The organism is Streptomyces sp. NPDC007917, from assembly GCF_042959105.1.
GTDB lineage: Bacteria > Actinomycetota > Actinomycetes > Streptomycetales > Streptomycetaceae > Streptomyces.
On the sequence record NZ_JBIBKK010000018.1, the window covers coordinates 57,672 to 115,342 of the forward strand.

Below are 57,671 nucleotides of genomic sequence, written 5' to 3' on the forward strand. Positions count from 1 at the left end.
CGGAGGCCTTTCGCAGCGTGGTCCGCGAAGGACTGGCCGAGGACGGTCTGTCGAAGCTTCCCGAGCGTGCGAGACAGTGGAAGAGCGACTGCGCCGCAGGTGGAATCGGTTCGCAGGATGACCCGGTCAGGGATCTCAGCGTGATCTGGGACAACCCCGAACTGCTCCTGGACGGTGGGCCGTGTGCTCCCGCCACCTTCGTAGGGGGGATCGATTGAACACGCCCGAGCGGAGCGGAGCGGCCGACGTGCCGCCCGCCACGGCCGCGGTCCGGTACCAGGGGACGGGAGCGGTGCTGCCCGACGTCCCGTACGAGGAGCGCCAGTGGCCGGAGGGGCCGCGCTGGCGGACCTTCCACGGCGGTCCGTGTCTGCCCCAGCCGCCCGACGACGACGAGGCAGACCGGCGGCTCGGCCCCGTCGGCGCGGTGCGCAGGCCCTCGGCCGAGGAAGTCCGTCTGGTCAACGCGGCGATCCTGCTACGGCGTCCGCTGCTGGTCACAGGCCGCCCCGGGGTGGGCAAGTCCACCCTCGCCTATCGCATCGCCCGTGAGCTGAGGCTGGGCCGGGTGCTCCAGTGGCCCATCACCTCCCGGACGACCCTCGCCTCGGGTCTGTTCGAATACGATGTGATCGGCCGCGCCCAGGCGGGCCAGGCCTGGTACGCGGCACGGCAGCACAGCGGTCCGGCGGACGGCCCGGACGGGGGCGACCCGGCTTCCGGTGACGAAGCCCGGGTGGACATCGGCGAGTTCATCCAGCTCGGCCCGCTGGGCACCGCGCTGCTCCCCCATCGCCTGCCGAGGGTCCTGCTCATCGATGAGCTCGACAAGGGCGACGCCGACCTCCCGAACGACTTGCTCACGCTCTTCGAGGACGGCTGGTACTCGGTGCCCCCACTCGTACGGGTGAAGCGCCGGTCGCCCGAAGTGATCGTCCACACCGCGGATCCGGGCAGAACCGCCCCCATTACGGAAGGCCTCGTGACCACTCGGTCATTCCCTCTGGTCATCATGACCTCGAACGGGGAGCGCGAGTTCCCGGAGGCGTTTATGCGCCGCAGCCTTCGATTCGATATACCGGACCCGGGCCCGGAGGCACTGGGCGAGCTGGTCGCCGCTCACTTCGCCGACCAGTTGGGCGACATGCACGACAGGCTGGTCCGGGACTTCATGACACGCAGCGAGCAGGTGCACGGCCTGGCGGCGGATCAGCTGCTCAACGCCGCCCATCTGGCGACCTCCGGCGCGTACACCCCTGCCGAGGGCGACGACGCCGAGTGGCAGGCCCTGCTCAGCGCGATCTGGCATCCCCTGAGTACCGACGTACGCGCCGACGGGGCGGAACCGGGTGCCTGAACGTCCGCCGGTTCCCGAGCGGTCCGGGGCGGACGGTGCGGCTGACGGCCCTGCCACCTCCCCGGACCACGGACGCCTGCCGGTCGCCGGGCTGCGGTGGTGGGAGGTGGCGGACGCGCTGTGGCTGGCCCGACACCACCCGGAGCTGGCCGGGCCGTCGCGATCCGAGACTCCGCCGGAAACCCATGAGCCACCGGCGCCCGGGGAGCAGCGGCCCGCCGCGCCGACACCGGAGCCCGAGATCCCCCGGCCGGACGCCGGACCGCCGGCCGCACCACCCACCACATCGCCGACGAGCGACGGCAGCGCTCCACAGGGGCGGTTACCGGAGGGCCTTCCACAGTCCGGGCCGCCGCGATCCCCTGTGGCCCCTCCCGCCGATGACCCCGCGCCCACGCGATCGGCCCGCTTGTCCGCCGACCGTACTCGCCGGCCGCGGGTCTCGCCACGCCCCGGGGCCGTCGACGGCCTCTCCACGGCCCAGGTGGCGTCCGCGTTACGCCCCCTGCGCCAGTGGACGCGTTCGACGCGCCACCAGGAGCTGGACGAGGAGGCGACGGCCGAGCGGCTGGCCGAGGCCCCGGGGCTGCCCCCCGCGATGGGGCCGGGCGCCGAGCGCCGCTGGGACGCGGTCCTGGTGGTGGACGCGGGCCCGCAGATGACGCTCTGGGCCGCTCTCGCCCGGCGCTTCATGGCGGCGCTGCGCCACCACGGCGGCTTCCGCGATCTGCGGCTGTGCTTCATGGACACCCGCTTCGACCGCCCGGGCGGGGTCGTGCTGCTGGGCCCGAACCGCCGGTCGAGGCCCCAGCCCCCGAGGAGCCTGGCCGATCCCACCGGGCGCCGGATCGTGCTCGTCCTCACCGACGGCCTCGCCCCCGCGTGGCGCGTGGGCGCCGTCCAGGAGGCGCTGGCCATATGGGGCCGGCATCAGCCCGTGGCCGTACTGCAGACGCTCCCGCAGCGGCTGTGGCACCGCACCGCCCTCGACCCGCGGCGGGTCCGGCTGCGCGCCTCCGGCCCCTGGGCCGGGAGCGCGCGGATGGACTGGGAGTTCACCGAGGCCCACCTCGCGGGGCCCGTCACGGAAGGGCCGGGCGGCCGGCGCCCGGTACCGGTGCCCGTCCTGGAGGTCGCCGACGAGTGGATCGCACCCTGGGCCCGCTTCATCGCCGGCGAGGGACCGCGCTGGACCGAGGTGGCCGCGCTCCTCGTGCCCCCGCGCCGATCCGGGGCTCCCTCCCCACGGCCGGAGCACACCGGGCCCCCGGCCGGCGCCGCGGAGCGCGTCGCCCGCTTCCGGGTGTGGGCCTCGCAGGAGGCCTTCTCCCTGGCCACCCGGCTCGCCGCGGTGCCGCTCGACCTTCCCGTCATTTACGCCGTTCAGCGCCGTACGCTGCCTCGAACGGGTCCGGCCCATCTGGCTGAATTCTTTATGAGCGGTCTTGTCGAGCCCGTCCCCGAGAGCGGCGGGAGTTCTTTTCTCCTCGGCCAGGGAGTGCGTGAGGAGCTGCTCGCCTCGAGCACCCGGCAGGCGACGGAAATGGCGTCGAGGATCGCCGCGGAGTTCCTGGCGCCGCACAGCGGTGCGGCCCGCGAGCTGCTTGTCCACCTCAGCGGCGGGGATGTTCCGCCGGAACCCGAGGTCACCGGGGAGAACCTCCATTTCCGAGAAATCGAGCATGTCGTACTGGAGGCGCTGTCCGGGGTCCATTTGCGCCGCGCCCGCCGAATCCAGCACGTCATCCGCACCGTCCGCGCTTCATCGGATCAAAGGATTGCCCCAACGGCGCGCGGAGAGATCAACCCTGCCGAACACAACGAAGGCCCTGTCACAGTGAATATTCCAGGAACGCCTGAGACGCCTGTCCCCCCGCAGCAGGGAGGTGTCGGCGACGGCGCACGTCGAGGAGGTACGAATTTGACCGCGGTTTCCCAGGGCGCGACGACGCCGGATTCGGGCGCGTCGCTCGAGCGAGGCTCCTCCGGACCGTCGGCCCGCCCCGCCGTCTGGGGGAACATGCCGCCGCGGAACCTCGTCTTCACCGGGCGCGAGGCGCTGCTCGAGCGTTTGGAACGTGATCTCCGTGACGGCCCGACCGCGGTGCTTCCGCACGCGCTGCACGGCATGGGCGGTGTCGGGAAGTCCCAACTGGCCCTGGAATACGTTTATCGACATGCCGCCCGATACGACGTCGTCTGGTGGATTCCGGCCGAGCGGCCCACCCAGATCGCCCAGGCGCTGGTGGAACTCGCCCAGCGGCTGCACCTTCCGGTGACCGGTGAGGCCATCACCGCGGTGCCCGCGGTCCTGGAGGCGCTGCGCACCGGGAATCCCTACGGCAGTTGGCTGCTGGTGTTCGACAACGCGGAAAGTCCGGAATCGGTACAGGAGTTCTTCCCGAGCAGCCCGGCGGGCGGTCCTTCCGGGTCCATTCTGGTCACCTCCCGCAATCCCCAGTGGAACACGCTGGCCCATCCGCTGGAGGTGGATGTGTTCAAACGCTCCGAGAGCATTCAGCTCCTGCAGCGCCGAAACCCCGACCTCCCCGACGCGGAGGCGGACCAGCTCGCGGCGGTCCTCGGCGATCTGCCGCTGGCGGTCGAGCAGGCATCGGCCTGGCGGGCGGAGACCGGGATGCCGGCGGCGGAGTATCTGCGGCTCTTCGAGGAGAAGCGGGCCGAGCTGATGTCGGTGTCCCCGCCGACGCACTACGAGCAGACGGTGGCCACCGCGTGGAACGTCTCGCTGGACCACCTGGCGAGCAAGAACCCGGCGGCGCTGCAACTGCTGCAGATCTGTGCGTACTTCGCCTCCGAGCCGGTGGCCCGGTCGCTGTTCTCCGGCGCCGCTGTCGAGCCCATCGCTCCGGACCTGGACCGGGCGCTGACCGACCCGCTGCGGCTGGGCCGCGCCATCCGGGAGATCAACCGCTACTCCCTGGCCAAGATCGACCATCGCAACAACTCCATCCAGATGCACCGTCTGGTGCAGTCCGTGCTGATCGCCCGGATGACCGAGGAGCAGCGGGAGCGCATGCGGCGCGGTGCGCACATGCTGCTCGCCGCCAATGCCCCGCGTGACCCGCAGGACCCCGAGCACTGGGGGCGGTTCGCCGATCTGTATCCGCATGTGGTGGTCTCCAGGGCCGTGGAGTCGGACTCCCGGAACGTGCGGCAGATGGTCATCAATCTGGCGCAGTACCTCTACTTCTGGGGCGATCACGAGGCCGCGCGCGACTTCGGCCAGCACGCGTACGACATCTGGCGGGAGAAGTACGGGGAGGGCGATCAGCACACGCTGCTGCTCTGCCGCGATCTGTGGTACGTGCTGTGGCGGATGGGCCGCTACCAGGAGGCCTCGGACCTGAGCGAGCGCATGCTGGCACAGGTGCGGGAGCTCGGCACCGACGCGGAGGAGGAACTGCTCTCCACCCTCGGCCAGGTGGCCGCCGACCGCCGTGCCCGGGGCGACTTCCGGGGATCGCTGGAGATCTCCGAGGAGGTGTACGAGCGGGCCGTGCGGGCGTATGGCGACGAGGACCCGCTGACGCTGACCCATTCCCACAACATGGCCGTCGCTCTGCGGGCTTCCGGCGAGTTCAACCGCGCGATGGAGCTCGACCAGGAGACCTATCGGCGTACCGTGCTGCTCTTCGGCGAGGAGACGTACGACAGTCTGCTCTCGGAGATGGGGCTGGCGCTCGACCGGCGGGAGGCGGGCGAATACGCCCTGGCGGCCCGGATGTTCGAGGAGCTGGTCGACAAGTTCCGCAGAGTGTTCGGCGAGATGAACCCGAACACGCTGCGCACCGTGGGACGGCTGGCGGTCTCCCGGCGCAAGGCGGGAGACCACCCCGGAGCGCTGGAGCTCAGCAGGCCGGTGCGCAAGGCCCTCACCGAGCGCTACGGCGAGCGGAGCCCGGACTCCTTGATCTCCTCCCTCAACCTCTCCGTGGATCTGCGGCAGACGGGAGCCCTCGACGAGGCCATGCGGCTGGGGCAGTCGACCAGGGAGCTTTACGAGGAGGTCTTCGGCGAGGACCACCCGGACACCGCAGCGGCCGATGTGGACCTGGCCATCACCCTGCGGCTGCTCAACGAGGTGGACACCGCGCGCGCCATCAACGAGTCGGCGCTCCGGCGGGCCCGCGCGGCCCTTGGCGACACCCACCCCTATGTGCTGATCGCCTCCGCCAATCTGGCCAGTGACATGTTCGCGCAAGGTGATGCCGCCGCGGCCGCCGAACTCGACCAGGAAAACCTCGAGGTGATCAAGGCCACCCTGGGCGAGACACATCCGACGGCGCTGATCGTGATGGGCAACCTGGCCTGTGATCTGAGAGCGCTGCACCAAAGCGACAAGGCCGAGACCCTGCATGCCACAGCGGTCAAGGAGCTCCAGGCCAAACTCGGCGAAGACCACCCCGCCTGCGCCGACACGGCGGCCTGGCGGCGTGGCAACTGCGATGCCGACCCCATGCCGCTCTGAGGCCACCGGCCGCGAGCCGGGCGTCGGCCTCAGGCCGGCGCCTCGGCCGCACGGCCGATCCATGCGGCGACCGCGACGGGCTCCGCGGGCTCTCCCGTCGCCTCCCCGATCGCCCGGTGCACCGCACGGACCAGCTCCGGGCACCGAAGCAGCGCTCGGCCGGCCGTCCGGTGCCCGCCGGAGGAGTCCAGCGCGAGCCGCAGGCCCGCCCAGGCGCCGGCGGTGGAGTGGAAGACCGCCGCACCACCGGGCGCCGGGCCCGGTCCGGCGCTGATCTCCAGCGCGTACAGCTCCCTCGCCGCGGTGGCATCCCCGGCGACCAGGAGCAGGTCGGCGGGCCTGGCGCCCTCCACGGTCGCGGCAAGGCGCTCGGGGTCCGCTTGGAGCTTCGCCAGTGCGGGTTCCATGAGCCGCATCCGGGTGAGGACGGCCCGGGCGTCCAGGTTCCTGGCGGCGGGGTCCGGCACCAGGCGGGGCGCCGGGCAGCCTTGCCGGGGGATGACCCGCGGAAACGGGCGGCCGGTGTGGCCGCCGGTGATCCAGTGGTCGACCAGTTCCGCCACCAGCGAGGGATCGGGTGCGAGATGGTGCAGCCGCCAGCTCACGGCGTGGTCCTCGGCCACCCGCTCGGCCTCGTCCACCAGCGCCCCGGGGACGGAGGCGTCCGCCCAGTCCGACACGGTCTCGGTCAGCTGCCCCAGGAACCGGCGGCCGAGGCGGGTCAGCTCCCGATCCTCGCTCAGCAAAGGCAGCACCCGCAGCAACTGCTCCCTGCGCAGGGCGAACTCGAACTGGGCCAGTGCCGCCTCGTCCGGCGGCGCACCACCGCCGAGCACATACCCGCGCCAGAACCGGGCCACGGCGGAGAAGGCGTAAACCCCGTGCAACATCCCGTTCAGCGGCCGCGGGTCGTCCCGCCACGGCGCGTACAGCCGCGGCCGGTTCTCCTGCGTGTGCAGGGAGTACATATGCATCAAGGCGCTGAGTTTGCTGTGCTGGGTCTCATGCGTGAGGATCGCCGCGAACTGGGCGGCGGCAGCGGGCTCCGCCGCCGTCGGTTCCGAGGCGGCAAGACCGCCCATGCCACCGCCCATGGTGGCGCTGTGCCAGCGGAAGGGGGTCGACGCGGGCAGCGGCTCGATGGAGCGGAGGCAGGCGGCGACGTCCTCGGCCGCCTGCGGATCGGCACGTCCCAACAGCGGCCAGGCACGCCGCAGCAGTTCACCCCAGCGGCCGGCCTGCTCGCCCGGCGACGGTGAGTGCTCCGCGGCGGGGTCAGCGGGGAGGAGGCGATACGGGCCGAGGTCGCTGAGGTGAACCTCCTGCGGCCCTTCGGGGAGTTCGAGGACGAACGTGGTCGGCGGATGCCATCCGGGGGCGGTCTTCGGGCAGGGAAAGGCCACGTGGAGCGTTTCGCCGCCGTGGCGGAGCGTCAGCGCGGCACCGTCGAAGTCCGCCTGTACGGCCCCCGCACCCGCTGGACCGGGGAGGGCGGCGCGGCCCAGCGAGGGAAACCAGACCGTGCCCGAGCGCGCGGGGAGGCGGAGGGAGAAGGACAGGCCGGTCCGTATCGCGGAAGCCGCGGCGATGAGATGCATGTGCCCGGTGTCCACCCACAGGGGCGCATCCTCGCCCGGGGGAACGCCGTCCTCACGTAATCGGCGCAGCGTGTGCTGGAGCCAGGCACCTGTCTCCGGCAGCAGCAGGAGGTCGTCGGTCACCGCGCGGCTCAGCCGCTCGGCCTCGCTGAGCAGTGCCCAGGCGTGGTCGAGGTCGTCCAGGGGGCCGATGGCGTCCGGACGGTCGGCCGCCATGGCCATGAGCAGCCCCAGCAGAAGCAGCCGATGGCTGCGCTCCGCGTCCCAGAGGTGGGCGATGACCGCCGCCCCACCGCCACCGGCGGCCAGGGCGTCGAAGTGGCGCGGGGGAAGCCCGTGCCGCGGAGCGCGCGCCGAAGTCGAAGGACGGTGCCGCTGGAAAGGATCTTCCCCGCCGCTGCCGACTGGCGTCACATGTTCCAACTGGTCTTGGTGTCAGCGGCGACGAAAGCGCCCGAACCGCAGAGCTTCCGCAGCAGCTGCGCTTCGATCTGATCCCACTCCAGACCGTGATGTACGCGTAGGTTCTCAAAACTGACGCCCGACAGATCGAGCAGTTCCGACTCGATCACGGTCCCAGGCCGATCCATCCCGCGCTGACCTCCCCGATTCCGGGCCAAACCTCTCCCGTTCACCCATGATGTCCCAGCACCGGAGCGACGGGTAGCCGCGTCTCGGACACCTTTTCCACCAGGATCAGCGTTCAACCAGCGTCAAAACCGGGCATCTCGGCCAGTATCTCGGCCAACTCACCCAGCGCGTACGACCCGGCGTCCACCGTCTCCACGGCCTGCCACAGCAGGGTGAGACCGCCGGGAAAGGCCAGACAGGTCTCCACCACGCCCACCAGGTCCACCCGGGTGATCGGCGAGCGGGGCAGACTCGCGTGGATCTCGGGCGGGAGCAGTCCGAGGACCTGGGCGCGTGCGGCCGGATCGGACATCACCGGGACCGCCTCCAGCGCCAGGACCAGCCGCTTGCGCTGGTCGAAGCCGGGCCGGGCGCCCGGCCTCCCGGGCGGTTGTGGGCCCTGCCCCTGACCGTGTCCTGGCTCCGGCACCCGTATCGCCCCCTCCGAACCCGGAAATGGACTCTATCGCCGGGACGACGGGATTTGAACCCGCGCCCCGTCCCTGATTTCACAACCAGCTCCGCGTCCTTTTTACGCAACGCCGTCGATCGGGTCTGGTAGCGTGAAGTCGTGGCAGATCAGCTGAAGTTCTCATCGGAATTGATGTCCTATATCCGGGAAACGTCGTTGCGCGAGGACGACGTGCTGCGCGAACTGCGCGAGCTGACCGACGAACTGCCCATGGGGCGGGCAATGCAGGTCATGGCCGAAGAGGGGCAGCTTCTCGGTTTGTTGGTCGGGATCACCGGGGCTCGCGATGTGCTGGAAATCGGGACTTTCACCGGCTACAGCACGCTGTGCATGGCGCGCGCCCTGCCCTCCGGCGGTCGCCTGGTCACCTGTGACATCAGCGCCAAATGGCCCGACATCGGCACCGAGTACTGGAAGCGGGCCGGCGTGGCCGATCGAATCGACGTCCGTATCGGCGATGCCACGGAAACGCTGACGACATTGCTCGCCGAGGACGGAGCCGGCGTCTTCGACCTCGTCTTCATAGACGCCGACAAAGCGAATTACCGCACCTATTACGAGAAGTGTTTCGAACTGCTCCGGCCCGGTGGTCTCATCGTGGTCGACAACACGCTTTTCTTCGGGCGGGTCATCGACGCGGCCGCTCAGGACCCCGACACGGTCGCCGTCCGCGAGCTGAACTCCGCCCTGCGGGACGACGACCGCGCCGATATCTCCTTGCTGCCGATGGCCGACGGGATCACGCTGGTGCGGAAGCGGCCCTGACGTCGGCCGCCGCCCGGCCGGCCGCGGGGGCGCTGCGCCCCGCGGTCAGGTCCGGGGCGGTCAGGTCGATCGTCGCGTGCGGCTCCCGCCGGTCCGCGGTCAGGTGGAGCCGCCGCAGGCCCTCGACGTCCGTGTCGGGCAGCGCGGCCAGGCATTCGCACGCTTCGTCGCCGAAGCCGGCGAACCGGTAGGCGATCTCCATCATGCGGTTCCGGTCGGTCGGCCGGAAGTCCGCGACCAGGTGCGCTCCGGCGCGCGCGGCCTGGTCGGTGAGCCAGTTGATGATCGCCGCCCCGGCGCCGAAGGAGACCACCCGGCACGAGGTCGCCAGCAGCTTCAGGTGCCAGGCACCCGGGTGGGTCGCCAGCAGCATCACGCCGATCGCGCCATGCGGCCCGAAGCGGTCGGTCAACGACGCGACCAGGACCTCGTGGTGGGGGTCGGCGAGCAGCGCGCGCAGCGTGGCGTCGGAGTAGTGCACCCCGGTGGCGTTCATCTGGCTGGTGCGCAGCGTGAGCTCCTCGACCCGGAGCAACTGCTCGTCGGTCGCCCGCTCGATCCGCATCCGCAGGTCGAGCGAGCGCAGGAACTCCTCCGTGGGGCCGGTGAACGAGGACTGCGCCGCCTCCCGTTCGAACCCCGCCTGGTACATCTGGCGGCGCCGCCGGGCGTCCACCGTCACCGTCCGCGGGCTGAACTCCGGCCGTTCGGTCAGCGTCGCCACCTCGTCGGCGCCGTAGCACCGCACATCGGGCAGGTGGAACGTCACCTCGGCCCGCTCGGCGGGCTGGTCGTCGACGAAGGCGACCGCGCGGTGCGCGAACCGCAGCCGGTCGGCGATCTCGCGCACCGACTCCGACTTCGGCCCCCAGCCGATCCGGGGCAGCACGAAGTACTCGGCGAGCCCGAGCTCCTCCAGCTTCGCCCAGGCCAGGTCGTGGTCGTTCTTGCTGGAGACCGACTGGAGTATGCCGCGGGAGTCGAGGGCGACGATCGTCTCCCGCACCGACTCCGGCAGCCGCACCGCGTCGTCCTCCAGCAGCGTGCCCTGCCAGAGCGTGTTGTCCAGGTCCCAGACCAGGCACTTCACCATGGTCACCTCGTCCTGCACGGATCCTCCCCGATTCGATCAGTCCGCCGTGGCGAGGGCGTGCTGCGCCAGCATCAGCTGGCACATCTCGTTGCTGCCCTCGATGATCTCCATGAGCTTCGCGTCCCGGTAGGCCCGCGCGACCACGTGTCCGTCCCGGGCGGCCGCCGACGCCAGCACCTGCACCGCCGAGGCGGCGGCGGTGGCGGCGTTGGTGGCGCCCACGTGCTTGGCCAGCACGGTCGCGACCACCATGTCCGGCGACCCGGCGTCCCAGCAGGCGCTGGCGTGCTCGCAGGCCCGGGTCGCCACCTGCTCGGCGACGTACAGCTCCGCGAGGTGGCGCGAGACCAACTGGTGCTCGGACAGCGGCTTGCCGAACTGGCTGCGGGTCGTGGCGTGCCGGGCCGCGGCGTTCCGGCAGGCGCGGAGGATGCCGACACACCCCCAGGCGACCGACATCCGGCCGTACGCGAGCGCGGTGGTGACCAGCAGCGGCAACGGCAGACCGACCCCACCGAGCACGCTGGAGGACGGCAGCCGGACCGCGTCGAAGCGGATGTTGGCGTGGCCGGCCGCCCGGCAGCCCAGCGGATCGGCCACCCGCTCGATGTGCACACCGGGCGCGTCGGCCGGGACGGCGACGGCGGCCGCGCCGCCGTCGCACTGCCCGAACACGATCAGCAGATCCGCGTAGCCCGCCGCGGTGACCCACACCTTGCGCCCGTCGAGGACCACGGAGTCACCCGTGGTCTCGATCCTGGTGGACATGGCCGACAGGTCCGAGCCCGCGTCCGGCTCGCTGAATCCGACCGCGGCGAGCCGTCCGCCGGTCAGCTCCGGCAGCAGCCGCCGCGCCTGCGGTTCGCTCGCGAGCCGCTGAACGGTCCAGGCCGCCATCCCCTGCGAGGTCATCACGCTCCGCACGGAGCTGCACCGGCTGCCCACGTACGCGGTGAACTCGCCGTTGTCCCGGCTGGTCAGGCCGAGGCCGCCGTGTGCCGTGGCGACCTGGCCGCACAGCACACCGCGGCTGCCCAGCTCGCGCAGCACCTCGACGGGGATCTCCCCGTCGAGGTCCCACGCGTCCGCCCGGTCGGCGACGAGCCGTTCGACGAGCGCGTACTCATCGGCCAACCGCTCAGGCGTCATGGGCCGGCACGGACGAGTCACGAAGGCGGAGCACCAGCTCGGTCATCCGCTGCACGGTCCGGAAGTTGTCCAGCTTGAGGTCCGCCCCGACGACGGCCACCTGGAAGTTCTGCTCGAGGTGGACGACGAGCTCCATGGCGAACATCGACGACACCAGCCCGGTGGCGAACAGGTCCTGTGTCGCGGGGACCGCGGTCTTGGTCCTCGTCTCCAGGAAGGCCAGCAGGTTCTTCTCGATGGTGTCCGGGGTGATCTGGTCCGTCATGACATCGCCTTTCCGTAGTCGTAGAAACCGTGGCCGCTCTTGCGGCCGAGCTCGCCGTCGCGCACCTTGCTCAGCAGGAGGTCGCACGGCTTGCAGTTGTCCTCGCCGGTGCGCTCGTACAGCGCGGCGAGGGAGTCGACGAGGTTGTCGAGCCCGATGAGGTCGGCGGTGCGCAGCGGGCCGGTGGGATGGCCGAGGCATCCCTCCATCAGCTCGTCCACCGCCTCCACCGTGGCAGTGCCCTCCTCGACGATCCGCGCCGCGGCGTTGATCATCGGGTGGAGGAGTCTGCTGGTGACGAAACCGGCGGCGTCCTGTACGAGGACCGCGCGCCGCCCCAGCGCCGTCAGCAGGGCCACCACGGCCTCGACGGTGGCGTCGGCGGTCCGCGGGCCCCGGCTGACCTCGACCATCCTGATCAGGTACGAGGGGTTCATGAAGTGGGTGCCGACCAGGTCCTCGGGCCGTGTGGTCCAGCCGGCCATCTCGGCGATGGGGATGCCCGAGGTGTTGGAGATCAGCGGGGTGCCGGGCCGCACCGCGGCCGAGAGCTCGGCGAACACCTTTGCCTTGGTCTCGGCCGACTCGGTCACCGCCTCGATGACCGCGGTCGCCTCCGCGGCCTCCGCGAGCGCCACCGTGCAGGTCAGCTCCCCCTGCTCCCGGCCCGCCGGCAGCGCGCCCATCAGCTGGGCGTGGCGCAGTTGCTGGTGGATCCGGCCGCGCGCGGTCTCCAGTGTCCCGTCGTCGACGTCGACCAGGACCACCGGGATCCCGTGGCCGAGCGCCAGGGTGGCGATGCCGGTGCCCATCACCCCCGCTCCCACGATGGCGACTCGGTGTTCGGTCGGATTGGTCATATGGTTCAGCAACTCCGTTCGGATGGGTGTCGGGACGGTGGGCTCACAGCCGGACCGGCAGCTTGGCCGGGCCGCGCAGGCTGATCCGGTCGTTCCATTCGACCTCGCCGTCCAGCCGCAGCCCGGGGAAGCGTCGCACCAGCTCACCCATGGCGATCTTGCCTTCGAGGCGGGCCAGCGCGGCGCCGAGGCAGAAGTGGATGCCGCTGCCGAAGGAGAGGTGCCGACGGGCGTTCGGCCGGTCCAGCCTCAGCTCTTCCGCGTCCGGTCCGAAGAACGCCTCGTCCCGGTTGGCGGCGCCCAGGTTGGCGAGCACGAAGGACCGGGCGGGGATCACATGCCCGCCGACCTCGTAGGGCTCGAGCGTGACGCGCCTGCTGATGTGCACCGCCGCGTCGTAGCGCAGCATTTCCTCGACCGCGTTGTCCTCCAGGTCCGGCCTGGTGCGCAGCAGTTCCAGCTGGTCGGGGTTGCGCAGCAGCGCGAGGGTGCCGTTGGAGATCAGGTTGACGGTGGTCTCGTGGCCCGCGACATACAGCAGCGTGACCTGGGCGACGAGCTCGTCGTTGCTGAGCACGTCCCCGTCCTCCTCCGCGGCGAGGAGCGCGGTGAGCAGGTCGTCGGCGGGGTTGCGCCGCTTCCAGTCGACCGCCTCGCCGACCATGGCCGCCAGCTCCACATCGGCGTCCTTGACGGCGCGCAGCACCTCGGGGCCGGTGACGGGTTCGACGGAGCGCATCAGCGTGTCGGTGAGGTCGCGCAGCCGGTCCTCGTCGGTCGGTGGCATCCCGAGCATCCGCGAGATCACGGTGAACGGCAGCGGGAACGCCAGCGAGGGCACGAGGTCGCCCCCTCCCTCGCAGGCGAGTTCGTCCAGCGCCTCGCCGACGAGGTCCAGGATCAGCGGCTCCATGCCCGCGATCGCGCGCGGAGTGAACACCTTGGAGACCAGCTTGCGCAGCCGGGTGTGGCCGGGCGGATCGCGGTCCAGCATGGCGAGCCCCTTCAGCCGGGGCTCGATCGGCACGTCCGCCCACTCGTAGGTCTTGCGGAACGGGCCGGGGCCGACCTGGCCCTGCTCGACCGACATCCCCGAGCGCAGCAGGGCGTGCACATCGTCGTAGCGGTTGAGCATCCAGAAGCCCAGCGGGTGTTCGTGCACCGGCACATGCCTGCGCAACTCGGCGTAGTGCGGGTACGGGTCGTTCTTGAACTCCGGCGTGAACGGGTTGAACACGACGGACTCGTCCGGTGACACGGCGGTCATGGGATCTCCTGGCTGGGTGAAGCTGGGTGAAGGGGGCTGTGGCATCAGGGCGTGGTGCGTCCGGTCGCCATCCGCTCCAGCTGTCCCAGCCGCTCGCTGATGTGGGCGGCCGCGCCCTCCATGAGGGTGTCGGCGATGGCCTCGACGGTGCGGGCCCGCCAGGGATGCAGTGCGGTGCCGGCGACGGCCTGGTTGAAGGCGCCCATCGCCGGGCCGCAGTGGACCAGATAGTCGACCTTGGACCGCTGGTCGCCCGTCACCGCGAGCCGCAGGCCTCGCGTGAAGTACCCGCGGAACACCTCGGCCAGCGCCGCCTTGGGATCCGCGTCCGCCACCCCGGCCGGGGACCGCTCACCGCCCAGATAGCGGTCGAGGACCTGGGCCCTGGTGTCGTCGTCGAGTTGGGCGAGCGAGTCGTGCCGGCGCCACAGCTCGTGGAGCCGGGCGGCCCGGGCGGGGAAGAAGAGCCCGCGCTTGAGGTAGCGCGCCTGCACTCCGGCCTCGAACAGGTCGCCCCACGGGGCGATGTCCACCTCGTGCTCCCGCGCCTCCTGGAGGATGTCCTTCACCCGGTCGCTGGTGGCCGCCTCCACGGAGCACTGGTTGACCGAACCGGTGAGCACGAAGTCGGCCCCCATCAGGAAGGCCGCCGCGGCCGCCTCGGGGGTGCCGATGCCACCCGCGCAGCCGACGTGCACGCGGTGGCCCGGCAGGGCCGCCTCGTCCCGCAGCCGGAGCACCGCGGGCAGCAGGGACAGCAGGTCCGCCGTGCCGGTCAGCCAGCCGCCGTCCGCCTCGACACAGAGGTCGTCCGCCATGGGCCGGCCCGCCGCGGCGGCGGCCTCCTGCTCGGTGACCGCTCCCGTCTCCAGGAGCCGGCGCACCAGCGGCTGCGGGGGCGGGGCGAGGAACTGGGCGGCGAGATCGGTCCTGGACACCTTCGCCAGGATCCGGCCGCCCTTGAGCCGGAAGCGGACCAGATCCTCGGTGATCAGGGGGTATCCGGACGCCTCGACCAGGTCGGCACCGTGCCGCAGCAGCAGATCGACCAGCGCGCCCTCCTGTTGCGGCGCCCTGTGCCGGTAGAGCAGATTGACCCCGAACGCCCCGCCGGGGCCCAGTTCGTCGACCACCGCGCGCAATTCGCGTTCGACCTCGTCGAGGGTGAGGCCACCGGTGCCGAGGAAGCCCAGCAGGCCCGCCTTCGCGGTGGAGCGGAGCAGCTGTCTGCCGGACACACCGCCGTACATCGACCCCACCAGGTAGGCCCGCCGAAGCCCGTACCGCTCCCGGAAGCCGGCCGCGCCGAGCGCGTCGGCGGCGATCTCCGGGGCACGGCGCGCCGGCGCGGTCGCGGCGGCCGATGGGCCACCGGCCAGGGGCGTGGCGGCGTCGTCCGGCAGCGGGGCGGCCGTCGGCCGCGGAGCCATCGGGAGCGGTTCGGCCGCGGCCCTGATGCGTGTGACCAGCTTGGTCAGCACCTGGCCTGGTCCGAGCTCGACGAACTCGAAGTCGCCCTGGCCCATCAGTCTGCGGATCGTGTCGGTCCAGCGCACCGGCGAGGTGATCTGCGCCGTCAGCCGCTCGCCGAGTGTGTCGGCGGTGTACGGCATGGCGTCGACGTTGGCGAGCACCGGGATCGTCGGCGGGCGCAGGGTGAATCCGTCGAGGAAGCGGCCGAAGGCCTCGGCCGCCGGGCGCATGTACCGGGAGTGCAGCGGTGCGCTGACGTTGAGCCGTACGGTTCGGGCGCCGGTGGCCTCGAAGGCGGAACAGGCCGTGTCGATCTGCTCGGCGGGGCCGGAGAGGACGAACTGGTCCATGGCGTTGTAGTTGGCCAGGTCCAGACCGTCGAGTCCGGCGTCGTCGAGGACCCCCGTGACGGCCGCCTCGTCGACCCCGACCACCGCGGCCATCGCGCCACCGCCGGCGGCGGCCATCAGCTCACCGCGCCGCTGCACCAGCCGCAGTCCGGTCTCGAAGTCGAAGACCCCGGCGGCGAACAGCGCGGCGTACTCGCCGAGGCTGTGCCCGATCAGAAAGTCCGGCGGCGTCGGGTCCTCCTCGGTGTGCGCGAGGTAGGAAAGCGCGCCGACCACATAGAGCGCGGGCTGGGTGAACTCGGTGCGGCCGAGTTCGCGCCGCGGGTCCTTGAGGCACAGCTCCTCGATCGAGTAGCCGAGCACGCGGTCGGCGGTCGCGGTCTCCTCGGGGAACCGGGCGAACAGCCCCTTGCCCATCAACCTCCGCTGCGACCCCTGACCCGGGAAACCGTAGACCTTCATTGCGTGCACCTTCCTCGACTGCCGCGTCGGTGCCGCGCGCAGCCTGACCTCTTCCAGCAGTTCGGTGTCCTTGCTGAACGGGTTCAGCAGCGGCAGTGATTCGGAGCGCGTCCCCTCGGGCAGGTGGAAGCGCACGAAGTTGTGCAGGCTGCTCGACGGCCCGAGGTCGAGATAGCGGAACTCGCCCCGCTCCCGCAGCGTCTCCATGGCGAGCCCGAACTCGATCGGCCGCCGGGCGACGTTCCAGAAGTGTTCCGCGCCCGGCCGCCGCACCGGCCCGCCGTCCACACAGGAGATCCAGGGGATCCGGGGCGGTGCGAATTCCACCCCCGCGAAGTTGTCCCGGCACTCGTCCAGCACATCGTCGACCAGATGGGAGTGGAAGGCGTACTCGACCGGCAGGCGAAGGTAGGGCACATCCGCGGCGAGCAGCGCGGCCTCCGCGCGGGCCAGCACCTCCTCCGCACCCGAGACCACGAAGTTGCCCGGATAGTTACGGGCGGCGATCTCGCACGCGCGCAGGGCCGGCACCCGGTCCAGCACGTCGAGTTCGGCGAGCACCGCGAGCATGCCACCGGGCGGGCTGCCGCGCAGCGCGGCGGCCTGTCGCGTCAGCAACCGCAGGCAGTCGGCCGGGTCGAGGCTGCCCGCGACGACGGCCGCCGCGTACTCGCCGAGGCTGACGCCGAGGACGTGGTCCGGTGTGATCCCCAGCGCCGACAGGGTGTCCGCCAGCGCGAGTTCCAGCATGACGATCGTCGGGTGGGTGATCCGGGTGTCGACGAGCGGTTCGCTCTTGGACTTCCCCGGGTCGTGGATCCGCGCGAGCACCGACTCGCCGAGCTCCTCGGCCACCACGGCGTCGTAGCGGAGCAGCGAGGTGCGGAACACCTCGTCGCGGTCGAAGAGCTCCTTGCCCATCTGGTAGTACTGCGAGCCCTGTCCCGGGAACATGAACACGACGGGCAGGGATTCTCCCCGACCGTCACCGGGGCCGGACCGCTCAACCGGTGGCAGCACGCTGGACCTCCTGTCGTGGTTCCCAGACGGCGCCGCCCGCCAGGTGCCGGTCGATCGCCGTCAGCAGCGGCCCCGTCATCGCGGTGGTCACCAACGCCATCACCATCAGGCAGAGGTACAGGGCCGGGCTGATCACTCCGGCGTTGAACCCGGCCTGCAGCAGCACGATCTCGGTGAGCCCCCGGGTGTTCAGCAGGGCCCCCAGGCGCAGCGCCCCCGTTCGCCCCTCACCGCCCCAGCGCGCGAAGAGGTAGGTGCCGCCGAGCTTGGCGAGCGCGGCGAGCGCCGTGGCCACGATCGCCACGAGCCACGGCATGCCGGTCGCCCCCTTCCACACCTTAAGGCCGGTGGTGACGAAGAGGACCGGCACCAGCCACAGGCCCAGCGTGGACACCCAGCGGACCGGCGCGTCCCAGTGCGCCGAGCCGGTCGGGATCATCAGTCCCACCACGAAGGCGCCGAAGATGGCGGTGAGCCCCCAGGACTCCGCCGCCGCGGCGACACCGAGCGCGCCCCCGCCCAGCACAACGGCCACCAGCCACGGCAGCCGCGCGCAGAACCGCTCGGCCGCGGGGAGCCGCAGCAGCCGGCGGACGAGCGCGGTCGCCACCAGGCCGAGCACGAGCACGACGAGAGCGGTCGCGATGCCTTTCACCCCGCCGCCCTTGGCGATGCCGAGCACCACCGCGAGGGCCAGCCACGCCAGCGCGTCGATGATCACTGCCGAGGTGAGCGCGAGCCCGCCGACGCGGGTGGTGGTCAGGCCGCGGTCGGCGAGGATCCTGGCGAGCACGGGCACGGCCGAGACCGTCATCGCGATCGCCAGCATCAGCACGAACGCGGGGGTGGGCGCGTCCCCGCGGAACTCCGGCCGGTCGTACCACAGGAGCCAGCCGGCGAACGCCACACCGGCCACCACGGACGGCACCAGACTGCCCATGGTCGTCCAGGCGATCGACCTGTCGCGCAGCCGCGAGGCGTCGAGGCGCAACTCGTGGGCGACACCGACCAGGAAGAACACCAGTCCCGCGTGTCCGGTCTGGCGCAGCACCTCGAGCACGGGCTCCGGCAGCAGGACCGACTCGGCACGCGGCCACACCAGCCCGAGCAGGGCGGGCCCCAGCAGCATGCCCACCGCGATCTCGCCGACGACCGGGGGCTGCCGGACGGCGCGCGCCGCCCACCGGCCCAGGTATCCGACCAGCAGTACGACGGCGATGGCGGCGAGCGCGTGGCCGGCCACCAGGAACGTATGAGACGTGATCATGCAGGCCTCGATTCTGCCGCGTCGGCGGCATCCCCCGGTTGGTAGCTGTCCCAGAACAGGCCGGCGCCGGTCGCGGCCGGTGCGGGGGCGGTCCCGGCCGGGGCGGGGTCACTCGCTCCGGTCGCCGGCCCGCTCCCCTGTGTCCCCCCGGTCACCTGAATCCCCTGGGTCCCCCGGATGACGATCCTTCGGTTCAGTGCGGGCTCCGGCAGCGGCGCCCGGGTGTCCGGGGCGCCCGCGGGTGCCGGGGCGACCAGCAGATGCGCGTTGGTGCCGCCGTCGGCGAAGCAGTTGAGCGCCGCGACCTCGGCCGAGCTCGGCCACGGGCGGGGTTCGCGCGGGAAGTACAGCGACGAGGCGGCCAGGTCGAAGTGGGCGGGTGGCTCCTGCCCCGACCGGAACGGCACCTGCTCCCGGTGGTGCAGCATCAGCACCACCTTGATGAAGGCCGCGATCCCCTCGGCGGCCAGCGGATGACCGATGTTCGGCTTGATCGAGCCGAGTGCCACCCTCCCGGTCCGGCCGGCGCCGTAGACCGATTCGACCGCCTTGAGTTCGAGCAGGTCGGTGACGGTGGATCCGGAGCCGTTGGCCTCCACCCAGCCGATGTCCTCCGGCCGGTGGCCGGCGCGCGCCAGCGCCTCCTTCATGACCTCGGTCTGCGCCTGCAGATTCGGCGTGGCCGGGCCCGCGGTCCGCCCGTCGTTGTTGATGGCGATGCCCTTGAGCACCGCCAGCACCCGGTCCCCGTCGGCCCGGGCGCGGGTCAGGGACTTGAGGACGACGACGCCGACGCCCTCGCCGAGCACCAGTCCGGCCGCCCTGCGGTCGAACATGTGGAACTCCGCCCCCGGGTTGAGCAGTCCGCGCCGCCCGAACACCTGGTGCGCCCGGTCGTCCGCGAGCAGGCTCACCCCGGCGACCACGGCCGACTCGATATCGCCCGCGCGCAGCGCCTGGGCGGCCATGTCCATCGCCACCAGCGCGGATGAGCAGGCGGTGTCGATGACCAGGCTCGGGCCCCTGAAGTCGAAGAACTGGGAGAGGTTGGCGGACAGGTAGTTCTGTCCGGTGACCACGACCGGGTTCTTCGCCTGCTCCAGCCGCTCGGCGTCCGGCATGTGGCTGCCCCGGCCACCGACGTACACGCCGATCCGGCGGCCCTTGAGCTCCGCGGGCCGGTACCCGGCGTGGTGTACGGCCCTGTTCACCTCGTCCAGCAGCAACAGCGCCTGCGGATCCATGGCCGCGACATCCGCCTCGGACAGCAAAAAGGACTCCGGGTCGAAGCGCAGCACGTCGGGGAGGAGTCCCGCGTGGTAGTCCATCGGGCGGCCGAAGCGATCCTCGGGGATGGGGCGCAGCGCCGAGCGTCCCCCTCGCAGCAGCTCCCAGTACTCGGTGGCGGACGCTGCTTCGGGGAAGGTGCAGGACAGGCCGATCACCGCGATGTCCTGGGTGGCGGCCCGTGCCGGCTCCGCGGCGGGCGGCGCCGGGGCCGGGCCGACGGCGGAGTGGGCGGCGGCTGCCGGTGCCGCCTGGGGCCAGGTGAACGCCGGTGTGTCGGCCGGATGATCCTCGCCGAAGGCGGCGGCCAGCTCCCGCGGGTGCTCCTCGGCCAGGTAGGCCGCGAACTCGTCGGCGCTGGGGTACTCGAACAACGCGGACGGGTCGATCGACACGTCGAGTTGCTTGCCGAGGGTCTGCAGGAGCTGCGAGACCAGGATCGATTCGATGCCGTAGTCCTGCAGCGGCACGTCCCCGGAGAGCCGGGCCCGGTCGAACCGCAGCTCCACCGCGACCTGGTCGAGCAGCCACGAGACCACCGCGTCGACCGCCTTCCGGAGCGCGTCAGGCGCCGTCGCGGCCGCCGCCACCGGCGGGTGGTGTTCAAAGGCGTCCGGGTCCGGGCGACGGTCCGCGTCCGGGCTGAGCCGGCGGTCGGTCAACCGCTCCGGATCCCAGTCGGCGCCCGGCCGTACCACCGCGGGCAGGACCACCCGCGCGCCGCTGGCGAGCGCCCGCTCCAGCAGGTCGAGTCCCTGCTCATCCGTCAGCGCGGCCAGCCCGGAGGCCTGGTAGGCGGCGCTGCGCGCCTGCCCCATGCCGGTGTCCTTCCAGCTCGGCCACTCCACGCTGACCAGCGGCAGGCCGTACGGGCGGGCCTCGGCGACGGCGTCCAGGTAGGCGTTGGCCATGGCGTAGTCGCTCTGTCCGACCGCGAGCGCGGGAACGACGGCGGAGACCGAGGAGTAGAGCACGAACAGGGCGAGCGGCTCGTCGCGGAAACACTCCACGAGCGTGTCGAGGCCGAATATCTTCGGGCCGATCACCCGCTCGATCCCGCTCCGCGGTTTGCGTACGAAGGCGGGGTTCTCGGCGTCGCTGAAGCCCGCGCTGTGGATCACTCCGCCGATCGGGCCGAGCTGGGACCTGGCCTCTGCCAGCGCGGCAGCGGTGGCCTCCTTGTCGTCCAGCGCCACGCTGAGCACCATCAACTCCACGCCCTGGTCCGCCAGTTCGGCGAGGGGGCGCAGCTTGCGGCCGAGCGCGGTGCCCGCGGCGATGTGGCCGGCCCATTCGGTCCGTGGCGGCAGCGCCTCGCGGCCGGTGAGGACCAGTTTGCGCACGCCGTGGCGGGCGACGAAGTGGCGGGCGGTCAACAGGCCGACGCCACGGGTGCCGCCGGTCACCCAGAGCGCGTGGCCCTGCGGGAACCGCAGCTCGTGGCGGGGGCCTGGGGCCAGTTCGCGCAGCCGGGCCCGGTGGCGTACGCCGTCGCGGTAGGCGATCTGGGCGGGCGAGTCACCGGCCCGGAGCTCGTCGGCGACCCACCGGCACAGCTGCTCGTCGGTGGCGGCCCCCATCTCCACCTGGCGGGAACGCACATGGCGGTACTCGCTCTGCAGCATCCGGTACAGCCCGGCCCGCGCCGCGCCGCCCAGCCCGGCCGCCGTGTCCCGGGAGACGAGGAGCGCGGTGAGCTCGCGCTGGTCCCGGTCCATGGCGCGCTGCAGCCAGCTCACCCAGGTGGTCAGCCCGGCGTGGTCGGCGGGCTCGTCCCGATCCGCGCAGCCGGCCAGGTCGACCACCGCGTCGAAGCGCTCGCCGTGGGTGTCGGTGGCGAGCCGATCGGGGGTGAGCACCTCCGCGCCCGGCAGGGTGGCGGCGAGCCGGGCGGCCAGCCCCTCGGTTCCCGGCGCCGCCAGGACGGCGGTCCGGCCGGGCAGCGGGGTGTTCCGCGTGAGCTCGGCGGGCACCCACTGCCGGGTCAGCAGCAGCCCGTCGGCGGCGTCCGAGGCGGCCGGGGCGGCCGGGGCGGCGTCCGGGGCGGCCGGGGTGGCGTCCGCGGCCGCCAGCCAGACCCGCTCGCCGTCGAAGGGATAGCCGGGCAGGGGCACCCTGCGGGGCCGCGCTCCCGCGTGCAGGGCCGGCCAGTCGACCTGCCGGCCGGAGGTCCAGGCCTCGGCGTACGCCGAGGGATCGGCGGGCAGCGGCCCGGCGGCCGGGGCCTTGCGCGGATCGACGACGCCGGTCCAGCTGTCGGCGGGTGTGCCACCGTCGACGAATTCGTCCAGGCGCCGGATCAGCTCCGGCAGGTCCGTGAACCGGATCGCGAGCCGGTGTGCCATCGCCTCACGGCCGGTCTGGAGCGTCCAGGCGAGGTCTCGCGGCGCGCATTCGGCGTCCCGCAGATGTGCCGCCAGGCGGCGGGCCTGCGCCACCAGCCGGTCGGCCTCCCGGGCGGAGACCACCGCCAGCTGCGGGCCCGCCGGGGCGGCCGGCGGCTCCGGCTCGCCGAGGTATTCCTGCAGGATGACATGGGCGTTGGTGCCACCGGCGCCGAACGAGCTCACGCCCGCGGCCCTCGGCTGCGCTGTGCCGTCGGCCAGCGTACGCCGCGGCCACGGCGCCACCTCGCGCTGAACCTCGAACGGGGTGGCCGCGAAGTCGATGTTCGGGTTGGTCTCGGCGGAGTGCAGCGAGGGGGCCAGCTCGCCGTGGCGCATCTGCAGCAGCACCTTGGTGACCGCCGCGATACCGGCCGCCGACTCGGCGTGTCCGATGTTGGACTTCACCGAGCCGATCGGCAGCCGCTCCGGCATGTCGCCCCGGAACGCCTGCATCATGCCGGCGATCTCCACCGGGTCGCCGAGCGCGGTGCCGGTGCCGTGCGCCTCCACATAGCTCAGATCCGCCGGCCGCATGCCCGCGCGGTCGAGCGCGGCGCGTACCAGATCGCCCTGTGCCTTGGGGTTCGGCACATTGAACCCGCGCCCCGTGCCACCGTGGTTGACCGCCGACCCCTTGACCACGGCCAGGATGCGGTCCCCGTCGGCCACGGCCGCGTCGAGGCGCTTGAGCAGCACCGCGCCGGAGCCCTCCGAGGGGACGTATCCGGTGCCGCCGGCCCCGAAGCTGCGGCACCGGCCGTCCTCGGAGAGGAAACCGCGCCACGCGAGCTGCAGATACTTGGCGGGATGACTGGTGATGTTGACGCCGCCGGCGACCGCGACCTCGCAGTCGCCGTTGCGGATCGCCAGACACGCCTGGTGGATCGAGACCAGTGCGGAGGAGCACATCGTGTCGAGGCCGACGCTGGGTCCGGAGAAGTCGAAGAAGTACGACACCCGGTTGGCCACCGAGGCGAACGACGAGTGCGGCGGCAGCCCCTCGCCGCGCAACGCCTCCTGCACCCCGTACAGCTGGTACTGGCCGTACATCATGCCCACGAACACACCCGTGCGGGTGGCGCGCAGCTGCTCACGGGTGTAGCCGGCGTCCTCCATCAGATGCCATACGGTCTCCAGGAACACCCGCTCCTGGGGGTCGGTGTGCTCGGCCTCGATCTGCGACATCCGGAAGAACAGCGGGTCGAAGCGGTCGGCGCCGCGGATGAACCCTCCCCACTTGCCGTACGTCTTGCCGAAGGCCGACTTGTCAGGGTCGTAGAAACGGCTGTTGTCCCACCGCTCGCGGGGAATCTCCTCGATGCTGTCCCGGCCCGCCCGGAGGTTGCGCCAGAACTCGTCGACGTCGTCGGCCTCCGGGTAGCGGCCCGCGACGCCGATGATGGCGATGTCGTCGCTGACGGCCTCGGGCCGTGGCCGCTGCGGGGCGGCCTCTTCGATGACGGCTTCGGCCCGGGCGAACGCGCCGGGGTGCGCGGCGGTCAGGTGGTCTGCCAGCTCACGGACGGTCAGGTACTCGAACAGCAGGGTCTTCGACAGCGGGCCGAGGCGGTCCTCCAGCTTGCGGGTGACGCCCAGCGTGATCAGCGAGTCCACGCCGTAGCTGTCGAACGGCTCGGTGGGGATGATCTCCGACTCGGGGAGCTTCAGCTCCTCCGCCATGATCCCGATCAGCCACTGCTCCGCCGCGGACCGGGCGTCGGCGGACCGGGCGTCCGCGGACCGGGAGTGGGCCGCCCGGGAGTCGGCGACCGCCGTCGGCCGGGGCGCCTCGGCGGCGGACGTGGCCGGCGGGCGGGCCGGCTCTTCGCCGAGCGCGGTCAGGATCCGCTCCGGGTCGCCGGGGGCGAGCAGCACCCGCGCCGCGGTGCCGGCCAGGGCGCGCTCGAGCGCTTCCATCGCGGGGGCGGTCCGCACCACGCGCATGCCCGTCTCCCGCGTCATGCGCCGCAGGTCGGCCGCCTCCACCCGCATCCCGCCGTCGGCCCAGACCGGCCAGGCCGCGGCCAGGGTGCGGCCGTGCCGCAGGCCCTGCCGGCGCTGCTCCTCCCGGCGCTCCGCGAAGTGGTCGAGGAACGCGTTGGCGAAGGCGTAGTCGGTCTGGCCGACGTTGCCGAAGGCCGCCGCCGCGGACGAGAAGGTCACGAAGTAGTCCAGCGTGTCGTGGCGCGTCGCCTCGTCCAGCCACACCGTGCCATGGACCTTGGCGGCCAGCACCGCCTCCACGTCGGCCCGGTCCTTGCCGTGCAGCAAACCGTCCCTGAGCACCCCGGCGAGGTGCAGCACACCGCTGATCGCGCCGTGTGACCGGCGCACCTCGGCGATCAGCGCGCGCACCGACGCGGCGTCCGCGACATCGGCCCGCGCCGTGTGCGCCCCGATGGCCTCGATACGCGCCGCCGCCGCCGGATCGGGAGCGCCGCGCGAGACGAGCACGATCGCGCCCCTGCTCGTGCGGGCCAGGTGCTCGGCGAGCAGCAGCCCGAGTCCGCCGGTGCCGCCGGTGATCACATGGGCGCCCGAGCCGGTGAACGGTGACGCGCCACCGGCCGGCAGGTTCAGCCGGCGCCAGGAAGCGCGGGTCCGCCCGCTCCCCTCGATCCGTACGTCCGGCTCGCTCTCCGCTCGGAGCTCGGACACCACCGCTTCGGGGAGGGAACCGGCGGCCACGGCGAGCACACCGAAGTCGATCGACGGGTGTTCCCGCCTCACGGAGCGGCCGAAGGCCGCCATCGCGGGGTGGGCCGGGGAGGTGGCGGGGTCGCGGTGGACGTACAGGTAGCGCAGCGCGCCGCGGCGATCCCGCTGCCATGTCTGCAGCAGTGTCAGCGCCCGGTGGAAATCCTGTTCCGCGGGCGCGTGTTCCTCGGCGAGGTGCACCAGGTGGTACGGGCCGGCGGCGGCGTCGAGGGCGAGGGGGGTGTCCGGGTCGATCCGCCGGACGGTGGCGCCCGCCGCGCTCAGCGCGTCGCACACCTCCCGCTCCTGCCCCTGGGCACCGGCGCCGAGCACCAGCACGGTGCCCGCGAGTGTCCGCCGGACGGGCGGAGCCGGCTGCCGGACCGGCTCGAAGGCATGCACCGCGTCGCCGGCCGGGACGGCCCGCAGGGTGAACCCGTCGATCGCGGCGACCACCGCGCCGGCCTCGTCGAGCAGCACCACGTCGAAGCAGAGCGGACCACCCGCCGCAGGGGTCGCATAGGCGTGGAGCCGCTGGGGCAGCGCGTCGTAGATCCTGACCGAGCCGACCGAGAACGGCATGTACGGCACCGCGCTCGTCAGGTCGTCCGCGCCCGGCGCGAGTCGGGCCGCGGTCTGCAGCGCGGCGTCGAACAGCGACGGGTGGAAGGCGTAGTCGCCCGCGTCCGCCGCCCGCGCCGCGGGCAGCCGCAGCCTGGCCAGCACCTCGCCCTCGCCGATGGCCAGTTCCTCGATCACCCGGAAGCTCGGACCGTAGTCGAAGCCCAGCCGGGAGAACGTCGCGTAGCAGTCGGCGCCGGAGTGGACGGTCGCACAGCGCGAGCGGACCCGTGCCGGGTCGACGGGGTCCGGACGCCGTCCGGCGCCCCCGGCGACCAGGGTGCCGCGGGCATGCGTCGCGCCGCCGTCCGTCCGCACCTCGAACGAGGAGCCGTCGAGCCGGACGATCAGCCGGTGCTCGGCGGCGGCGTCCGGCAGCCGCACGGGGGCGGCCCAGACCAGGGCGTCGACGCCGCGCACCGGTTCGCCGGTCGCGAGTTCGCCGGCGAGCCGCGCCATCTCCAGGTACGCCACGCCGGCCAGCACCCGTTCGCCGCCGACGATGTGGTCACGGAGGAAGAACTCCTGTCCGGTCAGCGTCTTGGCGAAGGTGTGCCCGTCGGTGGCGGCGTCCAGCAGCGTCGGGTGCAGCCGGGCGGCGGGCTCCGGCGCGAACCAGTGGCGGGTGCGGGCGAACGGATAGCTGGGCAGGTGTACCCGGCGGCGGTTCGCGCCCCGGTGCAGCGCCGCCCAGTCGATGTCGGCGCCCGCCAGCCAGTCGGCCGCGAGGGCGGTCAGGTCGCGCGTGGCGCCGGCCGCGCGCGGGGTGACGTCCCGTCCGACCGTTCCGGTGCGCACCGCCGACGGCCGGCCGGCGAGGTGTTCGACGATCTCGGCCCGCAGGGCGGCGGTGCCGTCGGCGACCACCGTGAGCCGGTGCGCCATCGGCTCACGACCGGTCTGCAGGGTGTACGCGAGGTCTCCTGGCGCGACATCGTGGTTCTCGAGGTGGTCGACGAGCCGCCGCTCGACCTCCCGCAGGGCCTCCGGCGTCCGGGCCGAGAGCGTGAACAGGTACTCGGCCTGGGCTTGGTTCTCCAGGTCCTGGCCCTGGTCACGGAATTCCCGCATATCCGGTTCCTCCATCACGACATGCGCGTTGGTCCCGCCGAAGCCGAACGAGCTGACCCCCGCGCGGCGCGGCAGTTCGCGTCCCCCGGCGTCCCGCTGCCGGGGCCAGGGCCGGGTGGTGGCGGCGATCTCGAACGGGCCGCCGTCCAGCTCCAGGTACGGGTTGGGCGCCCGCAGGTGCAGACTGGCGGGGATGGTGCCGTGCCGCATGGCGAGCACGACCTTGAGCAGTCCGGCGATGCCGGCGGCGGCCTCGAGATGACCGATGTTGGTCTTCACCGATCCGATGGCACACCCCGGCGCCGGGGCCGTGCCGCCTTCGGCGCGGAGCCGGCGGAAGGCGGTGCTCAGCCCGGTGGTCTCGATCGGGTCGCCCAGCGCCGTGCCGGTGCCGTGCGCCTCGATGTAGCCGACCGTCTCCACCGGCACATCGGCGTCCCGGTAGGCCTCGACCAGCAGATCGGCCTGGGCGTCCGGGTTGGGCGCCGTCAGCGATGTGGTGCGCCCGCCGTGGTTGGCCGCGGTCGCCTTGATCACCGCGTGCCGCGCGTCGCCGTCGCTCCGCGCCCGGCCGTCCGGCTTGAGCAGGACGACACCGGCGCCCTCTCCCCGGACGTAGCCGTCGGCGCGGCTGTCGAAGGTCTTGCAGTGGCCGTCCGCGCTGAGCATTTCGCCCTTGCTCAGCACCTCGTACACCGACGGCATGAGCATCACGTTGACCCCGCCGGCGATGGCCAGGTCGCAGGTGCCGTCGCGCAGCGCGGCGCAGGCCTGGTGCAGGGCGACGAGCGAACTCGAGCAGGCCGTGTCAATGACCATGCTGGGGCCGCGCAGGTCCAGCAGGTAGGAGACCCGGTTGGCGACGATCGACGCCGCGGCGCCGGTCGCGGTGTGGCCCTGGGGGCCGTGCCCGGCGGCCCGCTGCAGCTCCAGGTACTCGGTGTTGGCGACGCCGATGAACACCCCGACCCGCCGTCCGGCCAGGTCGGACGGGCGGTAGCCGGCGTCCTCGACGGCCGCCCAGACGACCTCGAGCAGCAGCCGCTGCTGCGGGTCCATCAGCTCGGCCTCCCGCGGCGAGATGCCGAAGAAGGCGGCGTCGAAGCGGTCCACGCCGGGCACGAACCCGCCCCAGCGGGAGTTCGGCTGCCGCCGCCAGTCCCAGCGGTCCGCCGGGACCTCCCCCACCAGGTCGTCCTCGGCGACCAGGTGGTCCCAGAACTCCTCGAGGTCGGCCGATCCCGGCAGCCGTCCGGCCATGCCGATCACCGCGATGTCACCCCCGTGCGCCGGGCGTTCGGCCGGTGCCGCCGCGGAGGCGGGTGCGGGCGCCGGTGCCGCGTCGCCGAAGCGCGCCGCCAGGTGCGCCCCGTGCTCGTGCCACAGGTGTTCGGCCAGCGAGGACAGCGTGCCCTTGCGGTAGAACAGCGTCGGGTAGACCTCGATCCCGTACGCCTTGCGGAGCTCGACGCTGAGGGTCGTGAAGTTCACCGAGTTCATGCCGGCCTCGCCGAGCGGGTCGTGCGCGCCGATGTCCTCCGGGCGCGCCCCGGTCAGCCGGCCGACCATCGCGGCCAGCTCGCCCCGCAACGCCTCGACGGGCCCGGTGGCCGCCTGGGCGCGGGGCGCGGTCCCGGCTCGCTGCGGCGTCTTCGCGCCGTAGCGGGCCCGCAGTTCGGCGAGCGGCAGGGTGGCCAGCGCCCTCCGGTCGACCTTCTCGTTGAGGGTGTGGGGGAAGCCGGTGACCCGGACCAGCGCGTCCGGCAGCATGTGTTCGGGCAGCCAGGTCGCGAGCCGGTCCCGGGTGGGCTCGGGGACCCCGTCGTCGAGCACGTAGCAGGCCAGGAGCGACTGGTCGGCGGCGCCCGTGCCGCGCGCCACCACGACGGCGTCGCGGACGCCGTCCAGGCGCCGCAGCGTCGACTCGATCTCCGCGAGCTCCACCCGGAAGCCGCGGACCTTGACCTGGGAGTCGATCCGGCCCAGGTACTCGACGCGCCCGTCCGGCAACCGGCGGACCAGGTCGCCGGTGCGGTACATCCGGGCGTCAGGCCCGGTCGCGAACGGGTCGGGCAGGAACCGCTCGGCGGTCAGGTCGGGCCGTCCCAGGTAGCCGTCGGCCACGCCGTGTCCGCCGATGTACAGCTCGCCCGCCGCGCCGCCGGGCACCGGACGGCCGCCGCTGTCGAGCACGTACAGGGCGGTGTTGGCGATCGGGGTGCCGATGGTCACCCGCTCGCCGCGGCGAAGGCGGCTGGTGGCCGACCAGATGGTGGTCTCCGTGGGGCCGTAGAGGTTCCACACCTCACCGCCCGCGGCGAGCAGCGCCTCGGCCGTCTCGGCCGACAGCGCCTCGCCACCGCAGAGCACCCTCAGCCCGGGGTCGCCGCGCCAGCCGGCCGCGAGCAGCATGCTCCAGGTCGCGGGGGTGGCCTGGAGCACCGTGGCGGCGCCGCCTTCCACGGCCTCCCGCAGCCGCAGTCCGTCGCGTGCCACCTCGGCCGGCAGGACCTCCACCGTTCCGCCGGTGATCAGCGGGAGGTAGAGCTCCAGGGCGGAGATGTCGAAGCAGATCGTGGTCAGCGCCAGGAGGGTGTCCTCCGGTCCGAAGCCGGGTTCGCGCGCCATCGAGCAGAGGAAGTTGGTCAGCGCCCGGTGCGGGACCCGGACCCCCTTCGGGCGGCCCGTGGAGCCGGAGGTGTAGATGATGTACGCGATGTCCGAGGCCCGCGCGGCCACCGGCGAGGCGTCCGCCGGCAGGTACTCGTCCTGGTCGATCAGCAGCCGGGGCACCCCGTCCCCGAGGGTGTCGCCGACGACGGAGTGCGTAAGGACCAGATGCAGCCCCGCGTCCTCGGCGATGTAGTCGAGCCGCTGGCGGGGATACGCGGGGTCGAGGGGCACATAGGTGCCGCCCGAGGCCTGCACGGCGAGCAGGGCGACCGGCAGGTCGGCGTCGCGCGGCAGCAGGACGCCGACGGTGCGGCCCCGTCCGGCGCCGGCGGCGGTCAGCCGGGCCGCGAGGGTGTCGACCCGCTCGGCCAGCTGACGGTAGGTCAGCTCGGTGTCGCCGTGGCGGACGGCCACCGCGTCCGGGCGGGCCGCGGCCTGGCGCCGTACGAGGTCCCACGCCAGGGCGTCCGCCGGATACTCCACGCCGGTGGGCGGGGCGAGCAGGGCGCGTTCGCCGGCGGTCAGCAGGTCGAGCTCGCCGACCGCGGTCTCCGGCGCGCCGACGGCGGACGCCAGCAGCGTGGCGAAGTGCTCCCCGAGGCGTTCCACGGTGGAGGCGTCGAACAGATCCGGGTTGTACTTGAGGGTGTACCGGCAGCCCTCGGGGTGGTCGACCAGGTCGAGGGTCAGATCGAACTCGCCCTCCTGGTGCACACCGTCGACCCGGCCCCGCACCAGACCGTCGTCGCGCAGGTCCCGGGTCCAGTTGTGGAAGTAGAAGGCGACGTCGAACAGCTTGCCTCCGGAGCCGGGGACCTGCCGGTTCAGCTCTTCGGTGAGCGTCATCAGCGGGTAGGCGCTGTGCTGGAGCGCCTGCAGGACCATCCGGTGGACGCGGCCGACCAGGCCGCGGAAGGGCTCGTCACCCTCGACCCGCTCGGCGAGGACGACCATGTTCATGAAGTAGCCGACCACGTCGTCGTAGCCGCTCGCGGGGCGGCTCGCCGTGGGTGTGCCGACGGCGATGTCGGCCTGGTCGCTGTACCGGTGCAGCAGCGCGAAGTAGACCGCCAGCATGACGCTGGACAGCGAGGCCCGCTCCGCGGTGGCCAGGGCGCGCGCCCGCTCCGTCACGGCCGCGGTGAGGCGGCCCTCGACCGTCGCGCCGCGGAAGCCGGGCACCGGCGGCCGCGGCCGGTCGAGCGGCAGCGGCACGGTGGTGCGCCTGCCCCGCAGCCGCCCGATCCAGTAGTCGCGCAGCCGCTCCCCCTCGGCCCCGGCGAGCAGCGCGCGCTGCCAGGCGGTGAACTCGGCGTAGGTGTGGGCGGGGCGGTCGGCCGGCAGCGGTCGGCCGGCGCGGACCGCGTGGTAGCCGCGCTCCAGATCGGCCAGCAGCAGCGGGATGGACACCCCGTCGAGCACCAGGTGGTGGACGGTGAGCAGCAACGCCTGCCGCCCGTCGTCGAGCGTGTACAGGGTCGCCCGCACCAACGGGCCGTCGCCCAGGTCGAACGGCTGGCGCATGTCGGCGTTCACCCGGTCGCGGAGCTCGGCGTCCGTGGCCGTGGCGAGGAAGACCTGCTGGAAGGGCAGGCTCCGGTGGGCGGCGACGCTCATGGAGGGCTCGTCCCGCTCCGTCGCGACCGCGGCCCGCAGTTGCTCGTGCCGCTCCAGCAGGTGCCGCAGGGCCGCGCGCAGACTGCTGACGTCGACATCGGGGGCGAGCCAGAAGGCGAGCGGCAGGTTGTAGGCGCTGTTCCCGGGGGCGAGCTGCTCGATCATCCACAGCGCCCGCTGCCCGTGCGACATCGGGTGCAGCGTCGGCTCGGCGTCCTCGTCGGGCCGCGGCGTCCCGTCCACGGCATCGGCGTCGGCGGGTGCCGTGGCGTCCGCCAGCCAGCCCGAGGCCAGATAGGCCGTGAGCTCCCGCAGGGTCGGCCGCTCGAAGAACTCGTCGAGCGGCACGGCGACGCCGAACGCCTCGTCCACCGCGGCCACGATCTTCATGCCGCTGAGCGAGTCGAACCCGTAGTCGGCCAGCTGCCGGTCCGGGTCGATCCGGACGTCCAGCTTGAGCACCCGCTCCACCAGCTCCCGCAGGCGGTCGCCGAGCGCGCCGGCCGGGTCGGCCGTCGCCCGGGCCGTCACCACCGCGGGGGCACCCGCCGCCGGCTCCACGCGCGGCGCGACGGTGTCGTTCTCCGCGACCAGGACGTGCTGCCCCAGCTCCGCCCCGTCCGCCCCGAGGACCCTGACCCGCGTGTACCCCGCCTCGCCGAGCAGCCGGGTCCAGGTCGCGGGCGCGGCCAGCGGAGCGGCGGGCACCCGCACCTCGTCGTCCTGGAACGCCCACCAGCCCTCCATCACGCCGCCGCCGAGGGTGAGGTACGGCCGGATGGTGGTCAGCTCGTTCAGCACCAGCCAGCCACCGGGCTTGAGCAGTGTCTTCGCCTTCCGCAGCGTCGCGCTCAGGTCGCGGGTGGCGTGCACCACGTTGGTGGCCAGCACCAGGTCGTACGAGCCGGGGGCGCACCCCTGCTCGGCCAGGTCGCGTTCCAGGTTGAGCAGTTGGAACCGGGCGAACGGGTAGTCGGCGGCGAACCGCTCCCGGCCGTACTCCAGGAAGCGGGGCGAGATGTCGGTGAAGGTGTAGCCGGCGCCGGGCTGCCCGGCCAGTACGGGCAGCACCTTCTCGCTGGTGGCGCCGGTGCCCGCGCCGAGCTCCAGCACCTGCACGGGCCGGCCGGCGGCCGGGCCGTGGTCCCGGTAGCGGCGGACCGTGTCCGCCACCAGGTCGTTGAAGAAGTCGGTGAGCGGATTGCCCCGGTAGAGGTCGCGCACCAGCTCCATCGAGGAGTCCGGGAACATGATCTCGGTGGCCACCACCTCGCCGCGCAGGATTCGCGGGTAGGCCTCCAGGAACTCCCGGTTGAGTCCGGCCGTGGGCTCGACGTCCGGATACGTGGCCGCGACGCGGTCGAACCCGGCCCGCCAGCCGGTCGCCAGGTCGGTCACGGCGGGGGTGGTGGTGAACTGGTCGCCGTCGTAGGTCAGCAGACCGGCGCCGACGAAGAGGTGGAGCACCGCCTCGTGCAGCCGGCGGAACCTGTCCCGGATCTGAAGGCTGCCGCGCAGCTCCTCGCTTCGGTGCCGCTCGCCGGGGCGCTGGAAGGCGCCCATGCGCTGGTAGACCCCGAACAGCCCGGAGACCGAGGCGGCGTCGAGTTCCGCGAGGCCGGCGAGCACCCGCGCGACGGCGGGATCGACACCGGCGGCCGGCGCGGGCACCGCCGGGGCTGCCGGAACCGGGGCGGAGGCGGCCGGCGTGGGCATCTCCGGGATCCACAGCCGCCGGCGGGCGAACGGATAGGTGGGCAGCTCGATGCGGCGCGCGGACGCCGGAGTGAACGGCGACCAGTCGACCCGCGCACCGGACACCCACCGCTCGGCGGCCTCCGCGAGATCACGCGGCGGCGTGGTGTCGGCGTCGCCGTCGGCCGGCCGCACCGCACGCCCGGTCGTGATCCGGTCGTCGGCGCCGCCCGCAGCGTAGGTGTCCAGCAGCGCGAGGGCTTCGGGGACCGAAGACACCGGCAGGGCGAGGCGGAACTCGTACGCGGTACGCCCCACCTGCAGGGTGTGCGCGATATCGGCGAGGGGAGGGAAGTCGGTGGCCGGAGGCCGGATGTGGGCCACCGCCCGGGCCACCGCGCCGATGGTGTCGGCCGAGGTGGCCGCCGACGGCAGCTTGGCACCCAGCTCCTCGGCCAGCGTGGCGAAGTAGCGGGCCCGCTCCGCGATGCCGAATCCGCAGTCGACCAGATCGGTGTCGAGGTCGAGCGACCCGGGCTCGGCGTCGGCCAGCTCCTCGGCGAGCCGCAGACAGCGGCGCTCCGCGTCCTCGCCGGCTCCGGCGCCCCGGCGCAGGAAGGCCGCCAGATCGGCGGCGTACGCGCGCAGCCGGTCCTCGCTCTTGGCGGAGAGCACCACCAGCTGCTGCGTGTCCGGCGGCTTCGGCCCGTCCGGCTCCGGCGGGGCGAGTGGCGCGTACTCCTCCATGACCACACAGGCGTTGGCGCCGCCGGCTCCGAAGGAGCTGACGATGGCGCGCCTGGGCAGCTCCGAGGGGGTCCACGGCCGCAGCGTCTGCGGGACCTCGAACGGCGTGGTGCTGAAGTCGATCTCCGGGTTGGGGCGGGCGGAGTGCAGCGAGGGCGCGAGCGCCCCGTGCCGGAACTGCAGCAGCACCTTCGTCACACCGGCGATACCGGCCGCCGCCTCCAGGTGGCCGATGTTGGACTTGAGCGAGCCGACCGCCACGCGTGGCCGCTCCTCGCGCCCGTCCGGTTCGAGCGGGCCGCCGAAGGCGTCGACCAGTCCGGCGATCTCGATCGGGTCGCCGAGCAGCGTCCCGGTGCCGTGCGCCTCCACATAGCCGACGGTGTCGGCGCCGATCCCGGCCCGGTCGATCGCCGTACGGATCACCTGGCTCTGGGCGGCGGAGCTGGGCACGGTGTAGCCGCCGGCGTTCCCGACGGAGTTGATCGCGGAGCCGCGGACCACGGCGAGCACGCGGTCCCCGTCGGCGAGCGCCGCCGACAGCGGCTTGAGCAGCACGGCGCCGACGCCCTCGCCGTCGACGAAGCCGTCCGCGCCCGCGCCGAAGGCCTTGACCCGGTCGTCGCGCGCGAGCATGCCCGCCTGGGCGAGGCTGCGCAGATGCTTGGGGTGCAGGATCAGGTTGACGCCACCGGCGATCGCGGCGGAGCACTCACCGGCCCGGATGGACTGGCAGGCCAGATGGACGGCGGTCAGCGAGGCGGAGCACGCGGTGTCCACCGCCAGGCTGGGCCCGGTGAAGTCGAAGAAGTGCGACACCCGGTTGGCGACCGACCAGTGGTGCGAGTGGGCGTCGGTCGGCACGCCGAGCGCGTTCGCCGCGCCGCCCATCCACTCGTAGTCGCTGCTCATCACGCCGACGAAGACGCCGACCGGGCCCTGGGCGGCGAGCGTGGCCGCCGGGTAGCCGGCGTCCTCGACGGTCGCCGCGGCGGTCTGCAGGAACAGCCGCTCCTGGGGGTCCATCGCCTCGGCGTCCGCGGGCGAGATGTGGAAGAACAAGGGGTCGAACCGGTCGACGCCGTCGATGAAACCGGCCCACTTGCTGTACGCCCCGCCCGGCGTCACCGGGTCGTAGTGCGCGTCGGCGTCCCAGCGGTCGGCGGGCGCCTCCCTGACGCAGTGCCGGCCGGCCGCCAGGTTGTCCCACAGCTCGCCGACCGTACCGGCCAGCGGGTAACGGCCGGCGACGCCGATCACCGCGATGGGCTCGTCGGCCGACCGGCCGGCCGGCTCACCGGCGACCGGGCCGGCCGGGAGCGCCTTGGCCGCCGGTTCGGCGCCGATGAGCTTGTCGGCCAGGAAGGCGGTCAGGGCCCGGGGCGTACGGTGTTGGAACACCATGGTCGCGGGCAGCCGCAGCTCGGTGCGCGCGTTGAGCCTGTTGCGCAGCTCCAGGGCGGCCAGCGAGGTGAACCCCAGCCGGTGGAACTCGGCGTCCGGGTCGATGTCGGCGGTCGAGTCGTGCTTGAGCGCCGCGGCCACCTCCCGGAGCACCAGGTCGCCGACGGTGCCGGGGGTCCACCGCGGACCGTCGGCGGCGACGGGCGGCGCGGCCGTGGGCGCCGTCGGGGCGGGCGACCGGCGGCGCGCCGGGACCAGCTCGCGGAAGAGCGGCGCAGGCGTGGCCGTGGGGTCCAGGTGCACGGGCAGCAGATGGGCACGGTCCGCGCCGAGGGCGACGTCGAACAGCGCCAGAGCCACGTCGGTGTCCATCGGGCGGACACCGGCCTCGCCGAGCCGTGCCAGATCGGCCTCGTCGAGCCGGCCGGTCAGACCGCTGCGCTCCGCCCACAGCCCCCAGCCCAGCGACACCGCCGGCAGGCCGAGGTCACGGCGGTGCCGTGCCAGCCCGTCGAGGAACCCGTTCGCGGCGGCGTAGTTGCCCTGCGCCGCGGTGCCCAGCGTGGCGGCGACGGAGGAGAACAGCACGAACGCCGACAGGTCCAGATCGCGGGTCAGCTCGTGCAGATGCCATGCGCCGTCGGCCTTCGCGGACAGCACGGACCGCAGCCGCTCCGGCGTCAGCGAACCGATCACGCCGTCGTCGAGCGTCCCGGCGGCGTGCACGACGGCGCGCAGCGGACGCTCCGACGGTATCGCCGCGAGCACCTCGGCGAGCGCGTCGCGGTCACCGGCGTCGCAGACCACCGAGGAGGCCGAGGCGCCCATCGCGGTCAGCTCGTCGGCGAGCTCCACCGCTCCACCGCGGCTGACCAGCACCAGGTCGCGGACCCCGTGCTCGGTCACCAGATGCCGCGCCACGAGCCCGCCCAGGGTGCCCGACGCCCCGGTGATCAGCACCGTGCCGTCGTTCAGCGCCGGCGTCTGGGCCACCGGCACCCCGGCGTGCACGAGCCGCGGTACGCGAAGCTCGCCCCCGCGCACCAGGACCTGCGGCTCGCCGCACGCCAGTACGGTCGGCAGCACCTGCTCCAGACCGTCCATATCGTCGGTGTTGTCGGTGTTGTCGGTGTTGTCGGTGTTGTTGGTGTCGTCGATGTCGACGAGCACGATCCGGTCCGGGTTCTCCGTCTGGGCGGAGCGCACCAGGCCCCACACCGCGGCCGTGACGGGATCCGCCGCTCCGCCGGTGGTCGCCACCACCAGGCGTGAGTCGTCGGTCTCCGCTTCGGTGAGCCACGTCTGCAGGTCGCCGAGGAGTCGGGAGGTCACCTCCCGCAGCCGGGAGGGCGTGTCGCCGTCGGCGGCCGGGCAGCGCAGAACCGTGACGTCGGCGAGGTCGGCGGTTCCCTCGGCACGCGCGGCGATCCAGTCGAGTTGGAACAGCGAGCCGTCGTGCGTCGGGGCGCCGATGGGGCGCAGCGTCAGCGAGTCGACCGACAGGACGCCCCGTCCGATGCCGTCCGTGAGATACAGGGCGACCGAACCGTCCGCCCGCGGGGTGATCCGCGCCCTCAGGCTCGTCAGCTCCGCCGCCGCGTCCTGGTCCAGCCAGCGGGCGCCGCTGAAGGAGAACGGCAGCGCGGGCACCGTCATGTCCAGGGCGTGCAGGGCGGCGTCGAGCAGCGCGGGGCGGATCGGCGCGGCCAGGGAGACCTCGGCGAACAGCTCGTCGCCGTGCCGCCACAGCCGTCGCAGACCGCGGAAGCCCGGCCCGTACTGAATGCCTCGGGCCTCGCGGTCGGCGTACCAGTCGGACAGGTCCACCGGCTCGGCGGCCGGCGGCGGCCACTCCCCGAGGTCGGCCGCGTCCGCGGGCCCGCTCCGGTCGACGACGGCGCCGGTCGCGTGCAGCCGCCAGTCGGAGCCCTGGACCCGGCTGTGCAGCCGCAGCGGCCGGTAGCCCCCGTCGTCGGCGGGGCCCACGAGCAGCTGGACCTCGATCTCGCCGTGGTCGGGGACCACCACGGGCGCCTGCAGGGTCAGTTCGTCCACCTCGGCCCCGGCCTGGAGCGCCATCTCCAGGAGCGCGGTCCCCGGCACCACGGCCTGGCCGCGTACGCGGTGGTCGCCCAGCCACGGATGGGTGCCCAGCGACAGCCGCCCGGCCAGGACCTTCTGGTCGCCGTCCGCCAGCTCGACGGCCGCGTCCAGCAGGGGTTCCGGCTCCACCAGCCAGTACGGCTTGCGCTCGAAGGCGTACGTCGGCAGCTCCACGACGCGGCCGGTCCCGACCACGGGGCGCAGGTCCACGGGGACGCCGCTCGCGTGCAGCGCGGCCACCGACAGCCGCAGCCGCCGGGTCGGGTCCTCCTCGCGGCGCAGCGTGCCCTGCGCCACCGCGGACGCCACGGTGTCCTGGATCGCCATGGTCAGCAGGGGGTGCGGGCTGACCTCCAGGAACACGCCGTGGCCGTCGTCGGCCAGGGCGCGCACCGCCGCCTCGAACCGCACCGGCTCGCGGAGGTTGCGGTACCAGTAGCCGGAGTCCAGCTCCCCGGTGTCGAGCCGGCCCGCGGTCACCGTGGAGTAGAACGGCACCCGCGCGGGCCGCATCTCGACCTCGGCCAGGATCTCGGCCAGCTCACCGGCCAGGGCGTCGACATGGGCGGAGTGCGCGGAGAAGTCGACCCCGGGCACGTTCCACCGCATCACGCCCGCCTTGGCCAGGACGAGCCCCAGCTCCTGCAGCGCGTCCTGGTCCCCGGAGACCACCACCGTGTTGGGGCCGTTCACCGCGGCGATCGACACCCGGTCGCCGAACGGCTCCACCTGCTCGCGGACCCAGGACTCCGACGCGACGATCGACAGCATCCCGCCGCGGCCGGCCAGGGCGAGCAGGGCCCGGCTGCGCAGCGCTGAGATCCGCGCGCCGTCGGCGAGGGACAGCGCGCCCGCCACGCACGCGGCGGCGATCTCGCCCTGCGAGTGGCCGACGACGGCGGACGGCTCAAGACCGAGCGAGCGCCACACCTCGGCGAGGGACACCATCACCGCCCACAGCGCGGGTTGTACGACATCGACCCGCGCCAGCGCCTCCTCGTCCTCGAGGACGTCCCGCAGCGACCAGTCGACGTGGGCGCTCAGCAGCCGCTCGCACTCCTCCAGCCGCTCCGCGAACGCCGGGAAGGTCTCGCTCAGCCCGCGGGCCATGCCGGCCCACTGGGATCCCTGGCCGGGAAACACCCACACCATGCCGGACTCCGGCGCGACGGCGCCCTCGACCACATCGGGGGACGCCTCCCCGGCCGCCAGGGCGGTCAGGCCCGCCAGCAGCTCCGCGCGGTCCGCGGCCACCACCGCGGCACGGTGCTCAAGCGCCGACCGCGTCGTCACCGTCGAATAGCCCACGTCCGCCGGGCCGAGCTCCGGATCGTCGGCCACCCACTCCCGCAGCCGCGCCGCCTGGGCCCGCAACGCGGTCCCGCTCCGCGCCGACACCACCACCGGCACCGGGCCGTCCACCGTCGGGGCGGTGACCTCAGCTTCCGTGGCGGCCTCGTCCGGCGGTGCCTGCTCGACGATCACATGCGCGTTGGTCCCGCTGATCCCGAACGACGACACACCCGCCCGACGCGGCCGATCCACCTCCGGCCACGCCCGCCGCTCCGTCAACAGCTCGACCGCACCCGCCGACCAGTCGACATGCGACGACGGCTCCCCCACATGCAACGTCGCCGGAAGCACACCGGCACGCATCGCCATCACCATCTTGATCACACCGCCGACACCCGCCGCCGCCTGCGCATGACCGATGTTCGACTTGAACGACCCCAGCCACAGGGGCTCCGTCCGCTCCTGCCCGTACGTCGCCAGCAGCGCCTGCGCCTCGATCGGGTCGCCCAGCCGGGTGCCGGTGCCGTGTGCCTCCACCGCGTCGACCTCGGACGGGGACAGCCCCGCCGAGGCCAGCGCGTCCTGGATGACCCGCTGCTGGGACGGTCCGTTGGGCGCCGTCAGACCGCTGGAGGCGCCGTCCTGGTTGACCGCCGAGCCCCGGAGCACCGCCAGCACCCGGTGCCCGTTGCGCCGCGCGTCCGACAGCCGCTCCAGCACCAGCATCCCCACGCCCTCGGCCCACCCCGCGCCGTCGGCCGCGTCAGAGAACGCCTTGCACCGCCCGTCGGGTGACACCCCGCGCTGCCGGGAGAACTCCACGAAGGTCCGCGGCGTGGACATCACCGTGACCCCGCCGGCCAGCGCCAGCGAACACTCCCCCGCCCGCAACGCCTGCGCCGCCAGATGCAACGCCACCAGCGACGAGGAACACGCCGTGTCGACGCTCACCGCCGGGCCCTCGAGCCCGAAGGTGTAGGCCACCCGGCCCGACGCCACGCTCGGGAGGCTGCCGGTCATCAGCTGCCCCTCGTAGCCGCCGGTGTCCCGCACCAGGCGCGTCCCGTAGTCGCTGTACATCACACCCGTGAAGACACCGGTCCGGCTGCCGCGCAGCGAGGACGGGGCGATGCTCGCCCGCTCCAGCGCCTCCCACGACGTCTGGAGCAGGAGCCTCTGCTGCGGGTCGGTGGCCATCGCCTCGCGCGGCGACATGCCGAAGAAGCCGGCGTCGAACTCCGCGGCATCGTGCAGGAACCCGCCGTGCCGGGTCAGGCTGGTGCCGGTCTGCTCCGGGTCGGGGTCGTACAGCGCGTCGAGGTCCCAGCCCCGGTCCTCGGGGAACTCCGAGACGGCGTCCACTCCGTCGACGACCAGCCGCCACAGATCCTCCGGGGAGGACACGCCCCCCGGATACCGGCACGCCATACCCACGATCGCGATCGACTCCTGGGCGGACGACGACTCGAGCTGGGCCAGCCTGCCGCGGGTCTGGCGCAGTTCGGCGGTGACGCGCTTGAGGTAGTCAAGCAGCTTCTCGTTGCTCACGGTTGGAGGTCCCCCAGCTCATCGTCGATCAAGGCGAACAGCTCCTCCTCGCCCGCCGACTCGATTTCCCGGTCGTTCAACGGCTCCGTCGCATCCGATCCGGCGGCCACCGTCGCCAGCAGCTCCCACAGCCGCTCGGTGGCGGCCGATCGCACGCCCTCGTCCCCGACGGCGGCCATGCTGACCGCCAACCGGTCCAGCTCGGCCAGCACCGAGGGCTGTTCGGTGGGCGGTAGCGCTTCGGTGGGCGGCTCGTCCGGTACGAGCCGCTGCAGCAGGTGCTGCGCCAGGGCGCCCGGAGTCGGATGGTTGAAGATCATGGTGGGCGGCAGCTTCAGCCCGGTGAGCGTGGCGAGTCGTTGCCGCAGCTCCAGCGCGGTCAGCGAGTCGAAGCCCAGGTCCATGAAGCCGCGGTCGGGCGGCACGGTACCCGGCCCCGAGCGGCGGAGCACGGTTGCGATCTCGGCCTGCACCACGCGCCGCACCGTCAGCTCCCGGTCGTGTCCGGCCATGGTGAGCAGCCGGTCGCGCAGGGTCTGCGGAGCTTCCCCCGCCGCCGCGTCCGGCGACGACTGCGCGCGTTCCTGCCTCCTGCCACCGGAGGATGCGGCCGGGGCAAGGCCGCGGAGGATGGCCGGCGGGTCGACGTCGGGCCCGGACAGGTCGACCCAGGCGGGCACCAGATGGGCCCGGTCCGCGGACAGCCCGAGGTCGAGCAGGGCCAGCCCGTCGTCGGTGGGCAGTTGTCGTACGCCCATCCGGCGGACCCGCTCCTTGTCGACCTGCCCGAGCCGCTCGGTGAGCCCGGTGCTCCGCTCCCACAGCCCCCAGCCGAGCGAGACCGCGGGCAGCCCCAGCGCGCGCCGGTGGTGGGCGAGCCCGTCGAGGAACGCGTTGGCCGCGGCGTAGTTCGCCTGGCCGGCGAATCCGACCGTGGCCGTGACCGAGGAGAACAGCACGAACGCCGTCAGGTCGAGGTCGCGGGTCAGCTCGTGCAGCTGCCAGGCCCCGTCGACCTTGGGCGACAGCACCGCGTGCAGCCGGTCCGGGGTGAGCGACAGCGCGGCGGCGTCCTCCATGGCCCCCGCCGCGTGGATGACGGCGCGCAGCGGCGCCGAGGCGGGAACGGCCGCGATGACCTTCGCCAGCGCGGCGCGGTCGGTGACGTCACAGGCGGCCACCGAGACGGACGCGCCCGCCGCGGTCAACTCCGCCACCAGGTCGTCCGGGGCCTTGCCGCCGCGGCTGACCAGCAGCAGGTGGCGTACGCCGTGGCGGGTCACCAGATGGCGGGAGACGGCGGCGCCGAGCCCGCCGGTGCCACCGGTGATCAGCACGGTCCCGGCGGGGTCGAGCGGCTGTCGGTCGGGGTCTGCCGCGGGGACGGAGCCGCGGGCGAGCCGGGGCGTGAAGGCCCGGCCCGACCGCAGGGCGAGCTGCGGCTCGTCAGTGGGCGGCGTGCCGGCGGTGAGCTCGCCGTCCGCTTCCGTGTCCGCGTCCGTGTCCGTGTCCACCAGCACGACGCGCCCGGGGAACTCGGTCTGTACGGGGCGCAACAGGCCCCACACGGTGGCGGCGGCGGGATCCACGTCCTCGTCCGGCTCCACGGCCACGGCGCGGCGGGTCACCACCGTGAGCCTCGCCGAGTCGTCGTCGTGGTCCCGCAACCAGTCCTGCACCTGCCCCAGCACGGACTCCGCGGTCGTCCTGGCGTCCTCGGGCACGTCGGAGCCACCCGGCCGCACGGGCAGCACCGTGGTGGCGGCCGGTGTGTCGCCCGGCGTGTGGCCCGGCGTGGCGACCTCACGCCATTCGACCTGGAACAGCTTGGGGTCGAACCGGCGCGCGTCCAGCGGCCGCAGCAGGAGGGAGTCGACCGACAGCACCTCGAGGCCGCTGCCGTCGGCGACCGTCAGCGACGCGCGGTTCTCGCCCGTGGGGGTGATCCGTACGCGCAACTGGGCCGCGCCCACCCGGGCCAGCCGAACACCCAGCCAGGAGAACGGCATCAGGGGGCCGGCGGCATACGCCGCCACCAGCGGGTGGAGCACCGCGTCCAGCAGCGCCGGATGAACGGCGAACGGGCCGGCCTCGCCGGGGAGGGACACCTCGACGAGGAGGTCGTCGCCGTCCCGCCACACCGCCCGCAGAGTGCGGAACGCCGGGCCGTACTCCAGGCCCCGCCCGGCCAGCTCGTCGTACCAGCCGTCGCGCTCCACCGGCGTCGCTCCGGCCGGGGGCCATGCGGTCAGCACGGCCGCCGCGGACGCGGAACCGGGGCCGGGCGGCGCCATCTGACCCGTGGCGTGCAGCTGCCACTCCCCGTCGAGGCGGCCGTGGACACGGAACTGCCGCCGGCCGGACTCGTCGGGCGCGGCCGCCGTCAGCTGCACCTCGACCTCGCCCCGCTCGGGCACCACCAGGGGCGTCAGCATCGTCAGCTCGTCCACCGCGTCGCCAATGCCCAGGGCCATCTCCAGCAGGGCCGTTCCCGGCACCACGGCCCGGCCGAGCACGCGGTGGTCGGTCAGCCAGGGCCGGGTCCCCAGGGACAGCCGGCCCGACAGCAGCGCGCCGCCGTCCGCCAGTTCCACCGGGTGTCCCAGCAGCGGCTGCCCCGCCGTGGCGTCCAGCCAGTACCGCTCGCTCCGGAAGGCGTACGTCGGAAGGTCCACGGAGCGCCCGCCGGACAGCACTTTCGGCAGATCCATGGCGACGCCGTGGACGCAGAGGCGTGCCAGGGCCCTCATCACCTCGCGCGGCTCGCCGCGGTCGCGCCGCTGCAGGGGCACCACCACGGCGTCACGGCCGTCCAGACACTCCTCGACCATGGGGACCAGCGCGGCGTCAGGCCCCAGCTCCACAAACGCGGTGACGCCCTGTTCGACCAGCCAGGCGATGTCGTCGGCGAAGCGCACGGTGTCCCGCACATGACGCACCCAGCGCTCCGGCGTCTGCGGCTCCGACGTCGTCATCGGGATCGCCGGTTCGTGGAACGAGAGCTCTTCGGCCACGGCCCGGAACTCGGGCAGCATCGGGTCCATCCGGGGCGAGTGCGAGGCGTGCGAGATCCGCAGCCGCTTGACCGGCCGCCCCTCCGCCTCCATCCGGCCGGCGATGTCGAGCACCGCGTCCTCGTCGCCCGCGATGACGATCGACGAGGGGCCGTTCACCGCCGCGATCGACACCCGGTCGCCCAGCAGCGGCAGCACATCGGCCTCGGGGACGCCCAGCGCCACCATGGCGCCGCCGGGCGGGAGGTTCTGCTGCAACCGTCCGCGCGCGGTCACCAGCACACACGCGTCGGGCAGCGACAGCACCCCCGCCACATGGGCCGCGGCGAGTTCGCCGGTGGAGTGGCCGGCCACGAAGTCGGGCGTGACGCCCCAGGAGGTCACCAGCCGGAACAGCGCCACCTGGAAGGCGAATATCGCCGTCTGCATCCAGCCGATCCGGTCGAGCAACGCGGCCTCCGCGGTGCCCGGTTCGGCGAACATCACTTCCCGCAGCGGCCGGTCCAGGTGCCGGTCGAGTTCGGCGCAGACCTCGTCCAGCGCCTCGGCGAAGGCCGGGAACGCCGCGGCAAGTTCACGCCCCATGCCGAGCCGCTGAGCACCGCCTCCGGTGAACAGGAACGCGGTCCGGCCGGCCGCGGGGATGTCGGCAAGGGCGTCCGCAGACTGTTCCCCGGCCGCCAGGGCGGTCAGGCCCGCCAGCAGCTCCGCGCGGTCCGCGGCCACCACCGCGGCACGGTGCTCAAGCGCCGACCGCGTCGTCACCGTCGAATAGCCCACGTCCGCCGGGCCGAGCTCCGGATCGTCGGCCACCCACTCCCGCAGCCGCGCAGCCTGGGCCCGCAACGCGGCCTCGGACCGCGCCGACACCACCACCGGCACTGGGCCACCCGCCGCGGGGGCGTCCTCCCGTGGCTCGGCTCCGTCCGGCGGTGCCTGCTCCACGATCACATGCGCGTTGGTCCCGCTGATCCCGAACGACGACACACCCGCCCGACGCGGCCGATCCACCTCCGGCCACGCCCGCCGCTCCGTCAGCAGCTCGACCGCACCCGCCGACCAGTCGACATGCGACGACGGCTCCCCCACATGCAACGTCGCCGGAAGCACACCGGCACGCATCGCCATCACCATCTTGATCACACCGCCGACACCCGCCGCCGCCTGCGCATGACCGATGTTCGATTTCAAGGACCCCAGCCACAGCGGCCGTTCGCGGCCGTGGCCGTACGTCGCCATGATCGCCTGCGCCTCGATCGGATCACCGAGCCGGGTGCCGGTGCCGTGCGCCTCCACCGCATCGACGTCCGCTGCCGACAGACCGGCCCCGGCCAGCGCCTGGCTGATCACCCGTTGCTGTGAAGGCCCGTTCGGCGCGGACAGGCCGTTCGACGCGCCGTCCTGGTTGACCGCCGAGCCCCGCACCACCGCCAGCACCCGGTGCCCGTTGCGCCGCGCGTCCGACAGCCGCTCCAGCACCAGCATCCCCACGCCCTCGGCCCACCCCGTGCCATCGGCCGCGTCAGAGAACGCCTTGCACCGCCCGTCCGGCGACAGCCCGCCCTGCCGCGAGAACTCCACGAACATGCCGGGCGTGGACATCACCGTGGCCCCACCGGCCAGCGCCAGCGAACACTCCCCCGCCCGCAACGCCTGCGCCGCCAGATGCAGCCCCACGAGCGACGAGGAACACGCCGTGTCGACACTCACCGCCGGACCCTCGAACCCGAACGCGTACGCCACCCGCCCCGACGCCACACTCGGCGCGCCGCCGGTCAGGGCGTGTCCGGCGAAACCCTCCGCCGTCTCGTGCAGGCGCGGTACGTAGTCCTGGCCCATGACGCCGACGAACACCGCCGTCCGGCTGCCGCGCAGGGCCGCCGGGTCGAGCCTCGCCCGCTCCAGCGCCTCCCATGACACCTCGAGCAACAGGCGCTGCTGCGGGTCCATGGCCAGCGCCTCGCGCCGGCTGATCCGGAAGAACCCGGCGTCGAAGTGGGCCGCGTGGTCGAGGAAACCACCGGCGTGCGGGCCGCTCGCGGCGCTGTCGTCCAGGCTCCAGCCCCGGTCCCCCGGGAACGGTGAGATGGCGTCCACCTCGTCGGAGACCAGCCGCCACAGGTCCTCCGGGGAGGACACGCCCCCCGGATACCGGCAGGCCATGCCCACGATCGCGATCGCGTCGTCGTCCGTGGCGGACCGCCCGGCGGCCCCGTCGCGTCCGGCCGCCGCATCGCGTCCGGCCGCCTCGTCGTCGGGCAGATCCGGTCCCGACAGCTCCTCGCGCAGGTGCTCCACCAGCAGCCGTGGGGTCGGGTAGTCGAAGAGCAGGGTGTCGGTGAGCCGTACGCCCGTGGCGAGGCTCAGCCGGTTGCCGAAGTCGACCGCCGTCACCGAGTCGAATCCGATGTCCTCGAAGGCGCGGTCGTCCTCGACCGCCCGCGGGTCCGCGTACCCGAGCAGATCCGCCGCCTGGGCCCGGACCAGCTCCCACAGGTCCTGCTCCCCCAGGTCCCGTGCGGCCAGGCCGGTTGCCCGCCCGGAATCCGGCTCGGAATCCGGCTCGGCCTCCGGTGCCGCCTCCCGCCGTGGCGTGGCCGGGGCGAGGGCGCTCCCGGTGGCCCAGTGGGGCTGCCGCTGGAACGCGTAGGTGGGCAGGTCGACCGTACGGCCCCCGCCGAGCATCGGCCGCCAGTCCACCGCGACACCGTGGACGTGCAACGCGGCCATGGACGACAGCAGCCGCCGGACCGGTTCCTCGTCGTGGCGCAGCGTGTCCTGGACCAGGGCGCCGCCGGCGAGCTCCCGGACGGTCTCGGTCAGCACGGGGTGCGGGCTGATCTCCAGGAAGATCCGGTGGCCGTCCTCGGCCCGCGCCCGGATGGCCTCCTCCCACCCGGTCGGCTCCTCGGCCATCGCTCCGGAACCGGAGTCCCCCGCCGCGCGGGCTCGGCCGCTCTCGACCACCAGCCGCAGCCCGTCCGCGAGCGCCGTCGTGCCGACCGCACACTGCGCGGCGATCTCCCCCTGCCCCTGGCCCACCACGGCGGACGGCTCGATCCCCGTCGAACGCCACACCTCGGCAAGCGAGACCATGACCGCGAACAGGGCCGGCTGTGCGACCTCCGCCCGGGCCAGGGCGGCCTCGTCGGCCAGGACGTCCCGCAGCGACCAGTCGACCAGGTCGCTCAGCAGCCGCTCGCATTCGTCCATCCGCGCGCCGAACGCGGCGCAGGACTCCCACAGTTCGGCCATCGCCCCGAACCCGTGCGGCACCCGGCCCGGGAACACCCACACCACACCGGTCTCGGTGGTCGCGGAGCCCCGCGCCACGCCGGCCGCGGGCTCGTCCGCCGCCAGCGCGGCCAGGCCCTCCAGCAACTCGGCGCGGTCGGCGGCGATGACCACGCCACGATGCTCCAGCACCGATCGGGTGGTCACGGCGGAGAATCCGACGTCTGCCGGGGACAGGTCCGGATGGGCCACCACCCATGCGTGCAACCGCTCCGCCTGGGCCCGCAGCGCCGCCTCCGAGCGCCCGTGGACCGGCACCGGCACGGGCACCGGCTCGCGTTCCGGGGCCGGGGAGCCGGCGGCGAGAGCCTCCCGCGGTGCGGCGGCGGTGGGGCGGTCGGCGACGACCACATGGCAGTTCGTCCCGCCGATGCCGAAGGAGCTGACCCCGGCGAGCCGGGGGCCGTCCGGCCACTGGCCGGTGGTGTCGTTGACCCGGATCTTCCAGCGATCCATCGGGATCGACGGATGCGGCTCGGTGAAGTTCAGGCTGGCCGGAATGGCCGCGTGCCGCAGCGACAGCGCGACCTTGATGAGCCCGATGACCCCGGAGGCGCCGTCGAGGTGGCCGATGTTGGTCTTGACCGACCCGACGAGCAACGGCTCGGCGGCGTCGCGCCCCTGGCCGAACACCGACCCCAGGGCGGCCGCCTCGATCGGGTCGCCGACCCGTGTGCCGGTGCCGTGCAGCTCGACGTAGCGCACCCGCCCCGGCTCGACCCCCGCCCGCGCGTACGCCTGCCGCAGCAGGGCCTCCTGCGCGTCGCCGTCGGGAACGGTCAGCCCCGGGCCGCCGCCGTCGTTGTTCAGTGCGCTGCCGAGCAGCACACAGGAGATCGGGTCGCCGTCGGCGACCGCGTCCGCGAGGCGCTTGAGGACGACGATGCCGCCGCCCTCGCCCCGCACGAACCCGTTGGCCCGCGCGTCGAAGGTGTAGCAGCGGCCGTCCGGGGAGAACGCGCCCGCGCGGGCGAAGGCGAGGGCGCCCTCCGGGACCAGGTTCAGATGCACACCACCGGCCAGGGCGAGCCCGGTGGCGCCCGAGAGCAGGCTCTCGCAGGCCAGGTGGACGGCGGCCAGGGAGGAGGACTGCGCGGTGTCCACGGCGAGGCTCGGCCCGCGGAAGCCGAACTGGTAGGAGACCCGGTTGGCGATGAGGCCCCGGCTGAGCCCCGGCAGGGAGTGGTGGGACACGGCGTCCGTGCCGGACCGGTGGACGAGCGAGGCGTAGTCGTCCCCGGTGGCGCCGAGGAAGACCGCGGTGGAGCCGCCGCGCAGGGTCTCCGGTACGACGCCCGCGTCCTCCAGCGCCTCCCAGCTCAGCTCCAGGGCCAGCCGCTGCCGCGGGTCCATCGCCGCGGCCTCGCGCGGTGAGATGGCGAAGAACTCGCTGTCGAAGTCGGCCACCCGGTCGAGGAAGCCGCCCCGCCGCAGCCCGGTCGCGGCCGGCTCGTCCGGTACGGCGTCCGGGTCCCACCGGTCCGCGGGGGCGTCGGTGATCGCGTCCACGCCGTCGTGCAGCAGCCGCCAGAAAGCGTGGACGTCCTCGGCGCCCGGGACCCGGCAGGACATGCCGACCACGGCGACCGCGTGTTCGGCCGGGCCCTGGGGCAGGGCCGGGCCGTGCGTGGACGCCGAGCCGTCGGTTGGGACCGGCTCGTGTCGGGCCAGGTCGCTCACGCGTCGTCTCCCTCGCTCCGCGACAGGTCGGCGCGGGCCCGCAGCCCGGCCAGGTCGGCCTCCGGGTCCGCGGCGATCTCCCGCAGCAGCCGCTCGTAGTCCCGCACCATGGCCTCGGCGGTGCCGCGCGCGAACAGGTCCGCGCTGTACTCCAGGTAGCCGGTCAGCCCGGCCTCGGTCTCCTGCACCATCAGGTTCAGATCGAACTTCGCGGTGCCGGAGTCGACCGGCACCGGCCGCACCTGGAAGTCGGCGGCAGCGGTGGGGCCGCCGCTGCCCTCGCCCGAGGCCGGGATCAGGTTGAACATCACCTGGCACAGCGGCGGGTACGCCGGGTCGGGCTCCGGCACCAGCTCCTGGACCAGGTCCCGGAAGGGCAGGTCCTTGTGCTCGTGCGCCTCGGCCGTGACCGTCCGGGCCTGGGCCAGCAGCTCGGTGAAGGCCCGCTCCGGCGCGATGTCCAGCCGCAGGACCAGTCTGTTGACGAAGTAGCCGACGAGCTGTTCCAGCTCGGGCCGGGGCCGGTTGGAGACCGGCGAGCCGATCGCCACCTCACGGTCGGCGGTACGGCCGCCCAGCAGCGCCGCGAACGCCGACAGCAGGGTCATGTACAGCGTGGCGCCGCGGTCCTGGCCGAGCCGCCGGAGCCGGGTGAGCAGATCGGCCGGGAGCCGCAGCTCCACCGAGGAGCCCTGATGGGACTTCACCGCGGGCCGCGGGTAGTCGGTGCGCAGCGACAGGCATCCGGGCAGCCCGGCCAGCCGGGTGCGCCAGTAGCTCCGCTGCCGGTCCAGCTCCGCCTGGTCGACCGCGCCGCCCTGCCAGCGGGCGAAGTCGGCGTAACTCAACGGCAGGGCCGGCAGGTCCGGTTCGGCGCCCCGGCTCAGCGCCCGGTAGTACGCGGACAGTTCGGTCAGCAGGATGCCGGTCGACCAGCCGTCGACGACGCCCCACGGGCGGGTGACGACCACCAGGTGGTCGGTGTCGGAGCGGGCCAGCAGATGGACCCGGAGCTGGCAGGGGTCGCCGGGGGCGAAGGGGCGCGCCCGTTCGGCCCGCAGCCACTCGGCGGCATCGCGGCCGTCGAAGTCGCCGCCACCGCCGAAGGGCAGGACGGGTACGTCGATGTCGACGCCGTCGTTCACCCGCTGCAGGACCGCCCCGTCACGGCGCACATAGCTGGTGCGCAGCACGGTGTGCCGGTCGACGACGGCCCGCACGGCGCGCGCCCAGGCGTCCCGGTCCAGCGGGCCGGTGACCTGGAAGGCGAACTGCACGTTGTCGTGCGCCGAGCCGAGGTGTTCCGGCCGGTCGAGGAACCACAGGTCCCGCTGTTGCAGGGCGAGGGGGATCTCGTCCCCCGGCCGTACCTGCCTCGGCCGTACCGGCGCCGCCGCCGGTTCGGGGTCGGCCGCCCCGGCGTCCTGCGCGGGCTCCAGCGCGCTGTCCAGGGCGGCGGCCATCTCCTCGACCGAGGCGCCGCCCAGGATCAGCTGGAGCGACAGCTCCACGCCCAGTTCCTTCTTGACCCGGATGGTCAGCCGGGTGGCCGACAGGGAGTGCCCGCCGAGGTCGAAGAAGTTGTCCTGGAGCCCCACTCGCTTGAGGCCGAGCACGCCGGCGACCAGACGGCACAGCGTTTTCTGTGTCTCGGTGCGGGGCGCGACGTAGGTCTCCTTGGCCACGTCCTCCTCGTCCGGGGCGGGCAGGGCCCGCTTGTCGACCTTGCCGTTCGGCGTGACGGGAAGCTCCTCGAGGATCACGAACACGCCGGGGACCATGTGGTCGGGCAGCCGTGCCGACAGGTGTTCCTTGAGGGTCCGGGCCATCGACGCGCCCATGCGGCCGATCTGCGGGCTGTTGGCCAGGGCGGCGCCGCGGTAGGGGGCGCGGGCGCGCACCGGGGGCAGCTCGTCCCGCCCGAGGACCAGGTCGAGGCCGTCGGGCCGGTCCTGTGACCAGGTGGCCGCCACCCGGTAGCCGAGCCCTTCGGCGTGGGTCAGCGCGGCTTCCAGCTCCCGTACCTCGGCGGCGGCCGCGGCGCTCATCCGCACGCCGCCCGGCAGCGGCTCCACCTGCCGGGCGGACGCCCAGCGGGTCAGTCCCTCGGCGACCCGTACGTCGTCGGCGATGCGGGGGTTGGTCAGGCCGGTCACCCCGAACCGGTCCGGGAGGTCGCCGCCGTCCAGCAGGGCGCGCAGCCCCTCCGGGCCGGTGGCGGTCAGCCACGGCAGCGGAGCGCCGGACCGGGCGGGGCCCTTGGTCAGCACGGCGTCGTAGCGGTAGGCCAGCATCTCGTTGTCGCCCAGGCCGCGCTTGACCATCAGGTCGACGGCGCCGAGCTCGGGGAAGCGCTCGGCAAGACCGGCGAACCAGGTGGGGCTGACCAGCAGTTCGGTCTCCTGCCGGCGGCGGCGCTGCACCCGGGCGGCCAGCGCGCCGACGGTGGTGCGGGTGGAGGTGCGGCTGCGCTCGACCGCGCCCACGTGGGCGGAGAACAGGTCCAGGTTGCGCATGTCGCCCAGGAGGATGCGGCCGCCGTCCTCGACCAGCGGCAGCAGCCGGGCGATGACCTCCTCCAGGTACAGGCGGTTGGGGAAGTACTGGGCGACCGAGTTGAGCACCACCACGTCGAAGGTGGATCCGGCCAGCTCGCGCACCGCCAGCGCGTCGCCGTGGGTGAGGGTCACATGCGACCAGCCGCGGCGTTCCACGCCCTGCCGGACCTCCTCCAGCGCCCCGGCGGAGATGTCGAGGGCGTGTACGGCCGCGCAGCTCTCGGCGTACCGGAACAGCAGCAGGCCGGTGCCGCAGCCGACCTCCAGCAGGCGCTTCGGCCGCAGCTCGGTGATCCGCTGTACGGTCCCGTCGATCCACTCGAACATCTCGGGCTCGGGGATCGGCTCGCCGGTGTAGCTGCTCTCCCAGCTGGTCAGGTTCATGCCCTCGCCGGCGGTGTCGGCGGGAGCCCCGTCCGCGGGGGTCTCGGTGTGGCGGTCCTCGAAGACCCGCTGCCACTGCTGGAGGTGTTCCGCGTTCTGCTCCTCGGCCGCGGCGTCGAGCCACCGCGCCGTCGGCCGCACATACGCGGCCAGCGACCGGGTCTCCCCGGACGCCTGCGGCACCACCACGGCGCTGTGCACCGCGGGGTGCGACTGGAGCGCGGTCTCGATCTCGCCCGGTTCGACGCGGAAGCCGCGCACCTTGACCTGGTCGTCCACCCGGCCGAGGAATTCGAGGGCGCCGTCGGGCAGTCGGCGCACCAGGTCGCCGGTCCGGTACAGCCGGCCGGCCGGGTCCGTGCCGAACGGGTCGGTGACGAACCGGGCGGCGGTCAGCTCGGGGTCGTCGAGGTAGCCGCGCGCCACGCCGGCGCCGCCCACGCACAGCTCGCCGACGACTCCGGTGGGCACCAGCCGCAGCCGGCTGTCCGTGACGTACGCGGTGGACTGGGGCACGGGACGGCCGATCGGGACGCGGGCGTCCTCGGCGATGTCCCTGGGGATCGGGTGGTACGTCGACGCGATGCTGTTCTCGGTGGGGCCGTATCCGTTGACCACCGTGAGCTCCGGCTGCGCCGCGAAGAGCCGGCGCACGTCCCGGGCCGAGAACGCCTCGCCGACCACCGCGAGATAGGTCAGCGCGAGCCGCCGTCCCCCGGCCGCCTCGGCGAACGCGGGCAGGAAGGCCGCGGACAGGAGCATCGTGGTCACCCCGGTCCGCTCCACGCAGTCGAGCAGTTGCTCCACGTCCTTGGAGTCGCCGTCGTGCAGGACCAGCCGACCGCCCGCCACCAGCGGGGTCAGCACCTCCTGGGATCCGGCGTCGAACGAGATCGACGAGTGGTGCACCATCACGGTGTCGTCGCTCGGCGGGAAGTAGTCGGGGTTGCACAGCAGCCGGACGACGCCGCGCTGCTCCACCAGCACGCCCTTGGGCCGGCCGGTGGTGCCCGAGGTGAAGATGGCGTAGGCCAGGTGTTCCGGCGTCACGCCCAGCTCGGCGCGGGACAGGTTGTCCTCGGGCAGGCCGGCCAGCGCCTGCAGACCGTCGCGGGCGCGTACGCCCGTGTCGAGGTACAGGACCTCGGCCACGCCGTCGAACAGGGTGGACGGCAGACCGGACCGGCTGAGCAGGACGTCGACCTTGGAGTACCGCACGAGGTCGTGGATGCGCTCCTCGGGGTAGCCGGGGTCGATCGGCACATACGCGCCGCCGGCCTTGAGGATGCCGAGCAGGCCGATCACCAGTTCCGGCGACCTGTCCACGCACAGCCCGACCAGGGTGTCCGGGCCGACGCCGTGGCGGCGGAGGTGGTGGGCGACCTGGTTGGCGCGGGCGTTGAGTTCGGCGTAGGTGAGCCGCCGGTCGCCGTGGACCACGGCCACCTCGTCCGGCCGCCGGGCCACCTGTGCCTCGAACAGCTCGAAGAGGCAGCTGTCGTGCGGGTAGGGCTGGGCGGTGTCGTTCCACTCGACCAGCAGCCGCCGCCGCTCCGGGGCGGGCAGTACGTCGATGTCGAGCGCGGCGGTGCCGGCGCCGTCGTCGGCGGCGAGGGCCGCGACGATCCCGGCCAGGGCCGTCTCGACGTAGTCAAGCAGCGCCTCGGGCTCGATCCGGTCCTCGACCTGGACGGTGAGAGACAGCTCGCTGCCCAGGTCGTCGAGGGAGATGCCCATCGGGTAGTTGGTCCGGTCCATGGACGCGAGCCAGCGGACGCCCCAGTCCTCGATGCGGGGGGCCTGCTCCTCGCCGTGCCGGGGCTCGAAGTGGCGGAAGTTGACGGCCGCGCTGAACAGGGGGGTGTCGCTGTCCAGGCCGGTGCCGCGCTGCGCCACGCTCAGCGAGCTCTGCTCGCGGGCGATCAGCTCCTTCAGCCCGGCGTCGACGTCCGCGATCAGCTCACGGACCGTTTTGCCCTCCAGCCGCACCCGCAGGGGAAGGGTGTTGATGAAGTTGCCGAGCATCCGCTCCACGCCGGGCACGCCCTGGAGACGGCCCGACATCACGGTGCCGAACACCACGTCGTCGCGCCCGCTGCCCGCGGCCACGACCACCGCGCAGGCGGCGTGGAACAGGCAGGCGGGGCTGATGTGCAGCCGCTGCGCCTGGCCGCGCAGCGCCTCGGTGAGCTCCGCGGGCAGGGACCGGCGCGGCTTGCGCGTCCGGCGCCCGTCGCCGCGTACGTCGGTCAGCCCGAAGGGCGTCGTGGGCTCGTTGACATCGCCGAGGACGTCCCGGAAGTAGCTCTCCGCGTCCCCGGACCCGAGCTGGTGCAGGGTGTGCGCGACGAAGTCCCGGTACGGCGCGGGCGGGGCCAGCAGATCGGCCCGGCCCGCCAGATGGGCCGTGATCTCGTCCATGATCAGCCGCAGCGAGGTGGCGTCCTCGATGAGGTGGTGGAAGTTCAGCACGACGTAGCGCCGGTCTGCGTGCGGGTCCTCGGCGATGACGAGCCGGAACATCGGGGCCCGGTCGACCGCCATGGGCGCGGGCGTGGCCAGCAGGGCGCGCGCCTGCTGCTCGGGGTCGCGGTCGGGGTCGAGCCGGGTCCGCTCCACGGGCAGTGGCGCGGCCCGGTACACGACCTGCACGGGCTCCGGCAGCCCGGCGGTGAGCACGGCGGTGCGCAGGACGTCGTTCCGGTCGACCACGGCCTGCACGGCGTCGGTGAACCTGGCGCACGCCGCTTCGTCGTCGGCGACGAAGACCGCCGACATCAGGTACGGGTCGTTGTCCGGGTCCACCAGGTGGTGGAAGAGGATGCCCTCCTGCGAGGGGACCAGCGGATAGATGTCCTGGACGTTCGGGGCGCCGCCGGGCACGGTCGCGGTGATCGCGTCGATGTGTTCCTGGGCCAGGTCGACCAGGGGGAGCATCCGCGGGGTGATCCGCTCGCAGCCGTCCGGGATTCCGTTCGGCGGTACGGCGTAGTCGGTCCCGGCCTGCCCCTGGTCGATGCGGGCGGCCAGGGCGGCCAGGGTGGGTGCGCTGAACACGTCTTTGACGCCGGTGGGCAGGCCTGCCTCGGTCAGCCTGGCCACCAGCACGGTGATGACGAGGGAGTGCCCGCCCAGCGCGAAGAAGTTGTCGTCGGCGCTGACCCGTGCCACCTCGAAGCCCAGCAGCTCCGCCCACAGGGACGCCAGCAGGCGCTCGGTCGGTGTCCGCGGCGCGACGTAGGCGCGCTGGGCGTACGCCGTGATGTCGGGCGCGGGCAGGGCCTTGCGGTCCAGCTTGCCGTGGGTGGTGACGGGCAGGACGTCCAGTGTCACGAAGGCGCTGGGCACCATGTACTCGGGCAGCGCCTCTTCCAGGTGGCGGACGAGGTCGGCGCGCAGATCGTCGCCGGCCGACTCCTCGGTGGGGACCACGTACGCCACCAGCCGCTGGTTTCCCGGCTGGTCCTCGCGGACGACGACCACGCTCGCCCGCACGGCGGGGTGGGAGCCGAGCCGGTGCTCGATCTCGCCGAGCTCGATCCGGTAGCCGCGCAGCTTGATCTGGTCGTCGACGCGGCCCAGGAACTCCAGGGTCCCGTCGGGCCGCCACCGTGCCAGGTCGCCGGTGCGGTACATCCGCGCGCCCGCCCCGGCGCCGAACGGATCGGGGACGAACCGCTCCCGCGTCAGCTCCGGCTGGTGCAGATAGCCGCGTGCCAGGCCGGCGCCGGCGATGTACAGCTGGCCGACGCACCCGATGCCCTGCGGTTCCATGGCGTCGTTGAGCACATACAGCCGGATGTTCTGGATGGGTCTGCCGATGGGGACGGTGCGCGGCAGCTTGTCGCTGGGGCAGGTCCAGTGGCTGACGTCCACGGCCGCCTCGGTGGGGCCGTAGAGGTTGTGCAGCGGGGCCGGGTGGCGGGCGTAGTGCCGGCCGCACAGCTCCGCCGGCAGGGCCTCGCCGCTGCAGAACACCTGGCGGACGGTGGTGCACTGCGACCAGCCGGGCTCGGCCACGATCAAGCGGAGCATGGACGGCACGAAGTGCAGGGTGGTCACCCCGTACCGCTGGATGGCCGAGATCAGATAGCCGGGGTCCTTGTGGCCCTCCGGGGCGGCGACGGCCAGGCGGGCGCCGGACAGCAGCGGCCAGAAGAACTCCCACACCGAGACGTCGAAGCTGTAGGGGGTCTTCTGGAGTACGACGTCGGCGTCGGTCAGGCGGTATTCGTTCTGCATCCACTCGATGCGGTTGACCGCCGCCCGGTGCTCGATCATGACGCCCTTGGGGCGGCCCGTCGAGCCGGAGGTGTGGATGACATACGCCAGGTGGCCGGGGCCGAGCCCCAGCTCGGCGGCGTCGAGGTTGTCCTCACACTCCCCCTCGGCCTCCTGGCCCGCGCGGTCCAGGACCCGGCCGTCGGGGTGGACGGCCAGCACATGGCGCGCCCCCTCCAGCGGTTCCTGGTCCAGATGCGGCTGGGTGAGCACCACCTCGACGCCGGAGCCCTCGATCAGGTCGGCGATGCGGGCGGCGGGGTAGGAGGGCTCGATCGGCATGTAGGCGCCACCCGCCTTGAGCACGCCCAGGATGGCCGCCACCATCGCGGCGGAGCGCTCCGCGCTCAGGCCGACCAGCCGGTCCGGCCCCACTCCGTGACCGCGCAGGGCGTGGCCGATGCGGTTGGCCCAGGCGTTGAGCTCCGCGTACGTCCATGTGCGGTCGCCGTCCACCAGGGCGGTGCGGTCCGGGTGTTCGGCCACCGCCTCCTCGAACAGCTGGTGCAGACACCGGTCGTCGGAGTACGCGCGGCGGGTGTCGTTCCAGCCCTCCAGGACCTGGCGCCGCTCCGCGTCATCGATCATGCTCAGCCGGGAGACCCGGGCGTCCGGGTCCGCCGCGATGGCCGCCAGCAGCTCGGTGTAGTGGCCGATGAACCGCTCGATGGTGTCCGGGTCGAACAGGGCGGTGTTGTACTCGACGGCGCCGGCCAGCCCGCTGGGCGTCTCGCGCAGGTCGAGGGTCAGGTCGAACTTGGCGATGTCGAAGTCGAAGTCGACCGGGGACACCTCGAGCTCGCCCAGCCTGCTCTCCCGGTCGGTCTGCGCCTCCTGCAGCACGACCATGGTCTGGAAGAGGGGGGAGTGGCTGAGGCTGCGCTCCAGTTCCAGGGCGTCCACCACGGCCTCGAAGGGGACGTCCTGGTGTTCGTAGGCCTCCAGCGCGGTCCTTCTGACCCGGGCCAGCAGCTCGGGGAAGTCCGGGTCGCCGGTCAGGTCGGCGCGCATCACCAGCGTGTTGGCGAAGAAGCCGATCAGCCCCTCCACTTCGAGCCGGTTGCGGTTGGCCACGACCGTGCCGACGGGGAGGTCGGTCTGGTGGGTGTAGCGGTGCAGCACCACGGCGTACGCCGCCAGCAGTGTCATGTAGAGGGTGACGTCGTGCTGTTCGCTGATCTTGCGCAGCCGGTCCAGCAGCTCGGGCGGGCAGCGGAAGCTCCGCCGCGCCCCCTGGTACGTCTTGGCCGCCGGGCGCTCGTGGTCCGCGGGCAGCGAGAGGGTGGGGTCGATCCCGGCCAGTTGTTCGCGCCAGTACGCCACCTGGCGGGCCTGGACGTCGTCGACGAGCCACTGGCGCTGCCAGTGGGCGTAGTCGGCGTACTGGACGGGCAGCGGAGCGAGCGGGTCGGGCGCTCCCGTGCGGAACGCCTCGTAGAGCGCGGCCAGGTCGCGCTGGAACACGCCGAGGGACCAGCCGTCGGACACGCTGTGGTGCATGGTCACGAGCAGCACGTGTTCCTGCTCGGCCTGCCGGAGCAGGAGCACCCGGATCAGCGGGTCGCGTTCCAGGTCGAAGGGGGTGACGGCCTCCCGTTCACAGATCCGGCGCAGCTCCGCGGTGTCCGTCACCGTCCGCTCGTGCACCACGACGTCCCGGCCGTCCGTGATGTGCAGATACGCGACGCCCTGCCGGTCGACGAACCGGGTGCGCAGCGCCTCCTGCCGCTCCACCACCCGCTCCACGGCGCGCGTCAGCGCGGCGGTGTCCAGGTGGCCGCGCAGCCGCAGCGCCATCGGGATGTTGTAGTGCGCGTTGGTCCCGTCGAGTTGCGCCAGGAACCACAGCCGCTGCTGAGCGTAGGAGAGCTGGATGGGTTCGTCCGCGGCCCGGTCCAGTGTGGGGATGCTGTCGAGCGCGGAGAGGTCGACCCCCTGGCGCCTGAGCATCGCGATCAGGGCGCGCTGTCGCCTGGGCGGCAGGGATCTGATCTTCCGGATCAGATCCAGCCCGCTCACCTGCTGGTCGGTGCTCATGACCTTTCCCCCCGCGTGGCCTGCTCAGTCCGGTCCGTGTGCTCGGTGTCCAGGGCGTCCAGCTCCTCGTCGCTCATGCTCTCGATGAGGTCGATGCCGGCGAGGATCTGATCGACGTCCAGCCCGCCGGCCGCCGCGCCCACCGGCATCCGGTGTTCCAGCTCGGCGGCCAGCGCGGCGAGGCGCGGCGTGGCGAACACCACCTGGACGGGCAGTTCCACGCCGGCCTGTCGCTTGAGCAGGTTGATCAGTCGGGTCACCAGCAGCGAGTTGCCGCCCAGGGCGAAGAAGTCGTCCGTCACGTCGAAGTGGTCGGCCTCGGTGTGCAGCAGTTCCGCCCAGGCGGCGGCCACGGTCCGCTCGGCCTCGCTGCGCGGGGCCACCCGCCCGGTGTCCGCGGGGCGCGGCCGCTCCGGATCGGGCAGCGCCCGGTGGTCCAGCTTGCCGTTGCCGGTCAGCGGCAGCTCGTCGAGGAAGACGTACGCGGTGGGCAGCATGTACTCCGGCAGGCCGCCGCGCAGCGCGCCGTGGAGGTCGTCGCGCAGCGCCGTCCGGTTCGGCCAGCGCACCCCGGTCCGCGCCGGGGCATCCGGCTGTTCCTCCGCGGCGTCGGTGGCCGGTCCGTCGGAGATCCGCCGGGCGTAGAGGTTGTACAGCGGGGTGTTGCGCAGCAGCCGGTTGTCCTGCTCGCAGACCACCTCGTAGTCGTGTTCCTTCAGCAGCGACAGGACGGTGTCGAGCCGGCCGTCGACATCGTGGA

General features: G+C 73.2%; 17 protein-coding genes and 1 pseudogene (2 of these 18 cut by a window edge). 4 read left to right on the plus strand and 14 right to left on the minus strand.

Going from position 1 to position 57,671, the window contains the following annotated elements; all coding sequences use genetic code 11:
- From ACFZDL_RS30650 to fxsT, 3 genes are all read left to right on the plus strand, one after another.
- Positions 1–218, plus strand: partial view of a hypothetical protein gene (locus ACFZDL_RS30650; RefSeq protein ID WP_353595018.1) — the 3' portion only. It extends 1,369 nt beyond the left edge of the window; 218 of the gene's 1,587 nt are visible here — the last part of the coding sequence; its start codon lies beyond the left edge, outside the window; the stop codon is at positions 216–218.
- Positions 215–1,357 (plus strand): MoxR family ATPase, encoded by a 1,143-nt coding sequence (locus ACFZDL_RS30655; protein WP_353595017.1) that lies wholly within the window; start codon positions 215–217, stop codon positions 1,355–1,357. The genes ACFZDL_RS30650 and ACFZDL_RS30655 overlap by 4 nt, the downstream gene beginning before the upstream one ends.
- 106 nt (positions 1,358–1,463) lie before the next feature.
- Positions 1,464–5,849, plus strand: coding sequence for an FxSxx-COOH system tetratricopeptide repeat protein (gene fxsT / locus ACFZDL_RS30660; RefSeq protein WP_391193050.1), 4,386 nt, complete (start codon positions 1,464–1,466; stop codon positions 5,847–5,849).
- A gap of 29 nt (positions 5,850–5,878) precedes the next feature.
- Here fxsT and ACFZDL_RS30665 read toward each other — a convergent pair whose 3' ends face one another.
- From ACFZDL_RS30665 to ACFZDL_RS30675, 3 genes are all read right to left on the minus strand, one after another.
- Positions 5,879–7,861, minus strand: a complete 1,983-nt coding sequence (locus tag ACFZDL_RS30665) for an HEXXH motif domain-containing protein (RefSeq protein ID WP_353595031.1) — start codon at positions 7,859–7,861, stop codon at positions 5,879–5,881.
- Positions 7,858–8,019: a hypothetical protein gene (locus ACFZDL_RS30670; RefSeq protein WP_353595015.1), complete on the minus strand. Its 162-nt coding sequence runs from the start codon at positions 8,017–8,019 to the stop codon at positions 7,858–7,860. The genes ACFZDL_RS30665 and ACFZDL_RS30670 overlap by 4 nt, the downstream gene beginning before the upstream one ends.
- Before the next feature lie 131 nt (positions 8,020–8,150).
- Positions 8,151–8,507, minus strand: coding sequence for a hypothetical protein (locus tag ACFZDL_RS30675; RefSeq protein ID WP_353595014.1), 357 nt, complete (start codon positions 8,505–8,507; stop codon positions 8,151–8,153).
- 141 nt (positions 8,508–8,648) lie between these two features.
- On the opposite strand from ACFZDL_RS30675, the gene ACFZDL_RS30680 reads away from it, so the two are divergent.
- Positions 8,649–9,314 (plus strand): class I SAM-dependent methyltransferase, encoded by a 666-nt coding sequence (locus ACFZDL_RS30680; protein WP_353595012.1) that lies wholly within the window; start codon positions 8,649–8,651, stop codon positions 9,312–9,314.
- On the opposite strand, the gene ACFZDL_RS30685 is transcribed toward ACFZDL_RS30680, so the two are convergent.
- The 11 genes and pseudogenes from ACFZDL_RS30685 to ACFZDL_RS30735 form a co-directional block, all read right to left on the minus strand.
- Positions 9,289–10,407, minus strand: coding sequence for an HAD-IIIC family phosphatase (locus ACFZDL_RS30685; protein WP_353595029.1), 1,119 nt, complete (start codon positions 10,405–10,407; stop codon positions 9,289–9,291). The genes ACFZDL_RS30680 and ACFZDL_RS30685 overlap by 26 nt on opposite strands.
- 36 nt (positions 10,408–10,443) lie before the next feature.
- On the minus strand, positions 10,444–11,556 hold the full coding sequence (locus ACFZDL_RS30690; RefSeq protein WP_353595011.1) for an acyl-CoA dehydrogenase family protein: 1,113 nt from the start codon (positions 11,554–11,556) through the stop codon (positions 10,444–10,446).
- Complete coding sequence (locus ACFZDL_RS30695; protein ID WP_353595010.1) at positions 11,546–11,821, minus strand: phosphopantetheine-binding protein; 276 nt, start codon at positions 11,819–11,821, stop codon at positions 11,546–11,548. The genes ACFZDL_RS30690 and ACFZDL_RS30695 overlap by 11 nt, the downstream gene beginning before the upstream one ends.
- Entirely contained in the window at positions 11,818–12,681 is an 864-nt protein-coding gene (locus ACFZDL_RS30700; RefSeq protein WP_353595008.1) for a 3-hydroxyacyl-CoA dehydrogenase family protein, read from the minus strand. The genes ACFZDL_RS30695 and ACFZDL_RS30700 overlap by 4 nt, the downstream gene beginning before the upstream one ends.
- 43 nt (positions 12,682–12,724) lie before the next feature.
- Positions 12,725–13,948: a cytochrome P450 gene (locus ACFZDL_RS30705; RefSeq protein WP_353595007.1), complete on the minus strand. Its 1,224-nt coding sequence runs from the start codon at positions 13,946–13,948 to the stop codon at positions 12,725–12,727.
- Positions 13,949–13,992: 44 nt separating this feature from the next.
- Positions 13,993–17,187, minus strand: a complete 3,195-nt coding sequence (fabD, locus tag ACFZDL_RS30710) for an ACP S-malonyltransferase (RefSeq protein ID WP_391193052.1) — start codon at positions 17,185–17,187, stop codon at positions 13,993–13,995.
- A 49-nt stretch (positions 17,188–17,236) separates the two neighbouring features.
- Positions 17,237–18,520: a cation:proton antiporter gene (locus ACFZDL_RS30715; protein WP_353595005.1), complete on the minus strand. Its 1,284-nt coding sequence runs from the start codon at positions 18,518–18,520 to the stop codon at positions 17,237–17,239.
- Positions 18,517–39,627: pseudogene (locus ACFZDL_RS30720) on the minus strand (amino acid adenylation domain-containing protein); the annotation flags it as partial. The gene ACFZDL_RS30715 and the pseudogene ACFZDL_RS30720, both read right to left, overlap by 4 nt.
- A 32-nt stretch (positions 39,628–39,659) precedes the next feature.
- The gene (locus ACFZDL_RS30725; RefSeq protein ID WP_353595003.1) at positions 39,660–47,651 is read right to left on the minus strand and encodes an SDR family NAD(P)-dependent oxidoreductase; all 7,992 of its coding nucleotides are present in this window, start codon (positions 47,649–47,651) and stop codon (positions 39,660–39,662) included.
- Positions 47,648–56,911 carry an amino acid adenylation domain-containing protein gene (locus ACFZDL_RS30730; protein WP_353595002.1) on the minus strand — a complete coding sequence of 3,088 codons (9,264 nt, stop codon included), beginning with the start codon at positions 56,909–56,911 and terminating at the stop codon, positions 47,648–47,650. Before ACFZDL_RS30730 ends, ACFZDL_RS30725 begins: the two co-directional genes overlap by 4 nt.
- Positions 56,908–57,671 carry the 3' portion of an amino acid adenylation domain-containing protein gene (locus tag ACFZDL_RS30735; RefSeq protein WP_353595001.1) on the minus strand. It continues 11,947 nt past the right edge of the window, so the window shows 764 of its 12,711 coding nt (coding positions 11,948–12,711); its start codon lies beyond the right edge, outside the window — the gene reads right to left on this strand; it ends in the stop codon at positions 56,908–56,910. Before ACFZDL_RS30735 ends, ACFZDL_RS30730 begins: the two co-directional genes overlap by 4 nt.

Excerpts from the sequence above, each read along its gene's own strand:
- ACFZDL_RS30695 (WP_353595010.1), bottom strand. The coding sequence starts at position 11,821 with ATGACGGACCAGATCACCCCGGACACCATCGAGAAGAACCTGCTGGCC.
- fabD (WP_391193052.1), bottom strand. The coding sequence starts at position 17,187 with ATGTTCCCGGGACAGGGCTCGCAGTACTACCAGATGGGCAAGGAGCTC.
- ACFZDL_RS30700 (WP_353595008.1), bottom strand. The coding sequence starts at position 12,681 with ATGACCAATCCGACCGAACACCGAGTCGCCATCGTGGGAGCGGGGGTG.
- ACFZDL_RS30685 (WP_353595029.1), bottom strand. The coding sequence starts at position 10,407 with ATGGTGAAGTGCCTGGTCTGGGACCTGGACAACACGCTCTGGCAGGGC.
- ACFZDL_RS30705 (WP_353595007.1), bottom strand. The coding sequence starts at position 13,948 with ATGACCGCCGTGTCACCGGACGAGTCCGTCGTGTTCAACCCGTTCACG.
- ACFZDL_RS30730 (WP_353595002.1), bottom strand. The coding sequence starts at position 56,911 with ATGAGCACCGACCAGCAGGTGAGCGGGCTGGATCTGATCCGGAAGATC.
- ACFZDL_RS30715 (WP_353595005.1), bottom strand. The coding sequence starts at position 18,520 with ATGATCACGTCTCATACGTTCCTGGTGGCCGGCCACGCGCTCGCCGCC.
- ACFZDL_RS30690 (WP_353595011.1), bottom strand. The coding sequence starts at position 11,556 with ATGACGCCTGAGCGGTTGGCCGATGAGTACGCGCTCGTCGAACGGCTC.